This is a genomic window from Pseudarthrobacter raffinosi (assembly GCF_023913735.1).
Taxonomy (GTDB): Bacteria; Actinomycetota; Actinomycetes; order Actinomycetales; family Micrococcaceae; genus Arthrobacter; species Arthrobacter raffinosi.
The window spans coordinates 1-57,671 of sequence record NZ_JAMXBH010000022.1 but is presented as its reverse complement, the minus strand read 5'-3'; the positions used below and the strand labels follow the sequence as shown (position 1 = coordinate 57,671).

The following is a 57,671-nucleotide window of genomic DNA, read 5'->3' as shown; positions in this document are numbered from 1 at the left end:
TTCGTTGACCGGCATATTGGCGCCCGCCGCCAGGCCGATATCGACTCCATGCTCAAGGCCGTCGGCTACGGCACTGTGGACGCGCTGGTGGATACGGCCGTTCCCAACGGCATCCGGCAGGATGTGGCACTCCGCCTTAAGGACGCCCTCAGCGAGGTTGAGGTCCTTGCGGAGCTGCGGAAGCTCGCGGCGAAGAACAAGACGGCTGTCCAGATGATCGGCCAGGGTTACTACGACACCGTGACGCCCGCGGTCATCCGCCGGAACATCCTCGAGGCCCCGGCCTGGTACACCGCGTACACGCCGTACCAGCCGGAGATTTCGCAGGGCCGGCTTGAGGCTTTGCTGAACTTCCAGACCATGGTCCAGGACCTGGTGGGCCTGCCGATCGCGAACGCGTCGCTGCTGGATGAAGCCACCGCCGTGGCCGAGGCTGTGCTGATGATGCGCCGGGCGAACAAGAACAAGGAGGCCCGGGACGGCAAGACGGTCCTGGATGCCGATTGCCTGCCGCAGACCATCGCGATTGTGAAGGGCCGCGCCGAAGCCCTGGGCTTTGAGGTGGAGGTCGCTGACCTGTCCAAGGGCCTGCCCGACGGCGTTATCAACGGGATTGTGCTGCAGCAGCCGGGCGTCTCGGGCCGGGTCTTCAACCACGCCGACGTGATCGACGCTGCCAAGGAGCGCGGCGCGCTCGTCACGGTCGCTGCCGACCTGTTGGCGCTGACGCTGATCACGCCTCCGGGGGAGCAGGGCGCGGACATCGCCGTCGGCTCGACCCAGCGTTTTGGTGTGCCGTTGTTCTTCGGCGGACCGCACGCGGCCTACATGGCGGTGGCGAAGGGCCTGGAGCGGTCCATGCCGGGCCGCCTCGTCGGAGTCTCCAAGGACGACGCCGGGACCCTCGCGTACCGCCTGGCGCTGCAGACCCGGGAGCAGCACATCCGCCGCGAGAAGGCCACGTCCAACATCTGCACCGCGCAGGCACTGCTGGCCATCGTCTCCTCGTTCTACGCCGTGTACCACGGCCCCGACGGCCTGAAGGCAATCGCCGAGACCACCCACAGCCACGCTGCAACCATCGCCGCATCGCTCAAGGCGGCCGGCCTGGACGTTCTGCACACAAGCTTCTTCGATACCGTCACGGTTTCCGTGCCCGGCAAGGCTGCGGCCATTGTTGCCGCAGCGGAAGCCCAGGGCATCAACCTGCGCCACATCGACGGCGACACCATCGGCGTTTCCGCCGATGAAACCACAACCCCGGCCATCGTCGCCGGCGTGCTGGACGTCTTTGGTGCCGCCGCGGTGGACGCGGCCGCCGGCACTGACACGGAGTTCGCGCTGGATGCCGCCGTCGAACGTTCCTCCGGTTACCTGCAGCACCCGGTGTTCAACACGCACCGTTCCGAGACCCAGCTGCTGCGCTACATCCGCAGGCTGAGTGACCGGGACCTGGCGCTGGACCGCACGATGATCCCGCTGGGTTCCTGCACGATGAAGCTGAACGCCACGGCAGAGATGGAAGCCATTTCCTGGCCGGAGTTCGCCTCGATCCACCCGTTCGCCCCGGATTCCCAGACCGTGGGCTGGCGCGAACTCATCACCGATCTCGAAGACCAGCTGACCGAGATCACGGGCTACGACCAGGTGTCCCTGCAGCCGAATGCCGGGTCCCAGGGCGAGCTCGCGGGCCTGCTGGCCATCCGCGGCTACCACCTGTCCCGCGGCGATGCCCAGCGCACGGTCTGCCTGATTCCGGCTTCGGCGCACGGCACTAACGCAGCCTCCGCTGTCCTGGCGGGCATGAGGGTCGTTGTGGTTGCCACCGCCGCGGACGGCAGCATCGACCACGCTGACCTGAATGCCAAGATCGAGGCGAACAAGGACGCCCTTTCGGCGATCATGATCACCTACCCGTCCACGCACGGTGTCTACGACGCCGATGTCCGTGAGGTGTGCGATTCGGTGCACGCTGCCGGCGGCCAGGTTTATGTGGACGGCGCCAACCTGAACGCGCTTGTTGGCCTGGCGCAGCCGGGCAAGTTCGGCGGCGACGTCTCGCACCTGAACCTGCACAAGACGTTCTGCATCCCGCATGGCGGCGGCGGACCCGGCGTGGGCCCGGTCGCGGCGAAGGCCCACCTGGCGCCGTTTATGCCGGGTAACGCAGCCACGTGGACCGAAGGCAATGACGTCCCGATCTCTGCCTCACGGTTCGGTTCTGCCGGTGTCCTGCCCATCTCCTGGGCGTATGTGAAGCTGATGGGTGGCGAGGGCCTGACCGAGGCCACGAAGTCGGCGCTGCTGGCGGCGAACTATGTTGCGGCCCGCCTGAATGAGTACTTCCCGGTTCTCTACACCGGCGAGGGTGGGCTGGTGGCGCACGAGTGCATCCTGGACCTCCGCGGGCTGACGGCGAAGACCGGCGTCACCGCGGAGGACGTGGCCAAGCGCCTCATCGACTACGGTTTCCACGCCCCCACCCTCGCGTTCCCGGTGGCGGGCACGCTGATGGTGGAGCCCACCGAGTCCGAGGACCTTGTGGAGATCGACCGGTTCATCGACGCGATGATCACCATCCGCAAGGAAATCGACCAGGTGGCCAACGGCGACTTCACTGTCGAGAACAGCCCGCTGCGCCACGCACCCCACACCGCGTCCGCCGTCGTATCTTCCGGCTGGGCCCGCGAGTACCCGCGTGAGCAGGCCGCCTTCCCGGTCCACCACCTCAAGCAGGACAAGTACTTCCCGCCCGTCGGCCGCATCGACGGCGCAGCCGGGGACCGCAACCTGATCTGCTCCTGCCCGCCGCTGTCTGAGTTCGAAGACTAGAGTCCGGGCCCGGCAGACCGGAGTTTTCACGCGTGCTGCGCCCCACCGGCTCCCTAGCCTCGCAAGCTCGGCGAGGGAACCCTGCCGGTGTGGGCCCAGAGCAGGCAGAGGATGCCGGGGACCTGCCGCCCCAACCGGAGGCTTTAGACTTGTGGCTACGCAACCCCTGAGATTGGACACGGCCCCCTTGCGAGAATTCACCGCCCGCTTTGCCACAGCGGAGGAAATTGAGAACTGGGACAAGCACGTCACGGCCAACCCGAACGGCGGCAACATGTTGCAGTCCGCTGCCTACGCGTCCGTGAAGAACGGCAGCGGCTGGACCGCCCGTTTCCTGGTCCTGGAGTCTGCCGGGACTGCCAGCTACAACCTGGTGCTGGAGAAGAAATTCCCGGTGCTGGGCCGCCTGTGGTACCTGATCAAAGGTCCTGACCTGGGTGCCGTCGAGGACCTGAAGCCGGTCTTGGACGCGTGCGCTGCATTCGCCCGGAGCCGGAAGCTCAATGTCTTCGCCATCAAGATTGAACCGGACATCGTGTCCACCCCGGAAGCCCGGGCACAGTTCGCCGCCGCCGGCCTGGTGAAGGCCGCGAACATCCAGTCCAATGACTCCACGGCGCTCCTGGACATCGCGGCACCGGAGAACGAGGTGTTCCGGTCCATCTCCTCCCGCGCCCGCAACGCGATCCGCCGGGCAGAACGCGAAGGCTGCGCCGTGGTGCAGCAGGAGCCAGGCCCGGAAACGTACCGGGCGCTGTATGACCTGATGGCCGACACGGTGAACGCCAAGGGTTCCATGCCGTTGCGCAGCCTCGAGTACTACACTCAGTTCTGGGACGAATTCTGCACGCGCGGCCAGGGCAGCTTCTTCTTCGTTTACGAAGACGGCAAACCCAGTGTGGGCGCCTTTGTGATCAACTACGGATCCAAGGCAACCTACAAGGACGGCGGCTCCACGCAGAACAGGAAGCAGTACGGCGACTCGCACCTGGTCCAGTGGCAGGCCATGCGGAGAATGCAGGAACTCGGCTGCACCGAGTACGACTTCTGCGGCACGCCGCCCTCCGGCCTGATCAAGGACAAGACCCACCACCTGTACGGCATGGGCATGTTCAAAACGAGCTTCACCAAGACGGTGACGGACTTCGTCGGCTGCTACGACTACGTGCTGTCGCCCGTCAGGCACACCCTGTGGGTCAAGGGCGCGGAACGGGTCTTCCGCCGGCTTGAAACCGCACGCACCGGCCAGCAGTTCTACTGACCGCCCACCAGCCACTCTCACCATCCACACCACGAAGGCCAGCGCCTGCCCCAGTCGGCAGCCCAGCCATAGATGAGGTTATTTCCGTGAATCCAACCAAGGCCGGAGCCGGACTCGAGCTCAGCGTCCTCAGCGATGCCGAGTTTGAGTCCTTCTCCCTCAAGCATCCGCAAAACAACTTCATCCAGTCCGCTGACTTCACCCGTTTCCAGCGTGCCCGCGGTCAGTCAGTGGAACTGTTCGGTGTAAGGCGCGACGGCGACCTGGTCGCTGCCGGGAAACTGAACTTCACCACCAACCGCTGGGGCTACAAGGTGTGCGAGTGCGCCAAGGGCCCCCTCCTGGACTACACAGACTCCGCACTGGTGCGTGACGTCGTCGGACTCCTTAAGGAACGCGCCGCGGAACGCAAGGCTGCCGAACTCCGGATTTCCCCGAACCTGACGTACATCGCCCGCGATGCCGACGGCGCCGAACACCCCGAGATCGTGGACAACAGGCCGCTCGTGGCGGAACTGGCGGGCCTGGGTCTTGAACACCAAGGCTCGGACATGAACTTCACCAACGTGAACTGGATGTTCATCAAGCAGCTCGACGGCATCACGGACGCCGAGGAGCTCATCATGGGCACCAGCTACCGGACACGGAAGGCCATCCGGAAGGCTGAAAAGAACGGCGTGTTCCTGGAGCAGGCCACCCTTGAGACCCTCGACGAGTTCTACTATGCGCTGAGCACGGCGGGGGACGAGAGGGGCTTCTTCTACCGGGAACGCGAATACTACGACCAGCTCCTGCGGACCACCTCGGCCGAGTTCACCAAACTCATGATGGCCAAGATCGACATCCCCGCGTACCGGAAGTCCATCACCGAACGGCTGGAAGCGGAATCCGCGTCCGCAGCCGAACTCCGCCGTGAAGTGGAAGAGACCGGCAGCAAAAAGAAGGCCAACCGCCTCAAAGTGGTCCAGGACCTCGTGGACAGCTACGAGCGCAGCCTCAAGGACATCGAGCGGTTCCCGGACTCGGTGGGAGTGGCAACAGTAGCCGCCATTCACTTCGTCTGCTTCGGCGACGAGGTGGTCTGCGTCATCGGCGGCACCAAGCAGGACTACATCTACTTCAACGGCGCCACCTCGCTGTACTGGGGGATGCTGCTGCACGCGCTGGACAAGGGCTACTCGCGCTACAACTTCTACGGCACCTTCGGCATCCAGGGACAGGACGAAGAAGGCCACGGCGGCTACGAGTTCAAGAAGGGCTTCGGCGGCGACGTGGTCCAGCTGCTGGGTGACTTCGTGATGCCGGTGCGGCCGGTAGCCTTCCAGGCCAACCGCCTGTTCCGAGCGGCCATCGCGGCGGCGCGCACCCTGCTGGGCAAACTGCCACTGAAGCGCCAGGCCTAACACCAAACCACGAACTGCCAGAAAGGGAGGAGCACCAAGGTGAACGATCGACCTGAAAACCCAAGGCGCAGGCCTCCCACCGACGGTCTGCCCAAAACAGAGCCTCTCACCCCCTCCCAAATCCACCAGGATGCGGCGGCGAAGAGGATGCTGCGGCGCCTGGTGCGGGGGGAGAACCCGCCGACGGCGCCACTGAGCATTGTGGACAGGCTCGCCGGAAGCCCCTACGCCAACCCCATGATCCAGGTGGGAGGCGTGGACACGTCCGCACGCAAGACCCTGGACTTTTCCCTGCACCTGGCCGAGACCATGTTCCGGTACGGGGCAGGAGCCCTGGAAGTGGAGACGAGCATTATTGCCGTCACCGCGGCGCTGGGGCTGAAAAACATCGAAGTGGACATCACCAACCAGTCGGTGGCCATCAACTATGCGCCCAAGGACCAGACGCCCATCTCGCTGCTTCGGGTTGTGCGGTCCTGGACCAACAACTATGCCGGGCTGGCCAAAGTACACCGGCTGGTGACGGACATCGTGGCCGGGGGAGTGGGGCGCGATGAAGCCATCCGCCGGCTGGACGAGGCCATCACCAGCCCCAAACCGTTCCCGCGCTGGATGGTCACCATAGCGTTCGGCGTGTTCGCCGCAGTCTTTGTGGGTGTGCTCGGCGGCGGGCCGGTGTCCTCGGGCATTGCCTTCGTGGCCAACATCGGTGTCAGCCTGCTCGCCCGCCAGCTGGGCCGGTGGCGGGTTCCGGACTTCTTTACGACGGCGGCATGCTCCTTCGGCGTTACACTCACCGCGCTGCTGTTGTGGCGCTTTGAACTCACCAACGCCCCGGCGATTGTGGTGGTGGGCGGCATCCTCCTGCTGCTGCCCACCGGGCGCCTGGTCTCCTCGGTCCAGGATGCCATCAACGGGTTCCCCGTGACCGCAGCGGGCCGGTTTCTGTCCACCTTGCTGACCTTTGGTGCGATTGTGGCCGGGATCGCGGTGGCCTTTGTGGTGGGCGCGATGACCGGAATGCAGCCCATTAGCGTTACCCAGACATTCCCGCCAGCCTACGACCTCTGGGTCCTGGTGATCTTTATTGCCGTCGCCGTGATGGCCATCGGCGTGACGGAGCAGACCTCCTGGGAGCTGCTGCTGCCTACCGCGGGCGTGGGCGTCGTGGGCTACCTTGTGCTGCTGGGTGCCGCGTCCCTCGGCGTCGGTGACCGGTTCTCCCCGGCGCTCGCCGCCGTTGTGATTGGCCTGCTGGCGCGGGTGGTGGCGTTGAAGATGGGCGCACCGCAGCTGGTGGTGGCCGTCCCGGCGGCCCTGATCCTGCTGCCCGGGCTGACCATTTTCCGCTCGATGTATGTGCTGACCATCGAGGAATCCGAAATCCTCCTCGGCGCTGGCGGCATGCTCAACGCCGGCGCGATCGTCCTGGGCACAGCGGCCGGCATTGTCCTCGGCGACACCCTGGCCCGGCCGTTGACGGGCAGCCTGGCCAGCAACGAACGGCGACGCGCCCGGCGCCGCTAGGTACAGCTCAGATCTTCCCTGCTTAGATCTTCCCCACGGGCAGTTTCTTCTCCGCCTGGAAGTCGTCCTCCACCCGGCCCTGGGCCCAGTAGCCGGACAGCGAAACCTGGCTCCGTTCCAGGCCGCGCTGGACGAAAAACACGTCCCGCAGGCTCTTCATGTAGCCGCGCTCGCCATGGGCAAAAACGTCAACGCGGCCAGTGGGCCATTCGGCGTCGGCCACCGCTGAGACGAGGAGGTCCCCGGCGCCTGCCGGCGCGCCGTGGCGGCGCAGCCAGGTCACCTTAACGCCCGCCGGGGACGCGAGGGGCTGGATGTCGGCGTCGCTGTCCACCTCGATATACGCCAGGCCGGTCGCTTCCGCCGGCAGCGATTCGATGGCGGCGGCGATCGCAGGAAGTGCGGCTTCATCGCCGGCAAAGAGGTACCAGTCAGCGTCAGGCGCCGGGTTGTAGGCGCCGCCCGGGCCGGTGAAGGTGAAGGTGTCCCCGGGCTTGGCGGCAGCCGCCCAAGGGCCGGCCAGCCCTTCGTCGCCGTGGATCACAAAGTCGATGGCGAGTTCCTGGGCCTCGGTGTCCACCCAGCGGACCGTGTAGGTGCGGGTGAAGGGCCACTGCTCGCGGGGCATGGTTTCGCGGATGGTCCACAGGTCCAGGGGCTGGGCATAGTCAACGCCGGGCTGCGGGAAGACGATTTTGATGTAGCGGTCCACGAAGGTGTTGTTCACGTAGGCGGCAAAACCTTCGCCGCCGGCCACGATCCTGACCATGTATGGCGAGAGTTCTTCCCGTCGGATGACCGTGAGATCGATCTGCGGACGTGTTTTTTTCGTGGCGTTGGTGGCGGCCGGAAGAGTGCTCATAAGGCAAGCCTAAGCTAAGGGACCGGAGGGAGTTCCCAGGTTACGCCAGGGCATCCCTGGTCCTGCAGCAGTTGGTTGATGGTGCTGAAGGGCCGGGAGCCGAAGAATCCGCGCGACGCCGACAGCGGGCTGGGGTGGGCGCTGGACACGACCGCCGCGCCGGGCAGGAGGGGCCGGACGCTCTCCGCGTCCTTGCCCCACAGCACCGCCACCAGCGGCGACGGCCCGCCGTCGGAAGTGCGCCGGCTGGCCACCGCGGTGACTGCCGCCGTCGTGATGGCCTCCCAGCCTTTGCCCCGGTGGGAGCCGGCTGCCCCGGCGCGGACGCTCATGACCCGGTTAAGCAGCAGGACCCCTTGGCTTGCCCAGGCGGACAGGTCGCCGTGGACGCGCGCCGGAAGGCCGAGGTCAGACTCCAGCTCACGGTAGATATTCGCGAGGCTCCGCGGGATGGGGCGGGTCCGCCCGTCAACGGCAAAGGACAGGCCGATCGCGTGGCCCGGCGTGGGGTAGGGGTCTTGGCCCACTACCAGGACCTTCACGCCAGCCAGCGGCTGCCGGAAGGCGCGCAGAACGTTCGACGGCGCCGGCAGCACGCGGTGGCCCGCGGCAACTTCGGCAGCCAGGAAGCCCAGGACGCCGCGCAGCTCACTCTCTACGGGGCCCAGCGCCTCCGCCCAGTCGGCAGCCATCAGCTCACTGAGCGGCAAGGCGGCCATCTCGGCAAAGCCAACGGCCTCCGCCGGGTCCGCCGTCAGTTCGAACAGCGCGTCAGATTCAAACACGCTCCCATTCTCGCAGGGTTGCCTGATGCTGCGGTCGGGGCGCAAATGACAACCGTGTTATTCACGCCGTAGCATGGGGAGGAGATTTAGTAACTTGACCGGTGATTCAGCGAGACCAGCGAAGGGGTGTGCCGTGGCGGAACCTGCTCGGGAATATATGCCGGAGCCGGAGGAGCGCGGTTCTTTGCTGGCTGACTTTACCCTCCGTGACTCCCCGTTGAGCGAGCGCGACCAGCAAATGCTGGCACTCGAGCGGCAGTGGTGGAAGTACGCCGGGGCCAAGGAACAGGCCATCAGGGAGCTGTTCGATCTGTCCGCAACGCACTACTACCAGCTGCTCAACGCCCTCATCGACACCGAGGCTGCACTGGCCCACGACCCCATGTTGGTCAAGAGATTGCGTAGACTACGTACGTCGCGTCACCGGGCACGCACTGCACGACGCCTGGGTTCCGACGCCTGACCACGCTCGTGCTGAGCAATCAGCAGCAATCAACAAGGACGTCTCCCCACCATGACCAAATACGCTCGGGATGAATTCGACAAGGTTCCGGAGTCCGCCTCGCGGCAAGGCGTCCACCGTGCGGCCTCGGCGCCTGCCCGCCGCAAGCTGTGGCCCATCCTCGCGGTGGGGATTGTGGCATTGGCCATTGGAGTGGTGTCCTTCCTGATCCTTCCCAAGCTCGGGTTCACCCAGGCCGGCAGTGAAGCCTCCACCAGCCTGGAATCAACCGCGGCCCCCGAGGCAAGCGCGGCACCGTCGGCCACCGCTGAAGCCTCCACGGACCCGGAGCCCTCTAATAGCCCTGACGCCGAGCCCAGCGCTTCGCCCAGTAACATTCCCTCCGCGGTTGTGCTGGACAAGACCCAGGGCGTGGCCATCTACAACGCCTCCGGTAAGGCCGGGCTCGCCGGACGCATCAGCTCTATGGTCCAGGCCGATGGCTGGACGCTGGGCCAGGTGGGGAACTGGGGCGGCGCTCCGCAGCAAACATCCGCGATCTTCTACTCGGGCCCGGCGCAGAAAGCCAACGCCGAAGCAGTCTCCGAACTCCTGAACATCCCTACTCTGGTGGAGAGCCAGGACTTCCAGGTGCCGTTGGTTGTTGTCCTGGGGCCGGGCTACCAGTAGCGTCTCGCGGTCACGCCTGAGTAACTTTTGGGCCCCGGAGCGGCCGTGTGGTTCGGCCCGCCGGATGGCTTGTCGCTAGAGTGATTTCAGGCTTCGGTCCGTAACAAGCGGCACACTTCCGACAGGGACCGACGGCACGACGGAAAAGAGTGGACATCATGGCATTGGGAACGGTTAAGTGGTTCAACGCCGAAAAGGGCTACGGCTTTATTACGGTGGACGGCTCCGGGGACGATGTCTTTGTGCACTGGTCGGCCATTGAGGGCGAAGGTTACCGGGCCCTGGATGAGGGCCAGCGCGTGGAGCTTGAAGTCGGTGAAGGCGAGAAGGGCCCGCAGGCAGAAAACGTCCGGCCCACGCAGTGATCTCCCGCAGCTTGCGTTCAACAATCGTCCGCACAGCCACAGGGGCGGCCGTCCTGCTGGCCCTGGCCGGCTGTGCCGGGGCAGGCGGCAACGCCCGCGTTGAATCCGCTGAAGCGTCCGGTGACGGCACGCTGCGGATCGGGCTGATCCAGGACAGCGCAGGGGGGCAGGCCTTCCTCAACGACTCGCAGCTCGCTGCGGCCCAACTGGCCATCAAGGAAATCAATGCGGCCGGCGGTCACAAGGGCAGGCTTGTTGACCTGGTGGTAGGCGCCGGTGAAGGCGCCGATGCCCAGGCCAGGAATCTGGCCTCAGCCAAGGTTGATGCAGTGATCGGTCCCACGGATTCGAGTCACGCCGCTGCCGCCATCGACGTCCTCTCGGCTGCGCGGGTCCCGCTCGTCTCGCCGGCCAACTCCGCTGCCGGCCTGTCCCGCTTCAAGAGCGGCGGCTACTACTTCAGGACGGCGGCCGCGGACGTTGCACAGGCCTCGGTGCTGGTGAAACTGGCCAAGGACGGCGGCGCCAAGGGCCTTGCCGTGGTCTACCAGGACTCTAGCTACGGAAAGGACGTTTCGGTCGCGGTGACCGGCGCCGCCAAGAACGCCGGCCTGGAGACTGTCTCCACCACCGCCTTCAAGCCCGGCGACGCCGGGAACGCGGCAGCTGCTGCCAAGGCTGCCACGCCTGACGCCGTGGTGCTCATCGCCAGGGGCGATGCCCAGGGCGCCATCGCCGAGCTCAATAACGCTGGGATCTCGGGCAAGAGCATCATCCTGAGCGACGGCGCCTTCGCCCAATACGGTTCGGGGGTGGGATCCAAGGCCCTCGACGGCGCCCGTGCAGTGGTGCCAGGCCTGCTGCCGTCCGCGGACTTCCAAGCACGGCTTGTTTCGGTCAACCCTGCATTGAAAGACCTTTCGTTCGCCGCCGAGACCTACGACGCCGTGAACCTCGCGGCCCTGGCGGCAGCGAAGGCTGACGACGATGCCGGCCGCTCCATCGCCGCCAACCTGATCGCCGTGTCCGGCGGGACAGTTGGCGGGCAGCCCGCCGCGAAGGCCTCTGGCCCGGCCACCAAGCCGTGCCTGTCCTACACCGAGTGCCTCGCTGTCCTGAAGACCGGGGCAGGCATTAATTACGACGGCGAATCGGGGCCGGTTGCCTTCGATTCCAACGGTGACATCACCACTGCCAATTACATGGTGTTCACGTACGGCGCGGACAACAAGGCAGTGCTCAGCGGCCGTGAGGCTGCGGGCCGGGCCGCAGGCTGATCGCCAATGGCGAACGGGTCGCCCTGACAGGGCGATTTGCGGGGTCTTTCGCTTGCACTCTCACCTAGGGAGTGCTAATTATTGAGTTAGCACTCTTACGTACCGACTGCTAAAGCAACGTCCGGTTTTTCCGGCAGCGGAGCTTGGCGGCGGGTCGTGGAGCGAGAGAAATACCTAGCTGGAGTGAGATCCCCAGCCGCGGCATACAGAGGCCGCCGGTGAAGGATCGTCCGTCGCGGGCACTGCAGTGAGGTTCATTCTTAACGACTGTCCCGAAAGGACTACTGCCGTTATGGCCAAGATCATTGCATTTGATGAAGAGGCACGCCGCGGTCTTGAGCGGGGCCTGAACATCCTCGCCGACGCCGTCAAGGTCACCCTCGGCCCGCGTGGACGCAACGTCGTCCTCGAAAAGAAGTGGGGCGCCCCCACGATCACCAACGATGGTGTTTCCATCGCCAAGGAGATCGAACTGGACGACCCTTACGAAAAGATCGGCGCTGAGCTGGTCAAGGAAGTTGCCAAGAAGACGGACGACGTCGCTGGCGACGGCACCACCACGGCTACCGTGCTGGCGCAGGCCCTGGTCAAGGAAGGCCTGCGCAACGTCGCGGCCGGCGCTGACCCGCTGTCCCTCAAGCGCGGTATCGAGAAGGCTGTCGCGGCCGTCACGGTTGAACTGCTGGCCTCGGCCAAGGAAATCGAAACCAAGGAAGAGATTGCGGCTACTGCCTCCATCTCCGCCGGTGACGACGAAATCGGCGCCCTGATCGCTGAAGCCCTGGACAAGGTGGGCAAAGAAGGCGTCATCACCGTCGAGGAGTCCAACACCTTCGGCCTGGAGCTCGAGCTCACCGAAGGCATGCGCTTCGACAAGGGTTACATCTCCGCTTACTTCGTTACTGATACTGAGCGCCAGGAAACGGTCCTTGAGGACCCGTACATCCTGATCGTCAACTCCAAGATCTCCAACGTCAAGGAACTGGTTGCTGTCCTGGAAAAGGTCATGCAGTCCAACAAGCCGCTGCTGATCATTGCCGAGGACATCGAGGGCGAGGCCCTGGCCACCCTGATCGTCAACAAGATCCGTGGCACCTTCAAGTCCGTTGCCGTCAAGGCTCCGGGCTTCGGCGACCGCCGCAAGGCCCAGCTGGCCGACATCGCTGTACTCACCGGTGGCCAGGTCATCGCCGAGGAAGTCGGACTCAAGCTGGAGACCGCCGGACTGGAACTCCTGGGACGCGCCCGCAAGGTTGTTGTCACCAAGGACGAGACCACCATCGTTGAAGGTGCCGGCGACGCCGACCAGATCGCTGGCCGCGTTTCCCAGATCCGTGCCGAGATCGAAAACTCCGATTCGGACTACGACCGCGAGAAGCTGCAGGAACGCCTGGCCAAGCTGGCCGGCGGCGTTGCAGTCATCAAGGCCGGTGCCGCAACCGAAGTTGAGCTCAAGGAACGCAAGCACCGCATTGAGGACGCTGTCCGCAACGCGAAGGCTGCTGTTGAAGAAGGCATTGTCGCCGGTGGCGGCGTTGCACTGATCCAGGCCGGCGCCAAGGCGTTCGCGAACCTGAACCTGACAGGTGACGAAGCAACCGGTGCGAACATCGTCCGCGTTGCCATCGACGCCCCGCTGAAGCAGATCGCCTTCAACGCTGGCCTCGAGCCTGGCGTTGTTGTCGACAAGGTCCGCGGCCTGCCTGCAGGCCACGGACTGAACGCAGCAACCGGCGAATACGTCGACCTGCTGGCTGCCGGCATCAACGACCCGGTCAAGGTAACCCGCTCTGCCCTGCAGAACGCGGCTTCCATTGCCGGTCTGTTCCTCACCACCGAGGCCGTAGTGGCCGACAAGCCGGAGAAGAACGCTCCGGCCATGGGTGGCGGCGACGACATGGGCGGCATGGGCGGCTTCTAGTCCCCAGCGCCCGGACTACGTTCCGCGCAAACCATAATGCGGCCCCCTCCACTGGAGGGGGCCGCATTTGTTTGGCGCTACTTGCGGGCCGTGGCCAGCATCCCTTCGACTTCCTTCTTGAACGCGTCGGCGGCCGCCTGCGGAGTCATCCGGTCGTACAGGACTTCGTCGGTGAACCGCTTGATGACGTTCTGGACGCTGCCGGCACCCACCGGCGGGACGGGAGGCGCGCCGGCGATGTCCGGCGCAATGACCTTCAGGAAGGCCACCACAGTGGTGCCTGCCGGCTTGAGGGCCGGGGTGATGCCCTCGACGATCTCAGAGTTGCTGGGGACTCCGCGGTCTGTCATAAGGATGGCGCCTGCGGGGCGCGGAGCATCTTGATGCTGCTGCCCGTGGTGGTTTCCAGTGATCCCAGCTGGTTGGTCCACCACCAGGCCATGCCCACCCGGTTCGTGCCGAACAGGCTCTCCTCAAGGCCTGCGCCGGAGTCCTCGGTGGCCACCGTGGCCGGCGGGGTGACCTGGGAATCGCGCTGTTCCTTCAGCCATTCCCAGAACGCAGCGGCCGTAGCGGTGTCGGAGTCCAGTTTCCCGTCCTGGGAGTAGAGGTCCTCGCCGTGCTGCCGAAGCCAGATGATGAGGTCCGCCTCGTTGCTGCCATAGGCCGCGCCGTAGCTCTTCCCGTCACCGGCCGCGCTGAGTTTCGCGGCGGTGTCCAGTCGTCCCAGGTCCAGATGGTGTCGTCGGGGACAGGCACGTTTGCTGCCTCGAAGACCTTGGTGTTCGCCATGATGACGTAGGCGTTCTTTCCGGTGCTCAACCCGTACTGTGCGTTGTCGTATTGGCCGGACGCCAGTGATTCCTTGTCCAGCTTGGAGGTGTCGATCCCGCCCTGTTTGGCCAGGTCCAGCAGCGCCCCGCGGCCACCGTACTCGGCGATGTATTTCTGGTCCATCTGGATGACATCCGGTGCGTCATTGGCAGCGGTCGTGGTGGCCAGTTTGTCCCAGTAGCTGGCCCATTCGCCCGGCTCGGATTCGATCTTGATGTTGGGATGTTCCGCCTCGAACGCGTCGATGACTCTCTCTGTTTGCGCGTTGAGGTACTCATTGCCCCACCAGGCGAACCGCAGGGTGACTTCGCTGTTTTCGCTGGAGCCGGCGGGTGCACCGCAGCCTGTGGCGAGCAGTGAGACAGCGACGGCGACTGCGCCGAACTGGAATCTCCTGCGGCTAATGGCCCGAATCTTCATTGACGTGCCGTCCTCAAAAGGGTGGAGGTCCACCCCGCGCGTGTCCCGTGGCGGCGTCGGTGCCGGTGGGGAAGCTTCGACTGAGAAAGCGCTTTCCCGGCCAGGATTCGGATTCTGCCGCGCTTCGACTTCGGCGTCAAGGCTTTTCGGTAAGCGGTTTCCCGAGCGCTGGCTGAACCGGTTGTCGGCGCTGTCTGGCAGGATGGTTAGGTGACAATTACTGCAGCGGCCGACGGTTCGGCTTTAGGAAATCCCGGCCCGGCCGGTTGGGCCTGGTATGTGAACGACGACTGCTGGCGCGCCGGGGGATGGCCGCACGGCACCAACAACCAGGGCGAGCTGATGGCCGTCCTGGATCTGTTCCGTGCCACCGCCCACGTCCCGGAGGAGGACCTGAGGGTCCTGTGCGACAGCCAGTACGTGATCAACTCCATCACAAAGTGGATGCCGGGCTGGAAACGCAAGGGCTGGCGGAAGGCCGACGGCAAACCCGTCCTGAACGTTGAACTGCTCAAGGAACTTGACCGGGAAATCGCCGGCCGGAAATACACGTTCGAATGGGTCAAGGGCCACGCAGGCCACGACCTCAATGAGGCAGCCGATGTCCGCGCGCGTGCAGCCGCCACCGCGTACCAGCAGGGTGTGGCAGCGCGTTCAGGCCCGGGCTTCGCGGGAGCCCCGGCAGCGGTTGGCCCAGCAGCTGATAGCCGGGTTGCCGTCAGCCCTGGGGCAGGCGCCGCACTGACCAGCCCCCGCGCCGCCACTGCAGCCAGCCTTCAGGCCGCCACCACAGCCGGCGGTGCTGGCTTCGACAGTCAGGTCTCGTACGGCCAGGACCTTTTCAACCAAGGCCCCTACGAGGAGCCGGACCTCTTCAGTGAGCTGGAGAGCGACTCCTTCATCCCGTCGCAGTCCGCCGGGGCCGAGATGAGCCCCGAAGCGATCGTCGAGGCCCTCGAACGCGAGTTGTCGGGCCCCGACATCCGTGGGGACATCGGCCGCACCGGCGTCCTCCTGCACCCTGATTTTATGGAGATCGGAACCTCGGGCAGGGTATGGACCCGTGACGCCACGATGATGGCATTGGAAGAGGAACCGGGGCAGCACACTGAACTGGAGATCCTGGGTGCGGACCGCATCGGGACCAGCGCGATCCTGCTGACGTGCCGAAGCTACTCGCGCTCAGGCACGGCTCTCCATAGCTCACTGTGGGTCTTGGACGGCAACAGATGGCGGCTCCGATTCCGCCAGGGGACGCCGGAGGCGTAGGGGCCATTTCGGCTGGGGACTCAGCTGAAGCGCTGGGTGTTGCCCTGCTCGGCCTGGGCGTAGGTGGACGCTGCTGATGCCAGGGCCATGTTGATGGATGCCAGCGATGCCTCCACCTTGCCCTGGGTGAGTGTCCACTCGGTCACCAGGGCCTGGAAGTTGTTGGCAGCCGAGCCCCGCCAGGTGGACTGCAGTTCGTCCAGGCCGCGCTTCATGGTCTGGACGTCCGAGCTGATCCGGTCCACAGTTGCTTTGACGTTGGCCGACTTCAGCTGAAGGAGTTCGGTGTCGACGGAAATGATGCTCATGGCTTGCTGCCTCTCGAAGTAGTGGGACAGCATGTGCTGCCCGCCCGGCTGCTCCGGGCCACTACCGCGAGCCTACGGACGGGCACTGCCCGCACGCCACGCTCCATGGCTATATGTGGATAACCTTGCCATCTCCGTGGCCTCCGTCCACAGGATCGCCATCCTGCGTGGCGGGTGGGCCCGGGTGGGCTTCCGCCAGGTGGTCATCGCCGGCGTGAGCCTCATCGGTGGCGTCGTCCCGGACCGGCAGGCTGACCACCAGCGTGGCCCCGCCGCCGTCGGTCTTTTCCACCCTGACGGACCCGCCGTGCGATCCGACGATGGCCGCGACAATCGCGAGCCCCAGGCCGCTGCCGCCGGTCTCGCGCGTCCGGGACGTGTCCGCGCGGTAGAAACGCTCGAACACCTTGGACGCGTCCTCTTCGGAGATGCCAGGGCCGTGGTCACGGACCTCGATCACGGCGAGCGGCTGCCCGCCGTCGGAGGTCCGGACCCCGACGGCTAGTTCGATCGGGCTGCCGTCCGGGGTGTAGCGCAGGGCGTTCCCCACGAGGTTCCCCACCACCTGCCGCAGTTTTGCTTCGTCACCGAGCACCGGCGCGGGGGCGGCCGGATCGTCACCAAGGCCGGTCAGGGAGATGGGGCGCGAGCGGTCGCTCGCCTGCGTGTCCACCACCGCATCGTGGGCAACCAGCTGCAGGTCCACGGGCTTTTGCTGGAGCGGGCGCTGTTCGTCCAGGCGCGCCAGCAGGAGGAGGTCCTCCACCATAGAGCCCATCCGTTTGGCTTCGCTTTCGATCCGCCCCATGGCCGTGGCCACGTCCTCGTCGGTGGCCAGCGCGCCATGGCGGTAGAGCTCGGAGAAACCCCTGATGGTCACGAGCGGGGTACGCAGCTCGTGGGAGGCGTCGGCCGCGAACCGGCGCATTCTGCCTTCGGAGGCTGTCCTGGCGGCGAAGGCCGTCTCGATATGCGCCAGCATGGCGTTCAGCGAGCTGCCGAGCCGCCCCACTTCAGTGCCGGGATTTTCGACGTCCACACGCCTGGAAAGGTCGCCCGCGGCGATGGCGGCTGCGGTCTTTTCCACCTTGGCCAGCGGACGGAATGACCGGGATACGGTCCAGCTGGCGATCAGGGAGGCCAGCAGCAGGGTGAGCAGGCCGACGCCGGTGACCACCAGGGTGGCGTGCTTGAGGACGTCATCCACGCTTTGCAGCGGCAAGCCTATGACAACGACGGCGGGACGGCCGACATAGAGCACGGTCACCGCGACCACCCGCCAGTTCTGGCCGTCGGTGCCCCTGACCTGGTACGGGAGGGTGCCCCGGTTCTGGGCGTCCTCAACGGAGATGGTTGCGATGTCGGGGTGGTCATCCGGATCGCCGCCCAACAGCTGGGGGTTCTCACCGGGGGTGTAAAGGATCAGCGAGTAGTCAGTGGGGACCATCGGGTTGGTGGGTGCCTGCAGCTGGGTGAACGAGCGCTGCTTGCTGGCGAGGTCGACGGCGGCGTACAGCTTGTCATCCACCTGCGCCTGGAGGTAGCTGTGCAGCAGCGTGAGGGTGCCGGCGCCGGTTGAGGTCAGCGCAACAATCAGCAGTGCCATAATCATGGCCACCAGCTGGGACCTCAACGAGGCCGATTTCCACCGCTGCAGCAAGGTCAGCGCTTCTCTGCCGTCCGGAGCACGTAGCCGACTCCGCGTTTGGTCTGGATCAGTGCCGGTGCGTCCGGATCAATGTCCACCTTGCGCCGGAGGTAGGAGATGTAGGACTCCACGATCGAGGCGTCGCCGTTGAAGTTGTACTCCCACACGTGGTCCAGGATCTGGGATTTCGACAGCACGCGGTTGGGGTTCAGCATGAGGTACCGGAGGAGCTTGAATTCCGTGGGGGACAGTTCGATCACGGTGCCGCCGCGGCGCACTTCGTGGGCGTCGTCGTCGAGCTCCAGGTCGTCCACACGGATCACGGCGTCGTCGTCGAGCAGGGGCTGCGTGCGGCGCAGGACGGCACGGATGCGGGCTACTAACTCGTCCAGGCTGAACGGCTTGGTGACGTAGTCATCCCCGCCTACGGTGAGGCCGGTGACCTTGTCCTCCGTGTCATCCTTCGCCGTGAGGAACAGGACCGGAAAGTGCTTACCCGAAGCCCGCAGCTTGCGGGTGACGGTGAAGCCATCCATGTCCGGCAGCATCACGTCCAGCACCGCCAGATCGGGCGCGTGGAGCTCGGCGGCGGCCAGCGCGTCACGGCCGTTGGCGGCAGAGACCACCTCGAAGCCTGCGAAGCGGAGCGAGGTGGACAGCAGCTCGCGGATGTTGGGTTCGTCATCAACAACTAGCAGCTTGGCTTCTGGGCCGGTCTTCTTCATGCTCCCATCATGCTCCCAGAAACTGTGAGTTTTCTGGATGGATGGTGGGTGTTCCATGGGGAGCCCGCCGGGCATGGCCATCCCCCTCGCCGGACAGGAACAGCGGGTGGCCGTTAGGCGGCGCCGACATCCTTGGCGTCCATGATCCGGTAGGCATAGCCCTGCTCTGCCAGGAAGCGCTGCCGCTTGGCCGCGAAATCCTGGTCCAGGGTGTCCCGGGCCACCAGCGAGTAGAAGCGGGCCGCCCGGCCGTCCTTCTTGGGGCGGAGCAACCGGCCCAGCCGCTGGGCTTCCTCCTGCCGCGACCCAAAGGAACCGGAGACCTGGATGGCCACCGAGGCCTCGGGCAGGTCGATGGAGAAGTTGGCCACCTTGGAAACCACCAGCGTGTTCACGTCGCCGGCCCGGAATGCATCGAAGAGCTTCTGCCGTTCCTTGACGGACGTATCGCCCTTGATGACGGGAGCATGCAGGCGCTCGCCGATCTCGTCCAGCTGGTCAATGTATTGCCCGATCACCAGCAGCTGCTCGCCCTGGTGCCGGGCCACCAGTTGTTCCACGATCAGGGTCTTGGACTCGGACGTGGCGCACAGCCGGTACTTGTCGGCGTCCTCGGCCATGGCATAGGCCACGCGTTCGTCCCGGGGCAGGTCAATGCGGACCTCCACACAGTCCGCGGGGGCGATGTAGCCCTGGGCTTCGATGTCCTTCCACGGCGCGTCGTACCGCTTGGGCCCGATGAGGCTGAAGACCTCGCCTTCGCGGCCGTCCTCGCGGACCAGGGTGGCGGTGAGGCCCAGCCGGCGGCGGGCCTGCAGGTCCGCGGTCATCCGGAAGATCGGCGCCGGCAGGAGGTGCACTTCGTCATAGATGATCAGGCCCCAGTCGTGGCCGTCCACCAGCTCCAGGTGCGGGTACAGGCCGCCGCGTTTGGTGGTGAGGACCTGGTACGTGGCGATGGTGACCGGGCGGACCTCTTTGACCGCGCCCGAGTACTCGCCGATTTCGTCCTCCGTCAGGGACGTCCGTTTGAGCAGCTCGTCCTTCCACTGCCGGGCTGCCACCGTGTTGGTCACCAGGATGAGGGTTGTGGTGGAGCTCGTGGCCATGGCCGCGGCACCCACCAGCGTCTTCCCGGCCCCGCAGGGCAGCACCACCACGCCGCTGCCGCCGGCCCAGAAATTCTCGGTGGCGAGCTGCTGGTACGGGCGGAGCTTCCAGCCGTTCTCGTTCAGGGCGATCAGGTGGGGTGTGCCGTCCACGTAGCCGGCCAGATCCTCCGCCGGCCACCCGATTTTCAGGAGCAGCTGCTTGAGCTGGCCGCGCTGTGAGGAGTGGACCACAATGGTTTCGCCGTCGATCCGCGGCCCCAGCAGGGGCTGTATTTTTTTGGCCCGGATGACCTCCTCCAACACCGGGTAGTCGTCCGTGCGCATCACCAGGCCGTGCTGGGGGTCCTTCTCCAGCCGCAGCCGCCCGTACCGGGACATGGTCTCTTCGACGTCGATCAGCAGCGAATGCGGCACGGGGAACCGCGAGTATTTGAGCAGGGTGTCCAGGACCTTCTCCGCGTCCAGGCCGGCGGCGCGTGCGTTCCACAGGCCCAGGGGCGTCAGGCGGTAGCTGTGCATGTGCTCGGGGGCGCGTTCCAGCTCGGCGAACGGGGCGATGGCGTGGCGCGCCTCGGTGGCCAGTTCGTGGTCCACTTCGAGCAGGATGGTTTTGTCACTTTGGACGATCAGCGGGCCGTCGTTCACGCGGGGCAGTCCTTCACTGGCGCAGTTCTTCTGCGGCCTCAATGTCGATAATGCGGTGGATGGAGAGCACGCGCTCGGTTTCCTTGGCAGGATCAAAGACCCTGACGCGTCCGCCGTTTACGGAGAGGGGAACAACTGTCTCCAGGCAGGAATTCCCTTGGCTGTCCACCACGTTCATGCTCACCCGCTGCTTGAGCCGGATAGCCCGTTGCAGCGTCTCCAGCCCAAGCTGGGTCGCAGCTTCGCCGGAGCCAGCCACGGGGCCTGCGTGGTTTCCGGAGGCTTCAGCCCGCCTGTTCCGCAGGACGGCCAGCTGCGCGGCGACGTCGTCCTCGGCGGGTGCGGTCCGCGGCGCCGTGTAGACGGGGCGGGCGCTGCCGGGAACATGGTTAGTGCGGCGGAGCCGGACCACTCCGGGCTCGGCCTGGTCCACCGACGGCGAGAGGCCCAGTCCGCGCAGGACCTGGGCTGTCTCCCGCGGCGGAGCGGTAGAGATCAGGACCGTCGGCGCAATGCGGGCCAGCCCCAGGCCGACCGCTTTGGACTCCGCCGCCAGCTCCAGCACCGTTGCCTCATCATCGCTTTGGATAAAGCTGGCGGCCATTCCCACCCGGAGCCGGCCGTGCCTGGACGCGGTGTCCTCCACCAGGTATTCCAAGGGCTGCGGCACGGCCGTGGCCGAATGCTCACGCAGGAACTCAAGCAGGCTCGAGGCGTCATGCCCGGCGTCCAGCGCCCGCCGGACCGAGTTGGGGGAGAACCGGTAGATCGTGGCGGGTCCGTGCCCCTCGGCGTCGGCCATCACCAGTAGCTTTTCGGCCAGCTTCGGAGCCAGGTAGCCCGGGGCAACTGCGGTCAGGTCCGCCTGAAGCAGGACGTGGTTCAGTGCCGCAGGCAGATGCTCGCCCAGGATGCCCAAGGCTTCGTCCGGGTTGTCTTCGGCAATGGCGCTGCCCAGCTGGCTCAACGCACCGGAGCCGATCAGTCCGAGCAGCTCCGCTTCCGCGAGCACACCCCTGATCAGGGAACTGAACCGGCGGGCCATCCGCGGCTGCGTCCATTCAGCCCGCTGGAGGACGGCCGCAGCATCCAGGACCGGTGCCGTGCCGTCCGCAGCGGCAGCCTCCTGGGTGAGTTCCTCCAGGATTTCCAGGATCCGCTTCCTGACCAAGGGGGCGTCCGGCCGCTGCGCCTCTGCCGAAAGGGCATTAACGGTGTTCCCGGCCAGGGCACGGTGTGCGGCGGGAACGCCGCCGGGGCCGTTGGCGGGCTGACCCACCAGTGAAGGCACACGCTCGCTCGCGAGCCAGGCATTGACCATCCACAGCCACTGCTCCTGGCGGGGGAGGGCCAGCCACTCCAGCTGCGGGGGCTGCACCCACGAGGACGAGTCCACATCAAGGCGCAACAGGCCGGCGAGGGCGCTGACCTCCAGCAGCAGGCCCGCCCGGTGCTGGTCGATGCGAAGCGTCTCGGCAAGCCGCTTCATTTCCCGTACACCAACGCCGCCGCTGCGCAGTGTGGCCAGCGGCTGTTCGCGGACGGCGTGGAGGAGGTCACCCACCAGCCGCAGGGTTTCGGCGATGGCGCCCAGCGCCGCGTTCCGGCGAAGCGCAGCGGTGGTGCTGCCCAGCTCCGGAACCGGTGGGGACAGGGAGAAGTCATTGATGATGGCGCCGCCACGCAGCGACAATCCCACGCTATGCGGCAATTCCACGTGCGCGGCGTCCAAGGGGACCAGCAGGCCCCGGGCCAGGAGCCAGTCAACGGGCCCGACGTCGGCGCCCTGGTTCGAGACCGACGCTTTCCGTTGCGCCTGGGGGACGGCACCCATGGCCCAGTTGCGGAATTTGGCGAGCAACGCCGTCGTGCGTTCCGGGGCTCCGGCCAAAGCCTCGCCGAGTGCCTCGGGCGAGGATGTCCAATGCTGCAGCGCGAGGGCTGCCTCCATGGGGGTGGTGGCGTTCTGGATGGAGACGCCGCTGCGACGCAGCTCGGCAACGAGCTGGACTGCCCGCTGGGCAAACGCGGGCTGGAGCCTGACCAGCTCGGTGTAGCTGCGCCCCAGCCCCGCAGGATAGATTCCCACCACGTCCTTGAGGCTTCCCACCGGCAGGTAGTAGCGCTGGCGGTGGCCCGAAACCGCCGTTCCATGCGGCGGCTCTGCCCGGTGCACCAAAGCCAGTTCCTGGAGCGAGGCCAGGATGCGTTCCAGCGCCGCCACCGTGGACCCTGCAATGAGTTTCCGGACGCCCGCCGCCGAGGCGCTGTGTTCGGTGTCCGTGTTGGTACAGAGATGCAGCGTTTCCAGCACCTGCATCTGTGGCCTGTTAAGCCGCTCGAGCGCGCGCTGGACGCTGACCCGCGCACTTGCCCGCGCGGCCAGGGCGGAAAAGTCAGGAACGGCGGGGGACATAAGGTCCGGCCGCGCTGCAAAGAGCGCCCGCAACGAGTCATCGCTGCGTGCTTCCAGTTCTTTGCTGAGGGCGCGAATAAGGGACATCAGTCCAACGTTACCGCCCGCCGGACTTTCCTGCCCGGCGCCGGCCCGCCACGCTGTCCAGCACCAGGAAAAGCATCAGCAGGAACGCCACAGGCAACCCGTACAGGGCAGTGGCAGTGACCCAGGCCGGAGCAGCGGAGCCTGCGAAGGCCAGTGCCATGACGGCTCCCACCGCCACGAGGGAAAGCATGGCAACAACCGCTGCGCAGATCATCAGTGGGCGCCGGTATCGCGAGGGTGTCATGCAGGCAACGCTAACAGCCGGGCGGCCGGTGGTGGCGCCACAGGCGGCCGTGAGCGGCGGGCACACAGCCGCAGGCAGGCGGCAGGACGAAGGGTGCGTGAAAGCAGGATTCCGGCCCCCGGCAGGATAACCTTGAAGAACAGACCAACACGGTCCGTCGCTGTCATACCCTGAACCCGCACATCAGTGCGGATGCGGTGACTGCCGGCCGTGTCAGAAGACGTCAGAACGAAGAAGGTTGATTACGTGCCTACCGGCAAGGTCAAGTGGTATGACAAGGAAAAAGGTTTCGGATTCCTCGCAGGCGAGGACGGCCAGGAAGTCTTCCTGCCCAAATCATCGCTGCCCGAAGGCATCACGGAACTGAAGGCCGGCACCCGGGTTGAGTTCGGCGTTGCCGACGGCCGCAAGGGTGCACAGGCCCTGGGCCTGCGCGTCCTGGACAAGACGCCGTCCATCGCCAAGGCCAAGCGGCCCAGCGCCCGGGACCTCGCGCCGCTGGTCCAGGACCTGGTCAGCGTGCTGGACAACCTCTCCGGAACCCTGTCCGCGGGCAAGTACCCGGAAGGCAACAAGGGCAAAGCCATCGCGGCTGCCCTGCGTAAGGTTGCCGACGAGCTGGACGTTTAGGTCTTGGCCATGAACGCGGAAGCTGAACAGCCGGACACCACAACAGCGGAGAACGTAGGCGCCAAAGCCGAGGCCAAGCGCCGCGCCGGCGTGCCCGTGTGGCGTACCGGAAAGCCGGATGCCTTCCTCGCCGCTGCCGTTGGCGAGGCGCGAACCGCCATCGAAGGCATCGCGGCGGCGTCGGACATCGGTGCGCACCTGGCTGCCAAAAGTGAGGGCGACCGCCTGGTCACCCACCTCTTCGAATCAAGAATGGCCGGCTACCACGGCTGGCAGTGGTACGCGGTCCTGACCAGGAACTCCCGCTCCAAGGTGGTCACGGTCAGCGAGCTTGGCCTCCTGCCGTCGGAGGACTCCATCCTCTCCCCGGAATGGGTGCCGTGGGCCGAGCGCGTCCGCCCCGAGGACGCACAGGCCGCAGAGGAAGAGGAACCGCGCACTGCCGAGGCTTCCGCTGCGGAGCCGGACGCATCGCACGCCGAGGCTGAGACTCCCGGGTCCGAGGACCGGGACGAAGACTCCGAAGTCGACGAAGGCGACGACCCCGCCGGCGAGGCTGACTAAGCAGTTGCCAATGCGCAGGGTTGAGAACCAAGAAGGCCGGCACTGATGTCCACCTTCAAATCCCTGCACATCCTCAACTACCGGATCTGGTTCCTCGGCGCGCTGGTTTCCAACATCGGAACCTGGATGCAGCGGACGGCCCAGGACTGGCTGGTGTTTGACCACCTCACCGATCACGACGCCGGGGCCATGGGCATCACCATGGCGCTGCAGCTGGGGCCGCAGCTCTTCCTGGCGCCGGTCGCCGGCCTCGTGGCGGACCGGTACAGCCGCCGGCAGCTGCTCATCATCACCCAGTCAATGATGGCCCTCCTGAGCACCGGCCTGGGCATCCTCGTGGTGCTCGGCGCCGGCCAGCTGTGGCACGTCTACGGCTTCGCCCTGCTGCTGGGCATGGTCTCCGCCCTCGATGCCCCGGTGCGGCAGACCTTTGTTTCTGAACTGGTGCGGGACGACTACCTGCCCAACGCCGTGGCCCTGAACAGCGCCTCGTTCAATGTCGCCCGGATGATCGGGCCCGCCGTGGCCGGCGTCCTCACCGTAGCGGTAGGTCCCGGCTGGGTGTTCCTGATCAACACCTTCACGTTCCTGGCCATGCTTCTGAGCCTGTGGAAGATCCCCGCCGCGTCACTGCGCCAGCTTCCCCGGGCGGCTCCGGGTAAGGGCCGAATCCGGGAGGGGCTGCGCTATGTGCGGTTCCGGCCGGACATCGTGGTGGTCCTGGTGGCCGTGTTCATTGTGGGAACACTCGGCCTTAACTTCGTGCTGTTTATCGCCGCGATGGTGGGCACGGAATTCGGGCTGGACGCCAGCGCGTTCGGGCTCATGAATTCCATCATGGCCATCGGTTCCGTGGCAGGCGCGCTGCTCTCCGCCGGCCGCGGCAAGCCCCGCTTGCGGATGATCTTCGGCGCCGCGGCCGCCTTTGGGGTGACCTCGGGACTGGCCGCGCTTGCCCCGGACTACTTCTGGTTCGGCGTGGCGCTGGTGCCGGTGGGCCTGTTCGCAATCACCATGATGACCAGTGCCAACGGCTACGTCCAGACCACCACCGATCCCGTGATGCGGGGCAGGGTCATGGCCCTGTATATGGCCATCTTTATGGGCGGCACACCCATCGGCGCCCCGTTGGTGGGATGGGTGGCCAACGTCGCCGGCCCCCGGTGGTCGCTTTCCGTCGCGGCCGCCTCCGGGATCATCGCCGCCGTGATCGGAATGATCTGGATCATCCGCGCCCAGCGGCTCCGGCTCACCTTCAACCGGCGGGCCTGCGGCCTCCGGTACTTCGGCGTCGTCTCCCACCTGGGCGTCCAACAACCGGGGGACAACGCAAACGGCGCCGCCCGGGACGAAAACCCGGACGACGCCGTCGGACGCTGACAACCGGCGTCACCACAAGACAGCGCGAACGGACACTTGGGGCCCTGGTTCCTGGGCCCCAAGTGTCCGTTCGCGCGGGTGCGCTACTTGCGCAGCTCGCCCACCACATAGTCGATGCTTGCCAGCAGCGCGGAGACGTCAGCCGGCTCGATGGCAACAAACGTGGCGATCCGGAGCTGGTTGCGGCCCAGCTTGCGGTACGGCTCGGTGTCCACGACCCCGTTGGCGCGGAGCACCTTGGCGATCGCGGCGGCGTCGATCGAGTCGTCGAAGTCGATGGTGGCGATGACGTTGGAACGGTCCTCCGCCTTGGCCACGAAAGGCGTGGCGTACTCGGAGGCCTCGGCCCAGGAGTAGATCCGGCCGGCGGAGTCAGCGGTGCGGGCGGACGCGAAGTCCAGGCCGCCGTTGGCGTTCAGCCACTGCACCTGCGCGTCGAGGGTCACCAGGGTGGAGAGCGACGGCGTGTTGTACGTCTGGTTCAGCTTGGAGTTGTCAATGGCGGTCTGGAGGTCCAGGAAATCGGGGATCCAGCGACCACTGGCCTTGACCCGGGCGGCGCGTTCCAGCGCGGCGGGGGAGAAGAGCCCCAGCCACAGGCCGCCGTCGGACGCGAAGTTTTTCTGCGGGGCGAAGTAGTAGACATCGGCCTCGGAGACGTCCACGTCCAGGCCCCCGGCTGCGGAGGTGGCGTCCACCAGGACCAGGGAACCGGCGTCGGCGCCCGCGACGCGCTTGACCGGAGCCGCGACACCCGTGGAGGTTTCGTTCTGCGGCCAGGCATAGACATCCACGCCAGCCTCGGCGGCCGATACCGGGCGCGTGCCGGGCTCGGACTTGATGATGGAGGAGGCGTCCAGGAACGGGGCCTTGTTGGTGGCTGAGGCGAATTTGGAGCCGAACTCGCCGAAGGACAGGTGCTGGGCCTTCTTTTCCGCCAGGCCGAAGCTGGCGACGTCCCAGAAAGCGGTGGAGCCGCCGACGCCGAGGACCACTTCGTAGCCTTCGGGGGCGCGGAAGAACTGGCTGAGGCCTTCACGGACGGAGCCCACGAGGTTCTTGACCGGAGCCTGGCGGTGGGAGGTGCCCAGGATGGTCTTGGACGCCGCTGAGAGCGCTTCGAGCTGCTCCGGCCTGACCTTGGAGGGTCCTGCGCCGAACCGTCCATCCTTTGGCAGGAGGTCGGCGGGAATAGTGATGCTGGTTTCGCTCACGGGGGCTCCAATTTCGGCATGGACGTGGCTCACGTCCGGGCGGTGGGGTGGCCGGTAGTCGGCGGTGACTGCATAAGGACCTCTTTTATTCTGCCTGAACCCTCGATTGGGCGGGGAACCGGGGCCGTCATAGTCCGGCCAATGAGACCGTTTGTCCCCGCCCGGGCATTATCCAGACAAATTCAAAATAGGCTAAGCTTTTTAGCGGACCTCGCCGCTGAGCGGGACGCGATACGGTGGGACAACGCAAGGTACTGCGCTCGAGGAGCTGAGCTGGATGACGGATCTGATCGATACTACGGAGATGTATCTTCGGACCATTTTGGAGCTTGAAGAAGAGAACATCGTTGCTCTTCGCGCACGCATCGCCGAACGGCTGCGGCATTCCGGACCCACGGTGTCCCAAACCATCGGCCGAATGGAACGGGACGGACTGGTCGTGGTCTCCGGAGACCGTCACCTGGAGCTCACGGAAGCCGGGCGGAAACGCGCTACGGAAGTGATGCGCAAGCACAGGCTCGCGGAACGGCTCCTGGCGGATGTGATTGGCCTGGACTGGGCCTATGTCCACGATGAAGCGTGCCGCTGGGAACACGTGATGAGTGAACGCGTTGAGCAGCGCATCTACGAGTTACTTAACCACCCCACCGAGTCTCCATACGGCAACCCCATCCCCGGACTGGCTGCCCTGGGCGGACCCGCGCCTGCGCTGCCCGACGCCGGTGTGATTAATCTCCTTGATGCGATGCAGGGCTACGGGCCGGCGTCGAACGTGACGGTCAGCCGGCTGGCTGAACCCATCCAGGTGGAACCTGAGCTGCTGGTCCAGCTGGACGAAGGCGGGATCAGGCCCGGTGCCTCGGTGTCCTTGGAGCGCGTGGGGGAGTACATTTCCGTGCGGGTTCCGGGAATCGAAGGGGCGCTCGAGCTGCCCCCGGAAGTGGCATCCCACGTCTTCGTTTCCGTCCGCTGACGGGACGGCGGTCCGCCGTGTGGGGCCGCGCCATAGCGCAGTGACCCAGGTTCCGCAAAGATAACGGAATTGTTACTGTCCAAGTTAATCACCTATAGTTGTAACTCAGCGTCGATACAAAAGCGTTACCTGATCCGGAGCCGAGCTCTGCCAGCGGATCAGGTGCATTAGTCACCAACTGGCAGAGGCGGGGGAACCACAACCGGCAGTCGTAAGACTGCCTTGGGGTGAAGTCCGTCAGCAGCAAGCCTCTTCCAGCGAAGGATCCTCACGGGATATCTCTGCGCCAAGTGCTTGTCACGGCGGACCGGGTCTTTGAACTCTCTGACCCGAATCCGACAGCTAACTTCGCAGGCTATCCAGAGAGGAACATTCTTGACCACGCAATACTCCAGGGGCCGCCGTCGCGCGGTGGGTCCCGCCTCGGCGCCCAGAGTGGCCGAGGATTTTACCGCGGAGAGGCCCCGCGACCCACAGCGGGACGCCCGCCGCCGCCGGGGACCCTTCCGGCAGATGACGGATTTCGCCGCCGCCAGTGGCCTCGGCCAGAAGGCCGGCATCGCCTTGGCAGCAACAGGCCTAGCACTTACCGTGACGGTTCCTGTGACCGGCCCCGTGATGGCCACTCCGGCACCCGGCCAGGCCGCATCGGCCGTTTCCGCTGCTCCGCAGCCCGAAGTTACCGCCGAAGCCGCCGCCCAAATTGATTTCAGCCGCTCGTCCGTGGTTACCCAGGGTGATCCCGACGGCAAACTGAAGCAGCTGCTGAGCGCACAGTCCGCGGGATCCATTACCCGTGCGGCCTCTGCCGGAAGCCTCGGCTCGCCGCTAGCCCAGCTGGTTACAGTCTCTCCGTTCGGATTCCGGGTCAGCCCCATTACCGGCGGCTCCGGCGATTTCCACCGTGGCCAGGACTTCGTGGCACAGTGCGGAACCTCTGTCCTGGCTGCCGCCAGCGGCACCGTGACCTTCGCCGGCTGGCACCAGTACGGCGGCGGGAACCGCGTTGTGGTGGATCACGGCAATGGCCTTGAAACCACCTACAACCACCTCTCCTCCGCCAGCGTCAAGGTAGGCCAGACGGTCAGCCGCGGCGATTTGGTTGCCCTGAGCGGCACCACGGGCGCGTCCACGGGCTGCCACCTCCACTTCGAGGTCCAGGTCAATGGCGAAGTCGTTGACCCCACGGGCTGGCTCTGACCAAATGATGGCCAACTCTCGAATCGCAGTGACGTGCCGTGACCTGAATGTGACATTGGCTCGGAACTCCTGTAACGTCTAAAGCGCGTCAACTTTTCCGAAGTTGACGTTCTTGAGTGGATTGCCTAGCTCTGCCACCGCTCAAGGTCCGTTCGCATGACATCGTCTGGCAGGGGCGGGGGAACCAATTTTGGTCTTCGATTCTGAAGGCCTTGGGGTTAAGTCGCAAAGCTTCCACTGTGAAGCAGCGCGGCCGGGTGACTCCCATCCGAATCCGACAGCTCACCTCGCAGGCATTGGGAGAGGCTACCTTCGTGTCTTCACGCCATAGTTCTGCGCGTCACCGCGCACAACCGGTTCGCACTAACCCCTTGGGCTCGGTGTCCAAGGCCGTCAGTGCCAATGCCGGGACCGTAGGTCGCCAGGCTGCTGTTATCGCAGCTGCATCAGGTCTGATCCTGAGCATGGGGCTTCCGGCCAACGCCGCGGATACCACCGCCGGCGTTTCCGCCTCCACCGAGTCCGGTTCCGCGCAGACGGCACTTGCCGTAACAGCGGCGCCCACGGCTACCGTTTCCTTCGAGCGCCCCGTGATCAAGACCACGCCGGCACCGAAGGTTGAGACGGTCCGTGCGCAGTCCACGGCCTCCGAAACCGGGGCTCAGGGTGCTGCCGCAACCGAGGCCGCGGCCTCCAAGCTCGCGGACAAGGTTTCCTCTGCGGCAGGATCGGGCCTGGCAGCTATCGCCTACACCGGCATCGGCCGCCCGTACGTATGGGGCGGCACCACTCCCAACGGCTGGGACTGCTCGGGCTTCACCCAGTGGGTCTACGCCCAGGCCGGCATCAGCATTCCCCGCGTCAATGCGTGGACTGCCATGACGCCCACGTCCACACCGTCTCCCGGTGACCTGGTCATGCAGAACGGCGGCGCCCACGTTGGCATTTACGTTGGCAACGGCATGATGATCGGCGCGCTGAACCCGTCACAGGGAACCCTGCTGCACTCTGTGGCTTCCACGGGCACTTCCTCGTTCTTCACGCTGGCCCCGTAGTTCCTGCAATCCAGTTCCTGCAATCCAGTTCCTGCAGCCCTGTGCTGCTGGAACCGTTTCTTCGCTGGAAACTTTTCGCGAAATCCCCGTTCGGGGCGTGCCGGCGTACCCCCAAGATGCCGGCGCGTCCAAAGCCCTTGGGCTGCCCACGCGGTCCTGAGGAAAACGAAAGAGAGAAATTAATGACTACACGTGCAACTGTTGCACGGCACCGCGCCGAGGTCGCCAAGACCAACTCGCTGGCTGTCATTGCCAAAGCTGTCGGCGACAACGCCGGCGGCATGGGCCGTCAGGCTGCGGTTATCGCTGCTGCTTCCGGCCTTGTCCTGACCAGTGGTATCGCTGCGAACGCGGCAGACGCCGGAGTCCAGCGTGAAGCTGCTTCCGCTTCGAACCTTGAGGCTGAGGTTTCCGCCCCGGCCATCATTTCGGCTGCTTCCATGATTGCCATCTCCTACGAGAAGCCTGCCGTGACCACCACGCCGGCTCCGGTTGAGGCTCCCGCGCCTGTTGTTGAAGCTCCGGCTCCGGCCAAGGCCGCGGCCACCCTTACGGTAGCGTCGGCAACTCCTGCCGCTCCGAAGGCGCCTGTTGCTGCCAGCGGCAAGGGCCAGGCCATCCTGTCCGCCGCGTACGCCCAGCTGGGTGTTATGCAGGACTGCACCATGCTGGTCACCAACTCGCTGGCTGCCGTGGGGATCAACTTCCGCGACTGGCCTGCAGGCTACCTGTCCCTCGGTCAGACCGTCAGCGCCGCCGAGGCCCAGCCCGGCGATCTGTTGTACTACGCCGACGGCGGCGCGGGCGTTGCCCACATTGCCGTCTACGCTGGCAACGGCCAGGCCGTGCACGGGGGCTACAACGGCAACCAGACCGTTGTGTTCAGCGCCAATGTCGGCTCCGGCCCCGTTTACATCCGCGTCTCCTAGCACCAGAGTCAGCCTTCGAAGGACCCTCGCCTCACGGCGGGGGTCCTTTGCTGTCTGCGGGCTGCTGCCCTGATCCGGAGAGCCGCACGAATCCGACACGTGACGGCGGCCGCTTCTGCGATTAGCTGATCCCGGGATTCTTTGTTTACTCTTGTGGTGTCGATCCATAGCCCGGATATGCCGGGGGCAGCCGGCCCTCGTGCCCCTGACGGGTGCGGCCACAAAGAGGTACGTGCATGCGCACTCTCGTTCTGAATGCTGGATATGAACCGCTGGCGGTAGTCACCTTCCGCCGGGCGCTGGTGCTTGTGCTCACGGGCAAGGCCAGTGTCATTGCCGAGGGCGATGATCCTGTGGTGGGACCGCAGGAGATCCTGGGCCGCCCGTCCGTGATTCTCCTGAACCGCTACATCCGCCCCAGATACAACCAGAGCACCGCAGTCAGCCGCCGCGGAGTCCTGCGGCGGGACGGCCACCGCTGCGCGTATTGCGGCAAGGGTGCCCACACCATCGACCATGTGCAGCCCAAATCACGTGGCGGCGCCGACTCCTGGGAGAACCTGGTGGCCGCGTGCCTCCGCTGCAACAACACCAAGGGTGACCACACGCCGGCTGAAATGGGCTGGAAGCTCAGGTTTGATCCGGAACCGCCGCATGGCACCATCTGGCAGATCAAGGAACTTGAGAAGCCCACGCCGGCTTGGGATCCGTTCCTGCTGCCTGAACGGGCCGCCTGAATCCAGTCGCTCCGCAAGTCCAGCCCGCGCAGTATTCCAGCCCGCGCGGTTAAGCTGGGAGGGTGGACGCTGACCCCCTCGACTTCGATGCCGTCATCCTCGCCGGCGGCCGTTCGTCGCGGCTCGGTGGCGTGCCCAAGCAGAGTCTGACGTACGACGGCGCCTCCCTCTTGTGCCGCTCCGCCGCCGCTGCGAGGGGAGCCCGGGCCGCCGTCGTGGTTGGTCCGGACACCGGGGAGGTGCCGGCCGGCGAAATCCCTGCCGGATTTCTCCGCTGCCGCGAAGAACCCCCCTTTAGCGGACCGGGGGCGGCCATCGCGGCCGGGCTCGCGGCCCTGGCCGCTGCGGGTGGCAGCCGCCCCGGGCTGACGCTGGTGCTGGCCTGCGACATGCCCAACGTAGGGCAGGCGGTGGCGGTGCTGAAGTCTACTTTGCGTGCGCGAGGACCCACCGCCGGAGCGCCCACGGGCTTGGGACCGGACGGCGTAGTGGCCGTCTCGGAGGATGGCCGCCGTCAGCCGTTGGTCGGTTTTTATAGCACGGCCGCGCTACAACGTTCCGTGGCGGAACTGGAAAGCACAGGACGCTTAATCAACGGGTCGGTGAGGGCACTCCTTGCTAGTCTGGACGTGCAGCTTGTCGCCGTTCCGGCCGGCTCCACGGCAGACGTGGACACCTGGGACGATGCCGCCGCACTTGGAGTGGCCGGCCCGGATCCCCTAACCGGGCTCCGGGGCAACACTGCCGCAGACGATTTGGGAGGCAGAGCGTGAAAAGCCAGGACGAGACGCTGGAAGAATGGTGCAGGTCCTTGCTCCAGGCGTATGAACTGGAGGACGTCCAGATCGACGTCAACACCATCCTGTCGCTGGCCGGCGTGGCAGCCCACTCAGTGGTCCGCCCCGCCGCCCCGCTCACCACCTTTATTGCCGGTTTCGCCGCCGGCCTGGCTGCGGGATCGGGGCAGGCCACCAACGCCGCCGCCATGACCGCTGCCATGGACCGTGCCCGCACCCTGGCTGCTGACTATGACGCCGAATCCGCCGGGACCCCCGTCGAATGAATCCCGTTCAGTGACCGCCGCCCCCGGCGACGCATCCGAAAATCCCGAGCAGCAGACAGCCCCGGCAAAGCACCTTGCCCATACCTGGGATGAGGCGCGCAGGGCCGCTTTTGATATCGCCACGCCGATTCCGCCGGGCCGGGTTCCCCTGGGCCAAGCCCTGGGCAGGGTCCTGGCCGGCGACATCACTGCGTTGCACGACATGCCGCACTACGCGTCGTCTGCGATGGACGGATGGGCCGTCAACGGCAGCGGTCCGTGGATCGTGGCAGAGGCAGGCCAGCGGCTGGCACCCCACCAGGCCAGCCCCATCGTCACCGGCGGACTGATCCCGCCCGGCGCCAAAGCGGTCCTGCGCAGCGAAAGCGCCGTGCTTGGAACGGACGACGACGGCCTGCCGCTCCTGATGACCGGCGGCGGCGCCCGCCCCGGCGAGCCCGGGAACGGCCAGCACATCAGGAAGGCCGGCGAGGAAGCCGCCGCGGGAGATGTGCTGGTCAAGGCCGGCGTAACACTGAACCCGGCCCATCTGGCGGTCGCAGCCCTGGCCGGGCACGATGACCTGCTGGTCCAGGGCAAGCCGGTGGTTAAGCTCCTGCTGACCGGCTCCGAAGTTGTGGCCCACGGGCTGCCGGTCCCCGGACAGGTCCGGGACACCTTCGGTCCGCAGCTCGCGGCCGTAGTGGAAATGCTTGGCGGTATTAACGGCGGCCAGGAGCGGATCGGCGATTCCTACGCTGAGTGGCTGGACGGCCTGGCCGACGTCCCGCCCGAGGTGCCGGACCCCTCCGCGCTGCCTGCCGACGTCGTGATCACCACCGGCGGTACTGGCGTCTCGGACACCGACCACCTCCGCCGGGCTGTGGCGGAACTGGGCGGGCGGCTGGTCATCGACGGCATCGCCATGCGCCCCGGCCATCCGGCTGTCCTGGCCGAGCTCCCCGACGGTCGCTTTGTCCTGGGGCTCCCCGGAAACCCGCTGGCCGCCATGATGGCACTGTCCACGGTGGGCGAACCGCTGCTGGCGGCGCTGGGCCACGGCACCATGCCGCCGGTGCAGGAGGTCCCGTGCGGGACCACCCTCGAGCCTGAGCCGGGCCGGACCAGGCTGATGCCGTTCCGGCTTCTGTACGGGATGGCTTCACCGGCCAAGCACACGGGTCCCGGGATGATGCGCGGACTGGCGTCGGCGCACGGTGTGATGGTTGTTCCGCCGCATGGCGTGCAGCTGGGCGAACCAGTCCCGGCGTTCGCTTTGCCGTGGGGGCCGCCGGTGCCCGCGCCCGCGCAGCCGGGTACCAAGCCCAAGGGCCGGCCCGCCGCTAAGCCGGCCACCCGGGCAGCTGGCAAGGACGCTGCGAAGCCTGCCGGTCCGGTGGACTGGAGTGCCCTGCTGGGGTAGGCGCCGTGCTGCGGAACCACGTACGCCACAGCCCGGCCAGTGGTGCAATGATGGACCTATGAACAGCGCCAGCCGGCAGGTCCGGAACGTCCACGGGGCCCTTCAAGACAGTCTGGCGGTTCGCTGATGGGGCGCGTGACGCAGCGCCGCAAGGTGCACAAGTATGTTTTGGATGGCTCGCCCAATGCCCTTGAGTTCCCGGTCCGCCACCGCGAGGACGTCCTCGCCGTCGAAGAGCCGCTGGAAATCCGGATCGGTGCACTGTCATTCTCGGTGACCATGCGGACGCCCGGGGACGACTTTGACCTGGTGGCCGGCTTCCTGGTGTCCGAGGGGATCATCTGGGCTCCGGAGCAGCTGGTGTCGTTGCGGTTCTGCGCCGGCGAGGACGAAGACGGCGTCCAAACCTTCAATGTGGTGGAAGCCCAGCTGCGGCCCGACGTCGAACTCCCTGCAAAGGGTCGGAACGTCTTCACGTCCAGCTCCTGCGGTATCTGCGGCACGGACTCGATCGAGGCAGTGCGCAAGTCCTCCCATTTCAGCCCGGCGGCGGATCCATTGACCGTGCCCGCCCATGTGCTGGCATCACTGCCCGGGCGGCTCCGCGAAGCGCAGGACGTTTTTGACGTCACCGGCGGAGTGCACGCCGCGGGCCTCTTCCGCATAACGGACGACGGCGGCGTGCAGCTTTTGTGCCTGCGCGAGGATGTGGGGCGCCACAACGCCGTGGACAAGGTAGTTGGCTGGGCCCTGCGGGAGCGGTTGCTTCCGCTAACCGGGCTGGTCCTGCAGGTCTCGGGCCGCGCATCGTTTGAACTCGTCCAGAAGGCAGCGTTGGCGGGCATTCCCGTACTGGCGGCGGTGAGTGCGCCGTCGAGCCTTGCTGTGGAGCTGGCGGAGGCCAGCGGCATGACCCTGGCAGGATTCAGCCGGGGCACCAGCCTGAATATCTACGCCGGGCAGGGCAGGATTACGCTGCCCGCCGCGCAGGTTCCCGCGCAGGTTCCGGAGCCGGTTCGCGGGGAGGACGCGGCCGAGTTAAGCGCGAACGCGCCGGGATAAAACGGCCCCAGCACCCTTCGGCGAAGATTTCCGGTGACGCTTGGCTATTGAGCTACTAGCCGGTAGATTTTATCCATCGATTGGACGCGTTTTGGTCCGGATTCGAGTACTCCAGTTCAAGCACCTAAGAGGGTTTACATTGCATGACGACCGCCGGATCACCGAAGTCCGCGTGGACCGGTTTGTCCGCGAGCGGATCATTCCCGCTGTTTACGCCCGCACTGTTCCGCTGAACCTGACCAGCTGGGATGCGCCCGGCGAACCGGTGTCCGTGATGGATGCACTGCGGAATCACTTCGAGCCGCAGGAACACGGTGCTGCCTGGGGCAAGCCGTGGGGGACCAAGTGGCTGCGCCTGCAGGGCGACGTCCCGGAGGCCTGGGGCACCGGCCCGGACACCGCCGTCGAAATCGTGGTGGACCTTGGCTTCATCAACGAAGCCCCCGGATTCCAGTGCGAGGGAATCGCCTGGCGCCCGGACGGCACCATCATCAAAGCTATTTCGCCCCGGAACCAGTACATTCCCCTGAAACTCCTGGGCAGCGGCATGTCCGTTGACTTCTACGTTGAAGCGGCCGCCAACCCGGACATGGCGCAGGGCTGGACCTTTGCCGCCACACCCTACGGGGACAAGGCAACAGCAGGCACGGCGCCGCAGTACCGGCTGGGCAGGATCGCCATCGCCGAACTCAACCAGACGGTCTGGGAACTCCAGCAGGACATCTGGACCCTCGCCGGGCTGATGCACGAACTCCCCCCGGAGCAGCCGCGGCGCCATGAGATCCTCCGCGCGCTGGAGCGCATGATGGACCAGATGGATCCCGACGACGTCCCCGGCACCGCCGCAGCCGGGCGGGCAACCCTGGCCGAAGTTTTGTCCAGGCCCGCCTACGCTTCCGCCCATCAATTGGTGGCAACGGGTCACGCGCACATTGATTCGGCATGGCTCTGGCCGGTGCGCGAAACCATCCGCAAATGTGCCCGGACGTTCTCCAACGTGGTGGCGCTGATGGATGAGGATCCGGGCTTTGTGTTCTCCTGCTCCTCGGCTCAGCAGCTGGCCTGGATGAAGGAGTTCTACCCCGAGCTTTTCGGCCGGGTCCGGGAAAAGGTCAAGGCCGGGCAGTTCGTCCCGGTGGGCGGCATGTGGGTTGAGTCGGACACCAACATGCCCGGCGGCGAGGCAATGGCCCGGCAATTCATTGAGGGCAAGAACTTCTTCCTCGACGAGTTCGGCGTCGAATGCCGCGAAGCGTGGCTCCCGGATTCCTTCGGCTACTCCGCGGCCCTGCCGCAGATCGTCAAGGCGGCGGGCAGCCGCTGGTTCCTCACGCAGAAGATCTCGTGGAACCAGGTCAACCGCATGCCGCACCATACCTTCAACTGGGAGGGCATCGACGGCACCCGGCTGTTCACGCACTTCCCGCCCGTTGACACCTACAACGCCGAGCTCAGCGGACGCGAACTGGCGCACGCCGAGCGGAACTTCCGCGACCACGGGCGCGGCAACACCTCGCTCGTCCCGTTCGGCTACGGCGACGGAGGAGGCGGGCCTACGCGGGAAATGCTGGCTGCCGCCAGCCGCACCGCCGACCTCGAAGGCTCGCCCAAGATCCGCGTGGGTTCCGCCGAGAGTTTCTTTACCCAGGCGGAGGAAGAGTATTCCTCCCTGCCTGTCTGGGTGGGGGAGATGTACCTGGAACTCCACCGCGGCACGTACACCAGCCAGGCGCAGACCAAACGCGGCAACCGGCGCAGCGAACACCTGCTCCGCGAGGCCGAACTCTGGTGCGCCACGGCTGCTGTCCGCGGCGCCGGCTCCTTCGAGAACCCGGCGGCGGAGCTGAAGCGGCTCTGGCGGCTGGTGCTCCTGCAGCAGTTCCACGACATCCTGCCCGGCAGCTCCATCGCCTGGGTCCACCAGGACGCGGAACGTAATTACGCCGCGATCAGTGCCAGCCTCGAAAACCTCATAGCGCAGGCAGCGGCCGCGCTCCTCGGCGAGGGGTCGCGGACCTTCCTGCTCAACGCCGCACCGCACGCGCGCAACGGCGTTCCTGCCTTGGCTGCCGCAGAGCTTTCGCCGACCGGCCAGCCGGTCCAGGCGACCGCTCTGGATGGCGGTTACGTGCTGGACAACGGCATCATCCGGGCCGTCCTGGATGCGGATGGCCTGCTGGCCTCCCTCGCCGACTACGCCACGGGACGCGAAGCCATCGCTCCCGGAGCGCGCGGCAACCTGCTGGAACTGCACCGGGACACGCCCAACGAGTGGGACGCCTGGGACATCGATGAGTTCTACCGCCGCAACGTCACCGCCCTCACGGCGGCCCAGGCCATTCGGGTGGAGCACACCGGAACCAGTGCCGTTGTGGTGGTGGACCGGGTCGCCGGCTCGTCACCGCTCACCCAGCGGATCACGCTGGACGCCGGCAGCGGCTCCCTCACCATCACCATAGCCGTTGAGTGGCAGGAGAGCGAGAAGCTGCTCAAGCTGGGCTTCCCGCTGGACGTCAGGGCGGACCGATCCGCCTCGGAGACCCAGTTCGGCCATGTCTTCCGCCCCACCCATGTCAACACCTCGTGGGAGGCCGCCAAGTTCGAGATCTGCGCGCACCGCTGGATCCACGTGGCCGAGCCCGGCTACGGCGTCGCTATTTCCAATGCGGCCACCTACGGGCACGATGTCACCAGGAGCGTGCGGGATTCCGACGGCGGGACCACCACCTCGGTGCGTCTCTCCCTGTTGCGGGCACCGAAGTTCCCGGACCCGACGGCGGACCGGGGGCACCAGGAAATGACCGTGACCATCCGCCCCGGAGCCGGGATCGCCGACGCTGTGGAGGAGGGGTACCGCACCAACCTTGCACCCCGGCTGGTGAAGGGCGCCCGCGGCGTGGAGCCGCTGTTCTCCGTGGACAACCCGGCCCTGGTCATCGAGGCGGTCAAGCTTGCCGAGGACGGTTCGGGTGATGTTGTGGTCCGTCTTTATGAGTCCCTGGGGCAGCGGTCCGCCGGCGTGCTCACGGCCAACTTCCCGGTCACGGCCGTCCAGGTCACGGACCTGCTGGAGCGCGCCACCGACGCGCCGGGCGTCAGCACTGCCGCAGCAGAGCAGTCGGTGGAGCTTTCGCTGCGCCCGTTCCAGCTGGTGACGCTGAGGTTCGCGCGCTAGGTGCGGCATGGATGCCAGCCGCGGTCAGCGGGCGGGTCAGAAATGGGCCTGGCCGTTTAATGGCTGAGTGGTGGCGGTCCCCAACGGCCCGCCACCACTCATCCCCCCAAAGAGTGCGAAGACTCAACAGGCCCGGCGTCCAGGAATCTATCCCCGTTCGTGAACACCGGCACCTAACTTCACACATTCATGATTGTGCCACGTCTAATGATTTTGTGAAAGCGTGAAGGCTACTTTGCAGTAGAAGTCCTTGGCCGAGTGCCGCCCCGCCCGTGCCGGAGCCTTGCCACCGCGATCAAAGCCAGGCCAACGACAAAGCAAAGAATTGCGGTGTAGTTGATCAGGAACGTCGCTGCTCCCCAGTTGGGCGGATAGAAGGGGAAGAGCAGCGATAGCGTGATGGCCACCGAGCCTGTGCCCAGCAGGAAGGCGGCGATGCGAACCAGGGTGGGCAGCGTGCTGTGGACCGCACGCACCATGGCCGGCAGCAGGACCAGCGAAACGTAGGCCGGATAGGCGCGGCCAGCGGCCCCGTAGTACTGGACCAGGTCCCGGTCTTTGTCATCCTGGCCTGCCACGGCAACCAATCCCACGGATGAGCCGCCAGTGTCCATCATCAGGAACACCACAAGCACGGTCAGGGAGGTCAGGCCCATGACGGCCATCCCGATCCGTCCGGTGAGCAGCTGGTGGGCGTCGTCGGCGCCAAAGCCCCGGGTGACGCGGATGCCCACGAAGAAAATAGCGGCGAAGATGACAAAGCGGAGCAGGAGGTTGGCCAAGTTAACCCCGCCGAGCGCCTGGTCGATGGCAAGGTATGGCGCCCGGATGCTGAGCAGGGTGGCGAGCGTCATCAGCGCAAAGATGTAGAAGAGCGTCCTGTTCTTCCCCCGCACGGCACTGGGAACGCGCGCAATGGCCACCAGGCCGCAGACAGTCAGCGTGGACCACTGCAGGATTTCGATCATCCCAGGTTCTCCCAGATCTTTTCAGTTTTCTCGTGGTCATGTTCCTGCCGGCGGAGGGCCCTGCCGACAGTCTGCAGCCGGTCACCGGCCAAGGTGGTCAGCTCGCCGTCGGACAGGCTGTCCAGGGCGGCCTGCCGGGCTCCGGGAGGCCAGCCGGCCTCCGCCTCCGTGACCAGCCCGGTGGCCACCAGACCGCTGGCCGGGGCGACGCCGGCCGCAAGGGACGTGGCAACCGCCAGTTCCGGAGCCAGCCGGTTTGCGGTCAGTTGTGCCGAATAGTTCTGCGGAGCGATTCCGGTGGCGGCGGAGACCCGGTGCCGCAGCTCGCCGTCGTCGATGGCCTCCACCCAGTTCTTGACTGAGGTGGCGTGCGGGGCCGGCTCCAACGCCGGCGAACCGGCCGCCGCTGCAGCCGCCGGCACGCCGCCTGGGTCCGCGGCGGAACGGGCCAGAACTGCCCGCAGGAGGTCCGGGGTGGAGATCTGGCTGACCAGTTCGGACCTGCTGGGCGGGCGCGTGTCCGTGAGCTGGCTGTACGCGTCGAACGCCGCCAGCGCCGAAACGGGATTGACGTTGTACGCCCGGCTGATGCTCACCACCGTAGTCTCTGCCACCTTGCCCCGGACGAGCTGCTGGGCCAGGGTGGTCCGCTTGATGCCTGACACGCGGCAGATGTCAGATGCGCTCGTCTCGGGGGCGATGCCGTGCAGCCAGCGCTGGAACGCCTTGGCAGATATAGGCATAAGCAGCTCTCTGCAGAACGGATGGTTAACGGTGATTTTAGCCTGACGTCAGCGGGCAGTTTGGTGCGGCGTGCTGAGTCGACTATGCTTGATGGTCGAGCCCGTTGGTCCGTACACCCCCCAAGTCCGGACCTGCGGGCTCTTTAGTGCCCCGGCACTTTTCGGGGCGGCACATTGCGGATTCACCGCAGTTTCGGGCCGATTCAGGCGGGCTCCTCCGGCCGGGCGGCGGCGAGAGGATGGACCAACCTATGACTGCAACCCTTGTTGCCAAAGATCTTTCCGGCGGCCACGACCACCGGACGCTGTTCGCCAAACTTTCCCTCACGGTGGCCCCCGGCGACGTGGTGGGTGTGGTGGGCGCCAACGGCGCCGGCAAGTCCACCCTGCTGCGCCTGCTGGCCGGCGTGGACCAGCCCCAGGGCGGCAGCGTCAGCCTCGCCCCCGCCGATGCCTTTGTGGGCTTGCTGCCCCAGGAACACGAGCGCGTCGCCGGCGAGACCGTGGCTGGCTACATCGCCCGCAGGACCGGCTGCGCCCAGGCCACCGTGGAGATGGAGTCCACCGCGGAGGCCTTGGGCTCCGGCGCACCGGGAGCCGATGACGCCTACTCGCTGGCCTTTGACCGCTGGATGGCGTCAGGCGCGGCAGACCTCGACGAACGCATCCCGCCCGTCCTGGCCGACCTCGGCCTGGACACCGGAGCGGACGCTCCCATGACCGGGCTCTCCGGCGGCCAGGCCGCCCGCGTGGCCCTCGCTGCGCTCCTGCTCAGCCGGTTCGATGTTGTGCTGCTGGACGAGCCCACCAACGACCTTGACCTCGCCGGCCTGGCCAAACTGGAAGCCTTTGTCCAGGGCCTGCGCGGCGGTGTGGTGCTGGTGTCCCATGACCGCGAGTTCCTGGCCCGCTGTGTCACCACCATCGTGGAACTGGATCTGGCGCAGAATTCCGTGGCCGTGTACGACGGCGGCTACGAGGCCTTCCTCGAGGAGCGCGCCGTGGCGCGGCGCCACGCAAGGGAAAAGTTCGAGGAGTTCGCCTCCACCAAGGCAGACCTGGTCTCCCGCGCCCGGACCCAGCGCGAGTGGAGCTCCCAAGGCGTGCGGAACGCCATGAAAAAGAGCCCGGACAACGACAAAATCCGCCGCGCCGCCAGCACCGAGTCATCGGAAAAGCAGGCGCAGAAGGTCCGGCAGATGGAATCCAGGATTGCCCGGCTGGACGTGGTGGAGGAGCCGCGGAAGGAATGGCAGCTGCAGTTCACCATTGGCCAGGCGCCCCGGTCCAGTGCGGTGGTGGCCACCTTGCGTGACGCCGTCGTGAAGCAGGGAAGCTTCACGCTGGGCCCGGTGAACCTGCAGCTTAACGCGGGGGAGCGGATCGGCATCACCGGACCTAACGGAGCCGGCAAGTCGACGCTGCTGCGCCTGCTCCTGGGCGTGCAGGCGCCCGACGCCGGGAACGCCGCCATGGGCGCCTCGGTGGCCGTCGGCGAAATTGACCAGGCCCGCGGCCTGCTGGCCGGCCACCTCAACCTTGGCGACGCCGTCGAAGCCGTGCTCACGGACCTGAATCCGGCGGAGGTCCGCACGCTGCTGGCCAAGTTCGGGTTGAAGGCGGACCACACCACCCGCCCGGTGTATTCCCTGTCGCCGGGGGAACGCACCCGCGCGGCATTGGCGCTGCTGCAGGCACGCGGGGTGAACCTGCTGGTCCTGGACGAACCCACCAACCACCTGGACCTGCCCGCCATCGAGCAGTTGGAAGAGGCGCTGGGAAGTTATGAGGGCGCTTTGCTGTTAGTAACCCATGACCGGAGGCTGCTCGAGAACGTGCGGCTGGATGTACGGTGGAATGTGGACAACGGAACGGTAACAGAACTGATGGCAGACGCAACGGAGCAACAGCGATGAGCATGGACGGCGTCGCCTGGCACTCCCTGTACAACATCTCCCGGGCCAAGAACGGCTCCCGGCCTTTCTCCAAGGCCACCCTGAAACGGGTCCTGGGCTTCGCCCGCCCGCACCGGACAAAGCTGATCGCGTTTGTGGCGCTGTCCATTGTGATGGCGTTCCTGGCCGTGGCCACGCCGGTGCTGGCCGGCCAGGTGGTTGATGCCATCGTGGCCAAGGCGGGTACAGACGAAGTGATCCGGCTGGCGCTGCTGATCGCCGTGGTGGCCGTTGCCGAAGCCGGCCTGGGGCTCGTGAGCCGCTGGCTTTCGTCCAACATCGGCGAAGGCGTGATCGTGGACCTGCGCACCAGGGTCTTTGACCATGTGCAGAAGATGCCCATCGCATTCTTCACCCGGACCCGCACCGGCGCACTGGTCAGCCGCCTGAACAACGACGTCATCGGAGCGCAGTCCGCCTTCGCCGGCACGCTGTCCGGCGTGGTCAGCAACGTGGTGGCCCTGATCCTGACGCTGATCGTAATGCTCGGGACTTCCTGGCAGGTCACCGTGCTCGCCATGATCCTGCTGCCGATCTTCCTGATCCCTGCCCGCCGGATGGGCTCCAAGCTCGCGGACCTGCGGCGTGAGGCGGCAAACCACAACGCGGCCATGGGCACCCAGATGACCGAGCGCTTCTCCGCCCCGGGCGCCACGCTGGTGAAGCTCTTCGGCCGCCCGGACGAGGAATCCCGCGAGTTCGCGGTCCGCGCCGGCCGGGTCCGGGACATCGGCGTCCGCACGGCCATGCTGCAGTTCACCTTCGTCACCGCGCTGACGCTGGTGTCCGCGCTCGCCCTGGCCCTGGTCTACGGCCTGGGCGGATGGCTGGCCATCGGCGGTCAGCTCGCCGCGGGCGACGTTGTGGTGCTGGCACTGCTGCTCACCCGTCTCTACGCCCCGCTCACCGCCCTGTCCAACGCCCGCGTGGAAATCATGAGCGCGCTGGTCAGCTTCGAGCGGGTTTTCGAGATCCTGGACCTCAAGCCCCTGATCCAGCAGAAGCCCGACGCCGTGGCCATCCCGCCGGGAAACGTTTCGGTGGAGTTTGACGACGTTCGCTTCGCCTACCCCTCGGCGGACAAGGTCTCGCTGGCCTCGCTCGAGGAAGTGTCCACGCTGGACACCCGCGGCGGCGAAGAGGTGCTGCATGGCATCAGTTTCCGGGTGGAACCCGGGCAGACCGTCGCGCTGGTGGGTTCCTCCGGTGCCGGAAAGTCCACTATCGCGCAGCTGCTTTCCCGGCTGTACGACGTCGATTCCGGCGCCGTGCGGCTCGGCGGCACTCTGCCCGGCTCGGGGCTGGACGTCCGGGACGCCACCTTCGATTCCCTGCGGGACACGTTGGGGATGGTCACCCAGGACGGACACCTCTTCCACGAATCCATTGCCTCCAACCTCAGGCTCGCACGGCCGGACGCCACTGAAGAGGACATGTGGGACGCCATCCGGCAGGCCCGCCTTGAGACCATGATCCGGTCCCTGCCCGACGGCCTGGACACGGTGGTGGGGGAGCGCGGTTACCGGCTCTCCGGCGGTGAACGCCAGCGGCTCACCATCGCACGGCTGCTGATTTCCCAGCCCCGGGTGGTCATCCTCGACGAGGCCACCGCCGCACTCGACTCCACCAACGAAGCCGCCGTGCAGGCGGCCCTGGGCGCCGCGCTCGAGGGGCGCACCGCCGTCGTGATTGCCCACCGGCTGTCCACCATCCGTGCCGCCGACGTCATCCTGGTGGTCGAGGACGGGCGGATCGTGGAACGCGGCAACCATACCGATCTGCTCGCGGCCGAGGGCCGGTACGCCGAGCTCTACCAGACGCAGTTCGCCGAAGCCACGGCCGTGGCAGCGGAAGCCGTTCCGGAGTACTAGGGCTCAGCCTTCCCCAACTGGGTAGCGCTAAGTGTCGTTTTGAGCCCTCAAAACGACACTTAGCGCTACCTACTTGGGGCCGGGGCGCAGGGTGGGCAGGGTGGCCAGTTCGGGCAGGATGTGGTCCGTCAGGAGCGGGGCCAGGTCCGCAGGCGGCGGCGCGCCCCGGTCCAGCGCCGCCAGGTCCAGCCAGCGGATCTCGGCGATCTCAGCCGAGGGGTGCGCGGTCCAGGTTCCGGGTGCGGTAAACACTGTGGCTTCGATGTCCGTGGCGGCCTCGTTGGCGGCGTCGGCGATCCAGACGCCCATCAGCTCCAGCTCGCGCGGATCTACTACGATCCCTACTTCCTCCTGAAGTTCCCGCGCAGCGGCGTGAACGGCGGTTTCGCCGGCTTCGGGCTTGCCGCCGGGGTGCATAAACATGCTGGTGCCGCGTTTGCGGACGGTCAGGAGCCGGCCGGCGTCGTCGAAGACACAGACGGCGGAGACAACAATGCGGGCTTTCACGTTCCGAGCCTAGCCTGTTCAGTCTTGACGCTTCAGACCAGCCGCTTCAGACCTGCCGCCTCAGACCTGCCGCTTCAGGGCGGACGTCAGCAGCAGGTCCTTGCGCGGGCCGGTCACATCCCACGTGTAACTGAACGTGTCAGGGCCTTCGTAGGTGTAGGCCACGCGGTACGTATCGGGATCGCACCAGTGTTGGTCCAGATTGGCCTCCGGGCTGAAGCTCATCCGGTGGAAGGGCCGCCCGTCGGCAAAAAACACGTCCAGGGCGTCCGGCCGGTCGGCGGGTTTCAGGACGTATTCACGCGAGGCAGGGCCGGTAAAGGTGGGCCAGCGCATGGTGCCTTCTTCACGGAAGGCCAGGCCGCCGTCGTCCGCGGGGGAAAAATGTACGACGCCGGAAAAGGTTCCGTGGGTGCCGGTGGACCGGTCCAGCAGCTGCCGTTCGACGGCCCAGTTTCCCTGAACGGGCAAGTTCCCGGCCTGCGAGGGGCCGAGCAGGTAGGCGCGGAGGTCGAACTCCGGGGAAGGAAGATTCAAGTGCCCTCGATTGGAATCGAACCAACGACACCGGCTTTAGGAGAGCCGTGCTCTATCCACTGAGCTACGAGGGCGCGTGTCCGCTGGTCCGGCAGGGCCGGTCCGTCCGGACACGGATACAAGCATACAAGGTGGTGGGCCGTACTACGCTCTTGGCATGAGATCAGCCCCGACGTCCGCCCCCGCCGTGGCATTCCTCCCGGACACCGCCTCCACCCGCCAGTACATCGGCGCCTGGTCCGTCCTGAGTGTCCTGCAGTATTTTGTGGCGGAAGCGGCCGTGATCGGTGCCTGGGGCGGGCCGCAGCCCTACGACCGCCGGACCGGATACATCAGCGACCTCGGCGCGCTTCACTGCGGGATCTACGACGGACGCGATGTGTGTTCGCCGCTGCATTGGCTGATGAACGCCTCCTTTGTGGTCCAGGGGCTGGGCATGCTGCTCGGTGCGCTGCTGCTGGGTTCCGGGCTGCTCTGTGTGGCGGCAAGGGCCGGCGCACGGGTCCAGCCGGGGCGCCGGAAACCCTGGCAGGCGGCGGTTGCCGTGCGGGTCCTGACCGGTGCTGCCGGTGCGGGGACCATGATCGTGGGCCTGGTGCCGGAGGACGTCGGCTCCGGCTGGCACTTTGTCGGGGCGTTGATGTACTTCCTGGCCGGCGCGCTGGCGTTGCTGCTGCTGGGGGTGTTATGGCTGCGGCAGACTCCGCTGGGGTGGTTCGTGCTGGTGTGCGGGCTGGTGTCCCTCGCCGCGCTGGTCACAGGCGGACTGACAGGCCTGGATGTTCCGGAGCCCGGCACCCTGGAGCGGCTGATGGGTTATCCGGTCACCGTGGGCGTGGCAGCAGCCGGCCTGGTAATCGCCCAACGTGTGCACCGGCACCGCAAGGAGGAGCGCGCCCGGGTTACTGGGTCGGCGCGGGCCTAGCCGGCTTTCGCAGGCTTCTTGCGCAGGAACACAGCCGCTGCCCCGGCCAGCAGGCTGACGACGAACAGCACCCACCCGGCAATGGTGAGTGCGGACGCCAAGGCGACCTGGCCGGCGTCGGCCGTTTCCGATCCCAGTGCGGCGTCGATGGCGACATTGCCCCAAAGCCGGACCACCACAAACAGCAGCGGGAGGGCCCAGAGTGCCCAGCGGAGGGACTTCCTGGCGACGTTGGTCCCGATCAGGAGCAGCCAGGTGAAGCCGAAGATCAACGGGAAGAGCGTGCCGGCTGTCTTGTGGACGTAGTTGAGCTGGCCGCGGGCGTCGTTGTCCATGACGGCGTTCAGTTGGCCGACGTAGCCGGCGTCAAAACCTCCCACGAGCGAGTCGGGCATGGCCAGGCCGCCGGAGAGCTGGGTGAGCTGCTGGAGCGTGAGCAGGTGGACGTACCAGAACAGGAACAGGCTGACCACGACGCCCGCGATGAGGATCAGGTTGGTGTTGCTCTGGGCCTTCTGCGGCGAACGGCTGGTGGAGGGGTTGATGACCGGCGGGAGGCTGTGCTGCGGAACAGCCGCCTTGGAGCCGTGCTTCTTGATCCGCTGCGCTGGGGTTTTGGCCATGGCACCATTATCCCGCCACCTAAACTGGGTCCATGACCACTGGCCGGCACAGCGCCCTTGAACTTGACCCCGCCCTGGACGACTATCAGCTGGCATCCGCGCTGGTGCGCGAAGCCGGGCAACTGGCGCTCCTGATGCGCATGGCCGGGCTGCAGTCCCAGCAGAAAACCTCCATCTCCGACGTGGTGACCGCCGCGGACCACGCTGCGGAAGCCTACGTGCTGGGGCAGTTGCGGCGCTGCCGGCCGGAGGATGGCATCTTAGGGGAGGAGGGCGCCTCGGTGGCCGGAACCAGCGGCCGTACCTGGGTGGTCGACCCCGTGGATGGCACCTATAACTTCCTGCACGGATCCACATACTGGTGCTCGGCCCTCGCACTGAAGGACCCGTCCGATGTGCTGCTCGGCGCGATTTTCCAGCCGGAGGAGGACAAGCTCTGGCTGGGCGGAACGGCCCACGCGGCCACACTGAATGGCGAGGTACTGACCGCCTACCGTGACTCGGGCGCTGTCCAGGATGGCGGGGCGCGCAACGCAACCGCGCTCGCCGAACTCGGCGCAGCCACCTACATCCACCCCACCTGGCTGATGGATCCGCTCTGCGCCATGCCCTGGCACGCTGCGGCCACCTCCGCCGCGGCGCTGCGGATGTTCGGCTCCGGGTCCTGCGACCTGGGCCGGGTGGCCGATGGCCAGCTGGGATGCTGGTTCCAGCACAGCTGCCCGGAATGGGACTGGTTGCCGGGCAAGGCGATCGTCCGCGCCGCCGGCGGCGCCACGGACACGGTCCGGATCAACGGCCTGGACTGGTTTATGGCGGGAGGCACGACGGCGGTGCGGGAGTTGCGTGCGGCCCTTGAGTCGGGCTCCATCGCCTGAGTCCGGGCCGCCTTTTGCGCGCTTCCCGGGTGGGAGCACGGTGTTATCCACAGGCTGGACCTGACTGTCAGCCCCACCGCCTAGACTTGTAGGCACCATGGATATGTTGTTTGACCCGTACTCTGACGGACCGTTCAAGGCCGCCGCGCCAGCCTCCGCCCGCACCAAGTCGCGCCCGGAAGGCCTTGCCGCGGCCGCCGAATTCGGTGGCGGCGGGCCGGGCGGCGGCTCCGAACACGCAGCAGAACAGGGCGCCCAGCGCACGGGCGGCTGGGCCAACCAGCAGCCCTCTCATGACGGCAACGGCGAGCCGGCCCACCACCGGCCCAACGCCGAGGAACTCCTGGAGGGGCTTAACCCGCAGCAGGAGGAGGCCGTCAAGCACGCCGGCGGCGCCCTGCTAATTGTGGCCGGCGCCGGCTCGGGAAAGACCCGCGTTCTCAGTAACCGGATCGCCTACCTCATTGCCACGCACCGCGCGCACCACGGTGAGGTCCTGGCCATCACGTTCACCAACAAGGCCGCCGCCGAGATGCGGGAGCGCATCGCGGCGCTGGTGGGTGGACGGGCCAAGATCATGTGGATCTCCACGTTCCACTCATCCTGCGTGCGTATCCTGCGCCAGGAGGCCGCGAACGTCGGCCGGAAGTCGAACTTCTCCATCTACGACTCCGCGGACTCGCTGCGGCTGGTCGTCCAGGTCTCCAAGAGCCTGGACCTGGATCCCAAGAAGTTCGCGCCCAAGGCCATCCAGCACAAGATCTCCGCGCTCAAGAACGAGCTCATCGACGCCGATGCCTACGCGTCCTCCGCGAATTACAACGATCCCTTCGAGTCCGCTGTGGCTGACGTCTTCAAGGGCTACACCCAGCGGCTGCGCCAGGCCAACGCCATGGACTTCGATGACCTCATCGCCGAGACCGTCTACATGTTCCGCGCCTTCCCGGCGCTCGCCGCGTCCTACCGACGGCGGTTCCGGCACGTCCTCGTGGACGAATACCAGGACACCAACCACGCCCAGTACGCCCTGGTCCGCGAGATAGTGGGTGAGGGCCCCGGTGCGTCCGAGCTCACCGTCGTGGGCGACTCCGACCAATCCATCTACGCCTTCCGCGGCGCCGACATCCGCAACATCGTGGAGTTCGAAAAGGACTACCCGGACGCCCGCACCATCAAACTGGAGCAGAACTACCGCTCCACGCAGAACATCCTCAGCGCGGCCAACTCCGTGATCTCACGCAACCCCAACCGCCCCGACAAGCGGCTGTGGACCGCCGAGGGCGAGGGCCACAAGATCATCGGCTATGTGGGCGAGAACGAGCACGCCGAGGCCCAGTTCATTGCCAAGGAGATTGACCGGCTCCAGGACGAGGACAACCTCCGCCCCGGTGATGTTGCCATTTTCTACCGCACCAACGCGCAGTCCCGTTCCATTGAGGATGTGCTGGTCCGGGTGGGCCTGCCGTACAAGGTGGTGGGTGGCACCCGCTTCTACGACCGCAAGGAAATCAAGGACGCCCTCGCGTACCTCCGCGTTCTGGTGAACCCGGACGACGACGTCAACCTGCGCCGGGTGCTCAACGAACCCAAGCGCGGCATTGGTGACCGCGCCGAAGGTGCCGTGGCCGCACTGGCCGAGCGCGAACGGATGTCGTTCATGGCCGCCGCCCGGCGGGCTGAAGAAGCTCCCGGCATGGCCACCCGTTCCGTCAACGCCGTCCTCGGGTTTGTGAAACTGCTGGACGACCTCGCAGAGGTTGCCTCCGGTTCAGGCGCCGCCGCCGCGCTGGAGGCCGTCCTGGAACAGACCGGCTACCTCGCCGGGCTGCGTTCCAGCACTGATCCACAGGACGAGTCCCGCGTGGAGAACCTGGCGGAACTCGTCGCCGTCGTGCGTGAATACGAACAGGAGAACCCGGAAGGGTCCCTGGGTGCGTTCCTGGAACAGGTGTCGCTGGTGGCAGACGCGGACCAGATCCCGGACGCCCCCGGCGCGGACATCGACGCCGCCGTGGCCGAAGCCAAACGCCTGGGCGTGGTCACGCTGATGACCCTCCACACCGCCAAGGGGCTCGAATTCCCGGTGGTGTTCCTGACCGGCATGGAACACGGGCTGTTCCCGCACCAGCGGTCGGCCACGGACCCCAAGGAACTCGCCGAGGAACGCCGGCTGGCCTACGTGGGCCTGACCCGCGCGCGCAAGCGCCTCTACGTCACCCGGTCCGAAGTCCGCAGCATGTGGGGCCAAAGCCAGTACAACCCGGCCAGCCAGTTCCTCGAGGAAATTCCGGCGGAGCTGCTGGAGTGGAAACGCGAAGGCACCAGCCGGCAGTCCGGCGGGTGGGGGAGCAGCAGCGCGGCGATCGGCTCCAGCCGTTACGGCGGATCCTTCTGGGGCGCCGGCACGTCCCGCGGTGCGGCCGCCGATTCCTCGGCGGGCTTCAACGCAGACGTTCCCGCGGCGATCGCCAAGAACCGGGTCCAGCCGCAGAAGGAGATTGTGGCCGTCAGTGTGGGCGACAAGGTCAACCACACCAGCTTCGGCAACGGCACGGTGCTGGCGCTGGAAGGCGCGGGGGACAAGACGGTGGCCAAGGTGAAGTTCAGCGTCGGTGAGAAGCGTCTCCTGCTCCGCTACGCGCCGCTCACGAAGCTCGACGCCTGACCACGCTTGCCCTTGTCCGGGCACCCCGGCTGGCTTACAGTTCAGGAACGCGCGGTACCCGGGAAACAGCGGGTAGCCGGTGAACCGGTGAAGCGCAGGCCATTTGAGCACAGCAGAACTTGAGCACAGCATATTCGGGGGCACCACTGTGAAGATCCTGTTCGCCAGCCAGGCCATTGACGGCCATTTCAACCCCATGACGGGCGTGGCGATGCGGCTCAAGGACCGCGGCCACGAGGTGGCCTGGTACACGGGTCCCGTCTATGCGGACAGGCTCGGCGGAATGGGAATCCAGCACTTCCCCTTCCGCAGGGCCATCGAGCACCGCGCGGACAACCTCAATGAGCTCTATCCGGAGCGGGCCAAGCTCAAGGGCCCACGGGCCATCGGCTTCGACGGCGAGAAGATTTTCGCCAGCAACGTCAGCCACTTCTTCGAGGACATCCGCGAGGTCGCGCAGCAGAATCCCTTCGACGTTCTTGTGGCGGACAGTTCCATGTTCATTCACCGGCTCGTCTCCCACTTGATGGGCAAGCCGGTGGTGAATTTTGTTGCGATCCCCAACATGGAAAGCGACCCGCAGGTGCCGCCGCTTTTCTTCGGGTTCCGGCCGCCCCGCAATCCCGTGGAGAAGGCGGTCCAAGGCCTGGCGGGCCTGCTGTCCGACAAGGTCATTCTTCGGCCTGCCAGTCAAAGCTACCGCCGGCAGCATGCCGCCTACGGCCAGGCTGTTCCGCGGCAAGGCCGGCTGACGGACGAACCCTATCGGTGCTCGGACGCCATTATCCAGACCGGCACGGAATCCCTCGATTTCCCGCGGCGCCGGGTCAACGCCAAAGTGCACTACGTCGGGGCGCTCCTGCCATACCGGTCGCCTGGCCAGGCGCCCGCCGATCCTGGTGGGAACAGTGGGGACGGCGGCTTTCCCCGGTCCTATCCCGCAACACTCGTTGTCACCCAGGGAACAGTGGACAACCTGGACCAGGACAAACTCATCGTTCCGTCGCTTGAGGCAGTCAAGGACATGGATGCGTTGGTTATCGTCGCAACCGGCGGGCACGGCACCGAGCAACTGAAGGCCCGCTACCCGCAGCCCAACGTGGTGGTGCGGGACTACGTGGACTTCGCGGAGGTCTTTGACTTCACGGATGTCTTCATCACCAACGGCGGATTTGGCGGTGTGCAGCTGAGCCTGTCCAAGGGGGTTCCCTTGGTGGTTTCGGGCATCAACGAGGGCAAAAGTGACGTCAACGCCCGGGTGGAACACTCCGGCGTCGGCATTAACCTCAGGACGGAGTCACCCAAGCCCGCCGACATAGCGGCTGCAGTTCGAAAGGTCCTGGCGGATCCCGGCTGGAAATCCCGCGCCCGGACGATGCAGGAGCAGTTCGACCGTGAGGATCCCGCCGAAGCTGCTGCCGCCGTCGTAGAGGCCGCCGGGACGCGCCCGACGGACTGAGACCGCTGCCGGGGCATAATGGAGGCCATGCGACGGACTGTATTGGGGATCCTGGCCGCCCTCTTCGTAGTGACCGGCACTGCCTGCAGCATCACCACCGAGGACCCGGGCTATGTGGCTCCGCCGCCGCTGCCGGCCATGGAACAACTGGAACAGGCAGCGCTGGCCGACCCCGCCGCGTTCAGGGCCAGCGGGGATGTCCTGTCCTTCATCACGGAGGACCGGAACATTGTGTGCTCCCTGCCATCGGCCCGTGGGGAACACCTCAACCTCCCGTATGAGTCGAACAGCTTCAGTGATGCGGCCAACAACAAGCTCGCCACCGTCCCGGTGGCGCATTGCGAGCTTGCCGGATACCCCAAGCCTGCCGCGGGCGACATCAAGGACGACTGCGCCGGCACCGGCCTGGGCTATCTGGGCGGAGCGGCGCTGCTCAGCCCGGACAGGGCAACGTATGGGGAGTGCCGTTCCGGCGTCACACAAATGGAGGCAGCCTACGGACCCAAGGGAAACAAGAGCGGCCCGCTGACGGAACTGCGGGTCCTCGCCGAGCGCCAGAACCTGGAAGGGAACGGGCTGCGCTGTTCGGCCCATAACGGCGGTGTGGCGTGCGGAAACGTCTCGGCCGGCGTCGGATTCTTTGTGGCCCGGGACCGCTACGAACTTATTTCCAAGGACGCGGCAACAGCCTCCACGGCACCCGCGGAGGCCTCAAAAACCCCGTAATCTAGGCGTTTTTCTACGCTCCATAGAATAGTGTCGTTACTCACATAAGCGGTAGTGTGGAACGGGCCGGTCCTCTGAGAGGGCTAGAGTTCCGAATGGAGCATTGCGCTGTGGGGCCCGTTTCCGGACTGGTCGCAGGTGCAGGCAATCCGCAGCCCGGTCATCGTCTTCGGCGGTGCCCGACTGTACAGAAACTACTTCGACGTAGAAGGACACTAAACCGTGGACCTGTTTGAATACCAGGCGCGCGATATGTTCGAGGCGCACGGTGTACCCGTGCTTGCCGGCATCGTGGCGTACACCCCAGAAGAAGCAAAGGCAGCTGCCGAGAAAATCGGCGGCGTAACTGTCGTTAAGGCCCAGGTTAAGGCTGGTGGCCGCGGTAAGGCTGGCGGCGTCAAGGTTGCCAAGACCGCCGATGAGGCGTTTGAGCACTCCACCAACATCCTGGGCATGGACATCAAGGGCCACACCGTCAACAAGGTGATGATTGCCCAGGGTGCCGACATTGCCGAGGAGTACTACTTCTCCGTCCTGCTGGACCGGGCCAACCGCAACTACCTGGCCATGTGCTCGGTAGAAGGTGGCATGGAAATCGAACAGCTCGCCGTCGAACGCCCTGAGGCGCTCGCCAAGATCGCCATCGACCCCGCTGTGGGCATCGACCAGGCCAAGGCCGACGAAATCGTCGCAGCTGCAGGCTTCGATGAGGAACTGCGCGGCAAGGTCGCCGCCGTGATCCTCAAGCTCTGGGACGTTTTCAAGAAGGAAGACGCCACCCTCGTTGAGGTTAACCCGCTGGTCAAGACCGGCGCCGGCGACATCGTGGCACTGGACGGCAAGGTCTCCCTCGACGAGAACGCCGGCTTCCGCCACGCCAAGCACGCCCTCCTCGAAGACAAGGACGCTGCAGATCCGCTCGAGGCCAAGGCCAAGGCGCAGGACCTGAACTACGTCAAGCTGGACGGCTCCGTTGGCATCATCGGCAACGGTGCGGGCCTGGTCATGTCCACCCTGGACGTTGTCGCCTACGCCGGTGAAAACCACGGCAACGTCAAGCCCGCCAACTTCCTGGACATCGGCGGTGGAGCTTCCGCCGAGGTCATGGCTGCCGGCCTCGACGTCATCCTGGGCGACCCGCAGGTCAAGTCCGTATTCGTGAACGTCTTCGGTGGCATCACCGCGTGTGACGCCGTCGCCAAGGGCATCGTTGGCGCGCTGGCCGAGCTGGGCCACTCCGCGAACAAGCCGCTGGTAGTCCGCCTCGACGGCAACAACGTTGAAGAAGGCCGCCGCATCCTGGCCGAGGCCAACCACCCGCTGGTTACCCTGGCCGCCACCATGGACGAGGGCGCCGACAAGGCCGCCGAGCTCGCCAACGCAGCTAAGTAAAGGGACGCACCATGTCTATCTATCTGAACAAGGACTCCAAGGTCATCGTCCAGGGCATCACCGGCGGCGAAGGCACCAAGCACACCGCCCTGATGCTGAAGGCCGGCACCAACATTGTTGGTGGCGTCAACGCCCGTAAGGCCGGCACCACGGTCCTGCACGGCGACACCGAAATCACCGTTTTTGGCACCGTCAAGGAAGCCATGGCTGAAACCGGCGCCGACGTCTCCATCGTTTTCGTGCCGCCGGCATTCACCAAGAACGCCGTGGTTGAGGCCATCGAGGCAGGCATCGGCCTGGTCGTAGTCATCACCGAAGGCGTGCCGGTCCAGGATTCCGCCGAGTTCTGGGCACTGGCCCAGTCCACGGTTGACGCCGACGGCAAGCAGGTCACCCGCATCATCGGCCCGAACTGCCCCGGCATCATCACGCCGGGCGAAGCGCTGGTTGGCATCACGCCGGCCAACATCACGGGCAAGGGCCCCATCGGCCTGGTTTCCAAGTCCGGAACCCTGACCTACCAGATGATGTACGAGCTGCGCGACCTGGGCTTCTCCACCGCCATCGGCATCGGCGGCGATCCGGTCATCGGCACCACACACATCGACGCCCTCGAAGCGTTCGAAGCCGACCCGGAGACCAAGGCGATCGTCATGATCGGCGAAATCGGCGGCGACGCCGAGGAGCGTGCCGCCGACTACATCAAGGCACACGTCACCAAGCCGGTTGTTGGCTACGTGGCCGGCTTCACCGCTCCCGAAGGCAAGACCATGGGCCACGCAGGCGCCATCGTCTCCGGTTCCGCCGGTACCGCCCAGGCCAAGAAGGAAGCCCTCGAGGCTGCAGGCGTGAAGGTCGGCAAGACGCCGTCCGAGACCGCCAAGCTGCTGCGCGAAGTTTTCGCAACGCTCTAGGCACTACAGCACTACAGCACTACAACGCGGGGTCACTCCCTGCCCCTTCCAGAGGTTGGATCGGGCACGGGAGTGACCCCGCGTTGTTGTTTAAAGCACGACGACGGACGCTCACCTTCTGCTGGAAGGTGAGCGTCCGTCGTCGTACTCGAGTGGTGACTAGGCGGTCGCGTGGAGCCGGGGGAGTGCGTCCACCAGCGCGGCCAGCTCGGGAATCTCCTGGGCCTCGGCCAGGGCGCGCTCCAGCGTGGCGTCATGGACCGGGCGCGTTTCCTCCAGCAGGGCGATGCCGCTGGGCGTGAGCTCGGTGTAGATGCCGCGGCGATCGTCCGCGCAGAGGATCCGGGTCAGCAGGGCGCGGTCCTCAAGCCTGTTGACCAGCCGAGTGGTGGCGCTGGCGCTGAGGGCTGTGGCGCGGGCGAGCTGCTGCATGCGCATGTGCCAGCCGTCCTGGCGGCTGAGCGCATCCAGCACGGTGTACTCCACCACTGACAGCTTTGATTCGGCCTGCAGGGAGCGTTCCAGCTCACCCTCGATCAGGCCGTGCAGCGCCGCGAGCGTGCGCCAACCCTGTGCCCGGACCTCCACGGCGTCGTCCTTGATGCCCATCTGTCTTTCCTCTCGTGGGTGCTCCGGCCGCCTGGCGGCGTGAGGCGGAACACAATCGATAATAGTTGCTTGCGCGGTGTATCTGCTTGTGCAACAATAAATAACGCGTCTGCAACTACTAGCTTACGCGTCCTATCTCATTCCGTACAGTTTTCAAAGGAGCATCCACATGCCCATTGGCCTGATAGCCCTCGCCCTCGGCGGGTTCGGCATCGGACTCACCGAGTTCGTGATCATGGGCCTGCTGCCCGAGGTTGCCGCCGACTTCCAGGTCAGCGAGGCCGCGGCAGGCTGGCTGATCTCCGGATACGCCCTCGCCGTCGTGGTCGGCGCCTTGGTGCTGACCGCGGCGGTGACCCGCTTCGAACGCAAGCCCGTCCTCGCTGTCCTGCTGGTCCTGTTCATCGCCGGCAACCTGCTCTCCGCCATCGCTCCCGATTACGGGATGATGATGGTCGGCCGGATCATCGCCGCCCTGGCGCACGGTGCCTTCTTCGGGATCGGAGCCGTGGTGGCCGCGGACATGGTTGCCCCCACCAAAAAGGCCGGCGCCATCGCCATCATGTTCACCGGGCTCACCGCAGCCAACGTCCTGGGCGTGCCGTTCGGCACGATGCTGGGACAGGCCGCAGGCTGGCGCTCGACGTTCTGGGCCATCACCGTCATCGGGGTCATCGCCCTGGCGGGAATCCTGGCGCTCGTTCCGAAGACCGGCCATGGCGACACCACGCCCGGAACCCTGCGCAGCGAACTACGCGCCTTCCGCTCCGGCCAGGTGTGGCTCTCCATCCTGGTCACCATCCTCGGCTACGGCGGGATGTTCGGCGCCTTCACCTACATCGCCTTCACGCTCACCGCGGTCTCCGGCTTCGCAGCCTCCACCGTTCCGTGGCTGCTGATCGTCTTCGGCGTAGGCCTCTTTATCGGCAACACCATCGGCGGCAAGGCCGCGGACCGCAATGTGGACCGCACGCTCGTGGTGGTGCTCTCCGTGCTGGTGGTGGTGCTCGTCGGTTTTGCCCTGACCGCCGGCAACCAGGTGCTCACCGTTGCCTCCATCGTCCTGATGGGCGGCTTCGGATTCGCCACCGTGCCGGGACTGCAGATGCGCGTGATGAAGTACGCCTCCAGCGCCCCCACCCTCGCGTCCGGCGCCAATATTGGTGCCTTCAACGTGGGCAACGCCCTCGGCGCCTGGCTCGGCGGAGTGACCATCACCGCCGGACTCGGCTACACCTCGCCCATCTGGGCCGGCGCCGGCATCACCCTGCTGGGGCTCGTGGTGATGATCATCGCCGCCGCCGGAGCCAAGCGGGCCGTCCGGCAGGCACCCGCAGACGCCGCTCCCGGCGGACGCGTGGCCGCCGAACCTGTGGCAGTCCTGCACTAATCCTTCAAACGTCAATCCTCAACCCGCAACAGGAGAACCCATGACTTCCACCCCCATCACCACGTCCATCCCCGAGATCACCCTCAACAACGGCGTGCGGATGCCGCAGCTGGGGTTCGGCGTCTTCCAGGTGTCCGACGACGACACCACTGCCGCGGTCAGCCACGCGCTTGCAGCCGGCTACCGGAGCATCGACACCGCCGCCATCTACGGCAATGAGGCGGGTACCGGACGTGCCATCGCCGAGTCCGGCATCGACCGCGAAGAGCTGTTCATTACGTCCAAACTGTGGGTGGCCGACCTCGGCTACGACGCCACGCTGGCCGCGTTCGAGGCCAGCCTGGACAAGCTGGGACTGGACTACCTGGACCTCTACCTCATCCACTGGCCGGCGCCGGCAACCAACCTGTACCTCGAGTCCTGGCGGGCGCTGGAGCACCTGCTGGCCAGCGGCAAGGCCCGGGCCATCGGCGTCTCCAACTTCCTCCCCGAGCACCTGCAGAAGGTCATTGACCTGGGCGGCACGGTCCCGGCCATTAACCAGATTGAGCTCCACCCGGCCCTGCAACAGCGGGACATTGCAGACTTTAATGCCGCACACGGGATCGCCACGGAGGCCTGGAGCCCGCTCGCGCAGGGTGCCGTGCTGGCAGATCCGGCCGTTGTGGACATCGCGGCACGGCATGGTGTGAGCCCGGCGCAGGCCATTCTTCGCTGGCACCTGCAGCAGGGCCGGATCATCATCCCCAAGTCCGTCACTCCGCAGCGAATCAGGGAGAACCTGGACGTCTTCGGCTTCGACCTGACGGGCGACGAACTCTCTGTCATCGACGGCCTGGAGCGCGACGGCCGCACCGGTCCGCACCCGGCGGAGTTCAACGGCTAGGAAAAGCCCACCCTCGGGTCTCGACGGGCTCGACCACCGGTGCAGCGACGGGTCTCGACGGGCTCGGGGCTTGAGGACCAATGCTCGGGAGAGTCACGCTAAGCCGGTGGGGCCAGGTAGTAGAGGTTCTGGTCGGCACCGCTGTTACGCCGGGTCACGGCGTTGG

The 57,671-nt window shown here is 66.2% G+C and carries 49 protein-coding genes, 1 tRNA gene, 1 pseudogene and 2 riboswitches (1 of these 53 running past the window's edge); of the genes and pseudogenes, 34 read left to right on the top strand and 17 right to left on the bottom strand.

What is annotated here, in order from left to right; all coding sequences use genetic code 11:
- The 4 genes from gcvP to NG698_RS18085 form a co-directional block, all read left to right on the top strand.
- A protein-coding gene (gcvP, locus tag NG698_RS18100) for an aminomethyl-transferring glycine dehydrogenase (RefSeq protein WP_256471232.1) crosses the window boundary here: on the top strand, positions 1–2,832 show its 3' portion. 39 nt of this gene lie to the left of the window's left edge; the window shows 2,832 of its 2,871 coding nt (coding positions 40–2,871); the start codon falls outside the window, past its left edge; it ends in the stop codon at positions 2,830–2,832.
- A 187-nt stretch (positions 2,833–3,019) separates the two neighbouring features.
- Complete coding sequence (locus NG698_RS18095) at positions 3,020–4,093, top strand: lipid II:glycine glycyltransferase FemX (protein ID WP_252611411.1); 1,074 nt, start codon at positions 3,020–3,022, stop codon at positions 4,091–4,093.
- A gap of 86 nt (positions 4,094–4,179) precedes the next feature.
- Positions 4,180–5,496, top strand: a complete 1,317-nt coding sequence (locus NG698_RS18090) for a peptidoglycan bridge formation glycyltransferase FemA/FemB family protein (RefSeq protein WP_252611403.1) — start codon at positions 4,180–4,182, stop codon at positions 5,494–5,496.
- Between the two features lie 39 nt (positions 5,497–5,535).
- The gene (locus NG698_RS18085; protein WP_252611401.1) at positions 5,536–7,023 is read left to right on the top strand and encodes a threonine/serine exporter family protein; all 1,488 of its coding nucleotides are present in this window, start codon (positions 5,536–5,538) and stop codon (positions 7,021–7,023) included.
- Between the two features lie 22 nt (positions 7,024–7,045).
- On the opposite strand, the gene NG698_RS18080 is transcribed toward NG698_RS18085, so the two are convergent.
- Both NG698_RS18080 and NG698_RS18075 read right to left on the bottom strand, forming a co-directional pair.
- Positions 7,046–7,885 (bottom strand): siderophore-interacting protein, encoded by an 840-nt coding sequence (locus NG698_RS18080; RefSeq protein WP_252611400.1) that lies wholly within the window; start codon positions 7,883–7,885, stop codon positions 7,046–7,048.
- A gap of 14 nt (positions 7,886–7,899) precedes the next feature.
- Entirely contained in the window at positions 7,900–8,670 is a 771-nt protein-coding gene (locus tag NG698_RS18075; protein WP_058929988.1) for a uracil-DNA glycosylase, read from the bottom strand.
- A gap of 133 nt (positions 8,671–8,803) precedes the next feature.
- On the opposite strand from NG698_RS18075, the gene NG698_RS18070 reads away from it, so the two are divergent.
- The 5 genes from NG698_RS18070 to groL all read left to right on the top strand — a co-directional run bounded on the left by NG698_RS18070 (position 8,804) and on the right by groL (position 13,365).
- Positions 8,804–9,133 carry a DUF3263 domain-containing protein gene (locus NG698_RS18070; protein WP_252611398.1) on the top strand — a complete coding sequence of 110 codons (330 nt, stop codon included), beginning with the start codon at positions 8,804–8,806 and terminating at the stop codon, positions 9,131–9,133.
- Between the two features lie 51 nt (positions 9,134–9,184).
- Entirely contained in the window at positions 9,185–9,802 is a 618-nt protein-coding gene (locus tag NG698_RS18065) for a LytR C-terminal domain-containing protein (RefSeq protein ID WP_252611396.1), read from the top strand.
- A 158-nt stretch (positions 9,803–9,960) separates the two neighbouring features.
- Positions 9,961–10,167: a cold-shock protein gene (locus tag NG698_RS18060; RefSeq protein ID WP_252602267.1), complete on the top strand. Its 207-nt coding sequence runs from the start codon at positions 9,961–9,963 to the stop codon at positions 10,165–10,167.
- A gap of 11 nt (positions 10,168–10,178) precedes the next feature.
- A complete protein-coding gene (locus tag NG698_RS18055) occupies positions 10,179–11,444 on the top strand; it encodes an ABC transporter substrate-binding protein (RefSeq protein WP_252602270.1) in 1,266 nt (421 codons plus the stop codon).
- Between the two features lie 292 nt (positions 11,445–11,736).
- A complete protein-coding gene (gene groL / locus NG698_RS18050) occupies positions 11,737–13,365 on the top strand; it encodes a chaperonin GroEL (RefSeq protein ID WP_058929984.1) in 1,629 nt (542 codons plus the stop codon).
- Between the two features lie 77 nt (positions 13,366–13,442).
- On the opposite strand, the pseudogene NG698_RS21995 reads toward groL, so the two are convergent.
- Positions 13,443–14,619: pseudogene (locus tag NG698_RS21995) on the bottom strand (ABC transporter substrate-binding protein).
- Positions 14,620–14,829: 210 nt separating this feature from the next.
- Between NG698_RS21995 and NG698_RS18030 the strand changes: the two are divergent.
- Positions 14,830–15,888, top strand: a complete 1,059-nt coding sequence (locus NG698_RS18030; protein WP_252611391.1) for an RNase H family protein — start codon at positions 14,830–14,832, stop codon at positions 15,886–15,888.
- Positions 15,889–15,908: 20 nt separating this feature from the next.
- On the opposite strand, the gene NG698_RS18025 is transcribed toward NG698_RS18030, so the two are convergent.
- The 6 genes from NG698_RS18025 to NG698_RS18000 form a co-directional block, all read right to left on the bottom strand.
- On the bottom strand, positions 15,909–16,196 hold the full coding sequence (locus tag NG698_RS18025) for a WXG100 family type VII secretion target (RefSeq protein WP_058932786.1): 288 nt from the start codon (positions 16,194–16,196) through the stop codon (positions 15,909–15,911).
- A 109-nt stretch (positions 16,197–16,305) separates the two neighbouring features.
- Positions 16,306–17,856, bottom strand: coding sequence for a sensor histidine kinase (locus NG698_RS18020; RefSeq protein WP_252602284.1), 1,551 nt, complete (start codon positions 17,854–17,856; stop codon positions 16,306–16,308).
- 2 nt (positions 17,857–17,858) lie between these two features.
- A complete protein-coding gene (locus tag NG698_RS18015; RefSeq protein WP_252611389.1) occupies positions 17,859–18,569 on the bottom strand; it encodes a response regulator transcription factor in 711 nt (236 codons plus the stop codon).
- Between the two features lie 113 nt (positions 18,570–18,682).
- On the bottom strand, positions 18,683–20,326 hold the full coding sequence (locus NG698_RS18010; protein WP_252611387.1) for a DNA repair helicase XPB: 1,644 nt from the start codon (positions 20,324–20,326) through the stop codon (positions 18,683–18,685).
- 13 nt (positions 20,327–20,339) lie between these two features.
- Positions 20,340–22,829, bottom strand: coding sequence for a helicase-associated domain-containing protein (locus NG698_RS18005; protein WP_252611385.1), 2,490 nt, complete (start codon positions 22,827–22,829; stop codon positions 20,340–20,342).
- Positions 22,830–22,839: 10 nt separating this feature from the next.
- Complete coding sequence (locus NG698_RS18000; RefSeq protein WP_058932785.1) at positions 22,840–23,073, bottom strand: hypothetical protein; 234 nt, start codon at positions 23,071–23,073, stop codon at positions 22,840–22,842.
- Positions 23,074–23,319: 246 nt separating this feature from the next.
- On the opposite strand from NG698_RS18000, the gene NG698_RS17995 reads away from it, so the two are divergent.
- Genes NG698_RS17995 through NG698_RS17985 form a run of 3 tightly spaced genes read left to right on the top strand, consistent with a single transcriptional unit; the run spans position 23,320 to position 25,647 of the window.
- Entirely contained in the window at positions 23,320–23,703 is a 384-nt protein-coding gene (locus NG698_RS17995; protein WP_056347308.1) for a cold-shock protein, read from the top strand.
- A gap of 9 nt (positions 23,704–23,712) precedes the next feature.
- The gene (locus NG698_RS17990) at positions 23,713–24,267 is read left to right on the top strand and encodes a DUF3027 domain-containing protein (protein ID WP_252611383.1); all 555 of its coding nucleotides are present in this window, start codon (positions 23,713–23,715) and stop codon (positions 24,265–24,267) included.
- A gap of 45 nt (positions 24,268–24,312) precedes the next feature.
- Positions 24,313–25,647 (top strand): MFS transporter, encoded by a 1,335-nt coding sequence (locus NG698_RS17985; RefSeq protein ID WP_252611381.1) that lies wholly within the window; start codon positions 24,313–24,315, stop codon positions 25,645–25,647.
- Positions 25,648–25,730: 83 nt separating this feature from the next.
- Here the strand turns inward: NG698_RS17985 and serC are convergent, their stop codons facing one another.
- Entirely contained in the window at positions 25,731–26,861 is a 1,131-nt protein-coding gene (serC, locus tag NG698_RS17980) for a phosphoserine transaminase (RefSeq protein ID WP_252602297.1), read from the bottom strand.
- Between the two features lie 277 nt (positions 26,862–27,138).
- Here serC and NG698_RS17975 point away from each other — a divergent pair, with 277 nt between their 5' ends.
- From NG698_RS17975 to NG698_RS17930, 10 genes are all read left to right on the top strand, one after another.
- On the top strand, positions 27,139–27,834 hold the full coding sequence (locus NG698_RS17975; RefSeq protein ID WP_252611379.1) for an iron-dependent transcriptional repressor DtxR: 696 nt from the start codon (positions 27,139–27,141) through the stop codon (positions 27,832–27,834).
- 159 nt (positions 27,835–27,993) lie between these two features.
- Positions 27,994–28,206: riboswitch (cyclic di-AMP (ydaO/yuaA leader) on the top strand.
- A gap of 3 nt (positions 28,207–28,209) precedes the next feature.
- Entirely contained in the window at positions 28,210–29,034 is an 825-nt protein-coding gene (locus tag NG698_RS17970) for a M23 family metallopeptidase (protein WP_252611377.1), read from the top strand.
- 147 nt (positions 29,035–29,181) lie between these two features.
- Positions 29,182–29,344, top strand: a riboswitch (cyclic di-AMP (ydaO/yuaA leader).
- Positions 29,345–29,414: 70 nt separating this feature from the next.
- Positions 29,415–30,089, top strand: coding sequence for a C40 family peptidase (locus NG698_RS17965; protein WP_252611436.1), 675 nt, complete (start codon positions 29,415–29,417; stop codon positions 30,087–30,089).
- 182 nt (positions 30,090–30,271) lie between these two features.
- Entirely contained in the window at positions 30,272–31,018 is a 747-nt protein-coding gene (locus NG698_RS17960) for an NlpC/P60 family protein (protein ID WP_252611375.1), read from the top strand.
- Positions 31,019–31,254: 236 nt separating this feature from the next.
- Entirely contained in the window at positions 31,255–31,755 is a 501-nt protein-coding gene (locus tag NG698_RS17955) for an HNH endonuclease (RefSeq protein WP_056346655.1), read from the top strand.
- Positions 31,756–31,817: 62 nt separating this feature from the next.
- Positions 31,818–32,528, top strand: a complete 711-nt coding sequence (gene mobA / locus NG698_RS17950) for a molybdenum cofactor guanylyltransferase (RefSeq protein WP_252611373.1) — start codon at positions 31,818–31,820, stop codon at positions 32,526–32,528.
- Complete coding sequence (locus NG698_RS17945; protein ID WP_252602308.1) at positions 32,525–32,818, top strand: DUF6457 domain-containing protein; 294 nt, start codon at positions 32,525–32,527, stop codon at positions 32,816–32,818. The genes mobA and NG698_RS17945 overlap by 4 nt, the downstream gene beginning before the upstream one ends.
- Positions 32,784–34,220, top strand: a complete 1,437-nt coding sequence (locus tag NG698_RS17940; RefSeq protein WP_374210103.1) for a molybdopterin molybdotransferase MoeA — start codon at positions 32,784–32,786, stop codon at positions 34,218–34,220. The genes NG698_RS17945 and NG698_RS17940 overlap by 35 nt, the downstream gene beginning before the upstream one ends.
- 126 nt (positions 34,221–34,346) lie before the next feature.
- Positions 34,347–35,282, top strand: coding sequence for a formate dehydrogenase accessory sulfurtransferase FdhD (gene fdhD, locus NG698_RS17935; RefSeq protein ID WP_252611369.1), 936 nt, complete (start codon positions 34,347–34,349; stop codon positions 35,280–35,282).
- A 139-nt stretch (positions 35,283–35,421) separates the two neighbouring features.
- Positions 35,422–38,457 carry an alpha-mannosidase gene (locus NG698_RS17930; protein WP_252611367.1) on the top strand — a complete coding sequence of 1,012 codons (3,036 nt, stop codon included), beginning with the start codon at positions 35,422–35,424 and terminating at the stop codon, positions 38,455–38,457.
- A gap of 230 nt (positions 38,458–38,687) precedes the next feature.
- Here the strand turns inward: NG698_RS17930 and NG698_RS17925 are convergent, their stop codons facing one another.
- Both NG698_RS17925 and NG698_RS17920 read right to left on the bottom strand, forming a co-directional pair.
- Positions 38,688–39,425 (bottom strand): hypothetical protein, encoded by a 738-nt coding sequence (locus tag NG698_RS17925; protein WP_252611365.1) that lies wholly within the window; start codon positions 39,423–39,425, stop codon positions 38,688–38,690.
- Positions 39,422–40,168 carry a hypothetical protein gene (locus NG698_RS17920; RefSeq protein WP_252602322.1) on the bottom strand — a complete coding sequence of 249 codons (747 nt, stop codon included), beginning with the start codon at positions 40,166–40,168 and terminating at the stop codon, positions 39,422–39,424. Before NG698_RS17920 ends, NG698_RS17925 begins: the two co-directional genes overlap by 4 nt.
- Before the next feature lie 251 nt (positions 40,169–40,419).
- Here NG698_RS17920 and NG698_RS17915 point away from each other — a divergent pair, with 251 nt between their 5' ends.
- On the top strand, positions 40,420–42,084 hold the full coding sequence (locus NG698_RS17915) for an ABC-F family ATP-binding cassette domain-containing protein (protein WP_252611363.1): 1,665 nt from the start codon (positions 40,420–40,422) through the stop codon (positions 42,082–42,084).
- Positions 42,081–43,994, top strand: coding sequence for an ABC transporter ATP-binding protein (locus tag NG698_RS17910; protein ID WP_104062820.1), 1,914 nt, complete (start codon positions 42,081–42,083; stop codon positions 43,992–43,994). Before NG698_RS17915 ends, NG698_RS17910 begins: the two co-directional genes overlap by 4 nt.
- Before the next feature lie 69 nt (positions 43,995–44,063).
- Here the strand turns inward: NG698_RS17910 and NG698_RS17905 are convergent, their stop codons facing one another.
- The 3 genes from NG698_RS17905 to NG698_RS17895 form a co-directional block, all read right to left on the bottom strand.
- Positions 44,064–44,501, bottom strand: coding sequence for an NUDIX hydrolase (locus NG698_RS17905; RefSeq protein ID WP_252611361.1), 438 nt, complete (start codon positions 44,499–44,501; stop codon positions 44,064–44,066).
- A 60-nt stretch (positions 44,502–44,561) separates the two neighbouring features.
- Entirely contained in the window at positions 44,562–45,038 is a 477-nt protein-coding gene (locus NG698_RS17900; protein ID WP_252602331.1) for a DUF6314 family protein, read from the bottom strand.
- A gap of 1 nt (position 45,039) precedes the next feature.
- Positions 45,040–45,112, bottom strand: a tRNA-Arg gene (locus NG698_RS17895).
- A gap of 83 nt (positions 45,113–45,195) precedes the next feature.
- Between NG698_RS17895 and NG698_RS17890 the strand changes: the two genes are divergently transcribed.
- Entirely contained in the window at positions 45,196–45,963 is a 768-nt protein-coding gene (locus tag NG698_RS17890; RefSeq protein ID WP_252611359.1) for a DUF998 domain-containing protein, read from the top strand.
- On the opposite strand, the gene NG698_RS17885 is transcribed toward NG698_RS17890, so the two are convergent.
- On the bottom strand, positions 45,960–46,586 hold the full coding sequence (locus tag NG698_RS17885; protein ID WP_252602335.1) for a hypothetical protein: 627 nt from the start codon (positions 46,584–46,586) through the stop codon (positions 45,960–45,962). The two genes, NG698_RS17890 and NG698_RS17885, sit on opposite strands and share 4 nt — an antisense overlap.
- Before the next feature lie 32 nt (positions 46,587–46,618).
- Here NG698_RS17885 and NG698_RS17880 point away from each other — a divergent pair, with 32 nt between their 5' ends.
- From NG698_RS17880 to sucD, 6 genes are all read left to right on the top strand, one after another.
- Positions 46,619–47,464, top strand: a complete 846-nt coding sequence (locus NG698_RS17880; protein WP_252602337.1) for an inositol monophosphatase family protein — start codon at positions 46,619–46,621, stop codon at positions 47,462–47,464.
- Positions 47,465–47,561: 97 nt separating this feature from the next.
- Positions 47,562–50,129, top strand: a complete 2,568-nt coding sequence (gene pcrA / locus NG698_RS17875; protein ID WP_252602338.1) for a DNA helicase PcrA — start codon at positions 47,562–47,564, stop codon at positions 50,127–50,129.
- Positions 50,130–50,232: 103 nt separating this feature from the next.
- Positions 50,233–51,588: a glycosyltransferase gene (locus tag NG698_RS17870; protein WP_252602340.1), complete on the top strand. Its 1,356-nt coding sequence runs from the start codon at positions 50,233–50,235 to the stop codon at positions 51,586–51,588.
- Between the two features lie 18 nt (positions 51,589–51,606).
- Complete coding sequence (locus tag NG698_RS17865; RefSeq protein WP_252602342.1) at positions 51,607–52,314, top strand: hypothetical protein; 708 nt, start codon at positions 51,607–51,609, stop codon at positions 52,312–52,314.
- 222 nt (positions 52,315–52,536) lie between these two features.
- The gene (sucC, locus tag NG698_RS17860; protein ID WP_141139579.1) at positions 52,537–53,706 is read left to right on the top strand and encodes an ADP-forming succinate--CoA ligase subunit beta; all 1,170 of its coding nucleotides are present in this window, start codon (positions 52,537–52,539) and stop codon (positions 53,704–53,706) included.
- 11 nt (positions 53,707–53,717) lie between these two features.
- Complete coding sequence (sucD, locus tag NG698_RS17855) at positions 53,718–54,620, top strand: succinate--CoA ligase subunit alpha (RefSeq protein WP_252602344.1); 903 nt, start codon at positions 53,718–53,720, stop codon at positions 54,618–54,620.
- 159 nt (positions 54,621–54,779) lie between these two features.
- Here the strand turns inward: sucD and NG698_RS17850 are convergent, their stop codons facing one another.
- A complete protein-coding gene (locus NG698_RS17850) occupies positions 54,780–55,229 on the bottom strand; it encodes a MarR family winged helix-turn-helix transcriptional regulator (RefSeq protein ID WP_252602347.1) in 450 nt (149 codons plus the stop codon).
- A 169-nt stretch (positions 55,230–55,398) separates the two neighbouring features.
- Here NG698_RS17850 and NG698_RS17845 point away from each other — a divergent pair, with 169 nt between their 5' ends.
- The gene (locus NG698_RS17845) at positions 55,399–56,619 is read left to right on the top strand and encodes an MFS transporter (RefSeq protein WP_252602349.1); all 1,221 of its coding nucleotides are present in this window, start codon (positions 55,399–55,401) and stop codon (positions 56,617–56,619) included.
- 40 nt (positions 56,620–56,659) lie between these two features.
- A complete protein-coding gene (locus NG698_RS17840; protein WP_256471231.1) occupies positions 56,660–57,505 on the top strand; it encodes an aldo/keto reductase in 846 nt (281 codons plus the stop codon).
- The last annotated feature ends 166 nt before the right edge of the window (positions 57,506–57,671 follow it).

Bases quoted from the DNA above. Each gene is read 5' to 3' on its own strand.
- sucD (WP_252602344.1), top strand. From the start codon at position 53,718: ATGTCTATCTATCTGAACAAGGACTCCAAGGTCATCGTCCAGGGCATC.
- NG698_RS17880 (WP_252602337.1), top strand. From the start codon at position 46,619: ATGACCACTGGCCGGCACAGCGCCCTTGAACTTGACCCCGCCCTGGAC.
- NG698_RS18060 (WP_252602267.1), top strand. From the start codon at position 9,961: ATGGCATTGGGAACGGTTAAGTGGTTCAACGCCGAAAAGGGCTACGGC.
- NG698_RS18000 (WP_058932785.1), bottom strand. From the start codon at position 23,073: ATGACACCCTCGCGATACCGGCGCCCACTGATGATCTGCGCAGCGGTT.
- NG698_RS17850 (WP_252602347.1), bottom strand. From the start codon at position 55,229: ATGGGCATCAAGGACGACGCCGTGGAGGTCCGGGCACAGGGTTGGCGC.
- NG698_RS18080 (WP_252611400.1), bottom strand. From the start codon at position 7,885: ATGAGCACTCTTCCGGCCGCCACCAACGCCACGAAAAAAACACGTCCG.
- NG698_RS17915 (WP_252611363.1), top strand. From the start codon at position 40,420: ATGACTGCAACCCTTGTTGCCAAAGATCTTTCCGGCGGCCACGACCAC.
- NG698_RS18005 (WP_252611385.1), bottom strand. From the start codon at position 22,829: ATGTCCCTTATTCGCGCCCTCAGCAAAGAACTGGAAGCACGCAGCGAT.
- pcrA (WP_252602338.1), top strand. From the start codon at position 47,562: ATGGATATGTTGTTTGACCCGTACTCTGACGGACCGTTCAAGGCCGCC.
- NG698_RS17990 (WP_252611383.1), top strand. From the start codon at position 23,713: ATGAACGCGGAAGCTGAACAGCCGGACACCACAACAGCGGAGAACGTA.
- NG698_RS17910 (WP_104062820.1), top strand. From the start codon at position 42,081: ATGAGCATGGACGGCGTCGCCTGGCACTCCCTGTACAACATCTCCCGG.
- NG698_RS17975 (WP_252611379.1), top strand. From the start codon at position 27,139: ATGACGGATCTGATCGATACTACGGAGATGTATCTTCGGACCATTTTG.
- NG698_RS17885 (WP_252602335.1), bottom strand. From the start codon at position 46,586: ATGGCCAAAACCCCAGCGCAGCGGATCAAGAAGCACGGCTCCAAGGCG.
- NG698_RS17985 (WP_252611381.1), top strand. From the start codon at position 24,313: ATGTCCACCTTCAAATCCCTGCACATCCTCAACTACCGGATCTGGTTC.
- fdhD (WP_252611369.1), top strand. From the start codon at position 34,347: ATGGGGCGCGTGACGCAGCGCCGCAAGGTGCACAAGTATGTTTTGGAT.
- NG698_RS17845 (WP_252602349.1), top strand. From the start codon at position 55,399: ATGCCCATTGGCCTGATAGCCCTCGCCCTCGGCGGGTTCGGCATCGGA.
- NG698_RS17890 (WP_252611359.1), top strand. From the start codon at position 45,196: ATGAGATCAGCCCCGACGTCCGCCCCCGCCGTGGCATTCCTCCCGGAC.
- NG698_RS18025 (WP_058932786.1), bottom strand. From the start codon at position 16,196: ATGAGCATCATTTCCGTCGACACCGAACTCCTTCAGCTGAAGTCGGCC.
- NG698_RS17840 (WP_256471231.1), top strand. From the start codon at position 56,660: ATGACTTCCACCCCCATCACCACGTCCATCCCCGAGATCACCCTCAAC.
- NG698_RS17920 (WP_252602322.1), bottom strand. From the start codon at position 40,168: ATGCCTATATCTGCCAAGGCGTTCCAGCGCTGGCTGCACGGCATCGCC.
- NG698_RS17865 (WP_252602342.1), top strand. From the start codon at position 51,607: ATGGAGGCCATGCGACGGACTGTATTGGGGATCCTGGCCGCCCTCTTC.
- groL (WP_058929984.1), top strand. From the start codon at position 11,737: ATGGCCAAGATCATTGCATTTGATGAAGAGGCACGCCGCGGTCTTGAG.
- NG698_RS17955 (WP_056346655.1), top strand. From the start codon at position 31,255: ATGCGCACTCTCGTTCTGAATGCTGGATATGAACCGCTGGCGGTAGTC.
- NG698_RS17925 (WP_252611365.1), bottom strand. From the start codon at position 39,425: ATGATCGAAATCCTGCAGTGGTCCACGCTGACTGTCTGCGGCCTGGTG.
- NG698_RS17960 (WP_252611375.1), top strand. From the start codon at position 30,272: ATGACTACACGTGCAACTGTTGCACGGCACCGCGCCGAGGTCGCCAAG.
- NG698_RS18015 (WP_252611389.1), bottom strand. From the start codon at position 18,569: ATGAAGAAGACCGGCCCAGAAGCCAAGCTGCTAGTTGTTGATGACGAA.
- NG698_RS17940 (WP_374210103.1), top strand. From the start codon at position 32,784: ATGACGCCGAATCCGCCGGGACCCCCGTCGAATGAATCCCGTTCAGTG.
- NG698_RS18065 (WP_252611396.1), top strand. From the start codon at position 9,185: ATGACCAAATACGCTCGGGATGAATTCGACAAGGTTCCGGAGTCCGCC.